This is a genomic window from Corynebacterium sp. Marseille-Q4381 (genome assembly GCF_036881695.1).
In the GTDB taxonomy this organism is placed as follows: domain Bacteria; phylum Actinomycetota; class Actinomycetes; order Mycobacteriales; family Mycobacteriaceae; genus Corynebacterium.
The window spans coordinates 1-56506 of the sequence record NZ_JBAJNR010000006.1 but is presented as its reverse complement, the minus strand read 5'-3'; the positions used below and the strand labels follow the sequence as shown (position 1 = coordinate 56506).

The 56506-nt window shown below is 61.3% G+C and carries 55 protein-coding genes and 1 tRNA gene (1 of these 56 cut by a window edge); 38 read left to right on the top strand and 18 right to left on the bottom strand.

What is annotated here, in order from left to right:
* The 4 genes in view from V6D40_RS06355 to pdxY (V6D40_RS06340) are tightly spaced (at most 24 nt apart) and all read left to right on the top strand, a layout consistent with a single transcriptional unit that may run on beyond the window.
* Positions 1-456: the final stretch of a PhoH family protein gene (locus V6D40_RS06355; RefSeq protein WP_334289525.1), read on the top strand. Its footprint begins 588 nt before the window's first position; only the last 456 of its 1044 coding nucleotides appear in the window; its start codon lies off the left edge, out of view; its stop codon occupies positions 454-456.
* On the top strand, positions 453-1019 hold the full coding sequence (gene ybeY, locus V6D40_RS06350; protein WP_334289524.1) for an rRNA maturation RNase YbeY: 567 nt from the start codon (positions 453-455) through the stop codon (positions 1017-1019). The genes V6D40_RS06355 and ybeY overlap by 4 nt, the downstream gene beginning before the upstream one ends.
* Positions 1020-2345 carry a hemolysin family protein gene (locus V6D40_RS06345; RefSeq protein ID WP_334289523.1) on the top strand — a complete coding sequence of 442 codons (1326 nt, stop codon included), beginning with the start codon at positions 1020-1022 and terminating at the stop codon, positions 2343-2345.
* A gap of 24 nt (positions 2346-2369) precedes the next feature.
* A complete protein-coding gene (pdxY, locus tag V6D40_RS06340; RefSeq protein ID WP_334289522.1) occupies positions 2370-3224 on the top strand; it encodes a pyridoxal kinase PdxY in 855 nt (284 codons plus the stop codon).
* Positions 3225-3356: 132 nt separating this feature from the next.
* Here pdxY (V6D40_RS06340) and fmdA read toward each other — a convergent pair whose 3' ends face one another.
* Together fmdA and V6D40_RS06330 are read right to left on the bottom strand one after the other, a co-directional pair.
* On the bottom strand, positions 3357-4607 hold the full coding sequence (gene fmdA, locus V6D40_RS06335; RefSeq protein WP_334289521.1) for a formamidase: 1251 nt from the start codon (positions 4605-4607) through the stop codon (positions 3357-3359).
* A 24-nt stretch (positions 4608-4631) separates the two neighbouring features.
* Positions 4632-4919 carry an FmdB family zinc ribbon protein gene (locus V6D40_RS06330; RefSeq protein ID WP_334289520.1) on the bottom strand — a complete coding sequence of 96 codons (288 nt, stop codon included), beginning with the start codon at positions 4917-4919 and terminating at the stop codon, positions 4632-4634.
* A 397-nt stretch (positions 4920-5316) separates the two neighbouring features.
* Here V6D40_RS06330 and pdxY (V6D40_RS06325) point away from each other — a divergent pair, with 397 nt between their 5' ends.
* On the top strand, positions 5317-6141 hold the full coding sequence (pdxY, locus tag V6D40_RS06325) for a pyridoxal kinase (protein WP_334289519.1): 825 nt from the start codon (positions 5317-5319) through the stop codon (positions 6139-6141).
* Here pdxY (V6D40_RS06325) and V6D40_RS06320 read toward each other — a convergent pair.
* Positions 6138-7316, bottom strand: a complete 1179-nt coding sequence (locus tag V6D40_RS06320; RefSeq protein WP_334289518.1) for a fibronectin type III-like domain-contianing protein — start codon at positions 7314-7316, stop codon at positions 6138-6140. The two genes, pdxY (V6D40_RS06325) and V6D40_RS06320, sit on opposite strands and share 4 nt — an antisense overlap.
* Entirely contained in the window at positions 7313-7801 is a 489-nt protein-coding gene (locus V6D40_RS06315; protein ID WP_334289517.1) for a gluconokinase, read from the bottom strand. The genes V6D40_RS06320 and V6D40_RS06315 overlap by 4 nt, the downstream gene beginning before the upstream one ends.
* A 34-nt stretch (positions 7802-7835) precedes the next feature.
* Between V6D40_RS06315 and era the strand changes: the two genes are divergently transcribed.
* Genes era through V6D40_RS06300 form a run of 3 tightly spaced genes read left to right on the top strand, consistent with a single transcriptional unit; the run spans position 7836 to position 10325 of the window.
* On the top strand, positions 7836-8837 hold the full coding sequence (gene era, locus V6D40_RS06310; protein WP_334289516.1) for a GTPase Era: 1002 nt from the start codon (positions 7836-7838) through the stop codon (positions 8835-8837).
* Complete coding sequence (gene recO, locus V6D40_RS06305; RefSeq protein ID WP_334289515.1) at positions 8827-9561, top strand: DNA repair protein RecO; 735 nt, start codon at positions 8827-8829, stop codon at positions 9559-9561. The genes era and recO overlap by 11 nt, the downstream gene beginning before the upstream one ends.
* A gap of 11 nt (positions 9562-9572) precedes the next feature.
* Positions 9573-10325, top strand: coding sequence for an isoprenyl transferase (locus tag V6D40_RS06300; RefSeq protein ID WP_334289514.1), 753 nt, complete (start codon positions 9573-9575; stop codon positions 10323-10325).
* Between the two features lie 12 nt (positions 10326-10337).
* Here V6D40_RS06300 and V6D40_RS06295 read toward each other — a convergent pair whose 3' ends face one another.
* Together V6D40_RS06295 and V6D40_RS06290 are read right to left on the bottom strand one after the other, a co-directional pair.
* Positions 10338-10742 carry a Fur family transcriptional regulator gene (locus V6D40_RS06295; protein ID WP_334289513.1) on the bottom strand — a complete coding sequence of 135 codons (405 nt, stop codon included), beginning with the start codon at positions 10740-10742 and terminating at the stop codon, positions 10338-10340.
* An 11-nt stretch (positions 10743-10753) separates the two neighbouring features.
* Positions 10754-11188 (bottom strand): ArsR/SmtB family transcription factor, encoded by a 435-nt coding sequence (locus V6D40_RS06290; RefSeq protein ID WP_334289512.1) that lies wholly within the window; start codon positions 11186-11188, stop codon positions 10754-10756.
* A gap of 109 nt (positions 11189-11297) precedes the next feature.
* Between V6D40_RS06290 and V6D40_RS06285 the strand changes: the two genes are divergently transcribed.
* The 3 genes from V6D40_RS06285 to V6D40_RS06275 are packed head-to-tail and all read left to right on the top strand — an operon-like array spanning position 11298 to position 13552.
* Positions 11298-12680: a glycine--tRNA ligase gene (locus V6D40_RS06285; RefSeq protein ID WP_334289511.1), complete on the top strand. Its 1383-nt coding sequence runs from the start codon at positions 11298-11300 to the stop codon at positions 12678-12680.
* A gap of 18 nt (positions 12681-12698) precedes the next feature.
* A complete protein-coding gene (locus V6D40_RS06280) occupies positions 12699-13205 on the top strand; it encodes a hypothetical protein (protein ID WP_334289510.1) in 507 nt (168 codons plus the stop codon).
* Complete coding sequence (locus tag V6D40_RS06275; RefSeq protein ID WP_334289509.1) at positions 13202-13552, top strand: hypothetical protein; 351 nt, start codon at positions 13202-13204, stop codon at positions 13550-13552. The genes V6D40_RS06280 and V6D40_RS06275 overlap by 4 nt, the downstream gene beginning before the upstream one ends.
* On the opposite strand, the gene V6D40_RS06270 is transcribed toward V6D40_RS06275, so the two are convergent.
* Positions 13549-15609 (bottom strand): TPM domain-containing protein, encoded by a 2061-nt coding sequence (locus tag V6D40_RS06270; RefSeq protein WP_334289508.1) that lies wholly within the window; start codon positions 15607-15609, stop codon positions 13549-13551. The two genes, V6D40_RS06275 and V6D40_RS06270, sit on opposite strands and share 4 nt — an antisense overlap.
* A 58-nt stretch (positions 15610-15667) precedes the next feature.
* Here V6D40_RS06270 and V6D40_RS06265 point away from each other — a divergent pair, with 58 nt between their 5' ends.
* The gene (locus V6D40_RS06265; RefSeq protein ID WP_334289507.1) at positions 15668-16930 is read left to right on the top strand and encodes a deoxyguanosinetriphosphate triphosphohydrolase; all 1263 of its coding nucleotides are present in this window, start codon (positions 15668-15670) and stop codon (positions 16928-16930) included.
* A 4-nt stretch (positions 16931-16934) separates the two neighbouring features.
* On the opposite strand, the gene V6D40_RS06260 is transcribed toward V6D40_RS06265, so the two are convergent.
* Genes V6D40_RS06260 through V6D40_RS06250 form a run of 3 tightly spaced genes read right to left on the bottom strand, consistent with a single transcriptional unit; the run spans position 16935 to position 19858 of the window.
* Positions 16935-17891 carry an ArsA family ATPase gene (locus V6D40_RS06260; RefSeq protein WP_334289506.1) on the bottom strand — a complete coding sequence of 319 codons (957 nt, stop codon included), beginning with the start codon at positions 17889-17891 and terminating at the stop codon, positions 16935-16937.
* Positions 17882-18139, bottom strand: coding sequence for a cory-CC-star protein (locus V6D40_RS06255; RefSeq protein ID WP_334289505.1), 258 nt, complete (start codon positions 18137-18139; stop codon positions 17882-17884). Before V6D40_RS06255 ends, V6D40_RS06260 begins: the two co-directional genes overlap by 10 nt.
* 3 nt (positions 18140-18142) lie before the next feature.
* Positions 18143-19858, bottom strand: coding sequence for a carbon starvation CstA family protein (locus V6D40_RS06250; RefSeq protein ID WP_334289504.1), 1716 nt, complete (start codon positions 19856-19858; stop codon positions 18143-18145).
* A 109-nt stretch (positions 19859-19967) separates the two neighbouring features.
* On the opposite strand from V6D40_RS06250, the gene V6D40_RS06245 reads away from it, so the two are divergent.
* Genes V6D40_RS06245 through dnaG form a run of 3 tightly spaced genes read left to right on the top strand, consistent with a single transcriptional unit; the run spans position 19968 to position 22498 of the window.
* Positions 19968-20327, top strand: a complete 360-nt coding sequence (locus V6D40_RS06245) for a ribonuclease domain-containing protein (protein ID WP_334289503.1) — start codon at positions 19968-19970, stop codon at positions 20325-20327.
* Between the two features lie 7 nt (positions 20328-20334).
* Positions 20335-20583, top strand: coding sequence for a hypothetical protein (locus V6D40_RS06240; protein ID WP_334289502.1), 249 nt, complete (start codon positions 20335-20337; stop codon positions 20581-20583).
* A gap of 4 nt (positions 20584-20587) precedes the next feature.
* On the top strand, positions 20588-22498 hold the full coding sequence (dnaG, locus tag V6D40_RS06235) for a DNA primase (protein ID WP_334289501.1): 1911 nt from the start codon (positions 20588-20590) through the stop codon (positions 22496-22498).
* Positions 22499-22504: 6 nt separating this feature from the next.
* Here dnaG and V6D40_RS06230 read toward each other — a convergent pair whose 3' ends face one another.
* Complete coding sequence (locus V6D40_RS06230) at positions 22505-23149, bottom strand: 8-oxoguanine DNA glycosylase OGG fold protein (protein WP_334289500.1); 645 nt, start codon at positions 23147-23149, stop codon at positions 22505-22507.
* Positions 23150-23168: 19 nt separating this feature from the next.
* On the opposite strand from V6D40_RS06230, the gene V6D40_RS06225 reads away from it, so the two are divergent.
* From V6D40_RS06225 to V6D40_RS06195, 7 genes are all read left to right on the top strand, one after another.
* Positions 23169-23777 carry a MazG nucleotide pyrophosphohydrolase domain-containing protein gene (locus V6D40_RS06225; RefSeq protein WP_334289499.1) on the top strand — a complete coding sequence of 203 codons (609 nt, stop codon included), beginning with the start codon at positions 23169-23171 and terminating at the stop codon, positions 23775-23777.
* Positions 23778-23817: 40 nt separating this feature from the next.
* Positions 23818-24963: a non-hydrolyzing UDP-N-acetylglucosamine 2-epimerase gene (gene wecB / locus V6D40_RS06220; RefSeq protein ID WP_334289647.1), complete on the top strand. Its 1146-nt coding sequence runs from the start codon at positions 23818-23820 to the stop codon at positions 24961-24963.
* Positions 24964-25059: 96 nt separating this feature from the next.
* Entirely contained in the window at positions 25060-26322 is a 1263-nt protein-coding gene (gene wecC / locus V6D40_RS06215) for a UDP-N-acetyl-D-mannosamine dehydrogenase (protein ID WP_334289498.1), read from the top strand.
* Between the two features lie 58 nt (positions 26323-26380).
* Positions 26381-27673 carry a glycosyltransferase family 4 protein gene (locus V6D40_RS06210; protein ID WP_334289497.1) on the top strand — a complete coding sequence of 431 codons (1293 nt, stop codon included), beginning with the start codon at positions 26381-26383 and terminating at the stop codon, positions 27671-27673.
* Positions 27670-29244, top strand: a complete 1575-nt coding sequence (locus V6D40_RS06205) for a glycosyltransferase family 4 protein (RefSeq protein ID WP_334289496.1) — start codon at positions 27670-27672, stop codon at positions 29242-29244. The genes V6D40_RS06210 and V6D40_RS06205 overlap by 4 nt, the downstream gene beginning before the upstream one ends.
* Before the next feature lie 61 nt (positions 29245-29305).
* Complete coding sequence (locus V6D40_RS06200; RefSeq protein WP_334289495.1) at positions 29306-30220, top strand: ABC transporter permease; 915 nt, start codon at positions 29306-29308, stop codon at positions 30218-30220.
* The gene (locus V6D40_RS06195; RefSeq protein ID WP_334289494.1) at positions 30204-31019 is read left to right on the top strand and encodes an ABC transporter ATP-binding protein; all 816 of its coding nucleotides are present in this window, start codon (positions 30204-30206) and stop codon (positions 31017-31019) included. Before V6D40_RS06200 ends, V6D40_RS06195 begins: the two co-directional genes overlap by 17 nt.
* Before the next feature lie 156 nt (positions 31020-31175).
* Here the strand turns inward: V6D40_RS06195 and V6D40_RS06190 are convergent, their stop codons facing one another.
* Positions 31176-35450, bottom strand: coding sequence for a heparinase II/III domain-containing protein (locus V6D40_RS06190; protein ID WP_334289493.1), 4275 nt, complete (start codon positions 35448-35450; stop codon positions 31176-31178).
* Positions 35451-35594: 144 nt separating this feature from the next.
* Here V6D40_RS06190 and V6D40_RS06185 point away from each other — a divergent pair, with 144 nt between their 5' ends.
* Positions 35595-37325, top strand: a complete 1731-nt coding sequence (locus V6D40_RS06185; RefSeq protein WP_334289492.1) for a hypothetical protein — start codon at positions 35595-35597, stop codon at positions 37323-37325.
* 488 nt (positions 37326-37813) lie between these two features.
* The gene (locus tag V6D40_RS06180; protein ID WP_334289491.1) at positions 37814-40135 is read left to right on the top strand and encodes an alpha/beta fold hydrolase; all 2322 of its coding nucleotides are present in this window, start codon (positions 37814-37816) and stop codon (positions 40133-40135) included.
* Positions 40136-40186: 51 nt separating this feature from the next.
* On the opposite strand, the gene V6D40_RS06175 is transcribed toward V6D40_RS06180, so the two are convergent.
* Positions 40187-41875 (bottom strand): heparinase II/III family protein, encoded by a 1689-nt coding sequence (locus tag V6D40_RS06175; RefSeq protein ID WP_334289490.1) that lies wholly within the window; start codon positions 41873-41875, stop codon positions 40187-40189.
* Between the two features lie 572 nt (positions 41876-42447).
* Positions 42448-42627: a hypothetical protein gene (locus tag V6D40_RS06170; protein WP_334289489.1), complete on the bottom strand. Its 180-nt coding sequence runs from the start codon at positions 42625-42627 to the stop codon at positions 42448-42450.
* A gap of 47 nt (positions 42628-42674) precedes the next feature.
* On the opposite strand from V6D40_RS06170, the gene V6D40_RS06165 reads away from it, so the two are divergent.
* Positions 42675-42848 (top strand): MazG nucleotide pyrophosphohydrolase domain-containing protein, encoded by a 174-nt coding sequence (locus V6D40_RS06165; RefSeq protein WP_334289488.1) that lies wholly within the window; start codon positions 42675-42677, stop codon positions 42846-42848.
* Complete coding sequence (locus tag V6D40_RS06160) at positions 42830-42973, top strand: hypothetical protein (protein ID WP_334289487.1); 144 nt, start codon at positions 42830-42832, stop codon at positions 42971-42973. The genes V6D40_RS06165 and V6D40_RS06160 overlap by 19 nt, the downstream gene beginning before the upstream one ends.
* Here the strand turns inward: V6D40_RS06160 and V6D40_RS06155 are convergent.
* Positions 42970-43410, bottom strand: a complete 441-nt coding sequence (locus V6D40_RS06155) for a hypothetical protein (protein ID WP_334289486.1) — start codon at positions 43408-43410, stop codon at positions 42970-42972. The genes V6D40_RS06160 and V6D40_RS06155 overlap by 4 nt on opposite strands.
* Positions 43411-43518: 108 nt before the next feature.
* Here V6D40_RS06155 and V6D40_RS06150 point away from each other — a divergent pair, with 108 nt between their 5' ends.
* From V6D40_RS06150 to V6D40_RS06115, 8 genes are all read left to right on the top strand, one after another.
* Complete coding sequence (locus V6D40_RS06150) at positions 43519-44328, top strand: lytic transglycosylase domain-containing protein (protein WP_334289485.1); 810 nt, start codon at positions 43519-43521, stop codon at positions 44326-44328.
* A gap of 57 nt (positions 44329-44385) precedes the next feature.
* Positions 44386-45660 (top strand): phosphopyruvate hydratase, encoded by a 1275-nt coding sequence (eno, locus tag V6D40_RS06145; protein ID WP_334289484.1) that lies wholly within the window; start codon positions 44386-44388, stop codon positions 45658-45660.
* 82 nt (positions 45661-45742) lie between these two features.
* Positions 45743-46930 (top strand): ImmA/IrrE family metallo-endopeptidase, encoded by a 1188-nt coding sequence (locus V6D40_RS06140; RefSeq protein ID WP_334289483.1) that lies wholly within the window; start codon positions 45743-45745, stop codon positions 46928-46930.
* Between the two features lie 3 nt (positions 46931-46933).
* Positions 46934-47419 (top strand): DUF4411 family protein, encoded by a 486-nt coding sequence (locus V6D40_RS06135; protein ID WP_334289482.1) that lies wholly within the window; start codon positions 46934-46936, stop codon positions 47417-47419.
* Between the two features lie 59 nt (positions 47420-47478).
* Positions 47479-48027 (top strand): septum formation initiator family protein, encoded by a 549-nt coding sequence (locus V6D40_RS06130; RefSeq protein WP_334289481.1) that lies wholly within the window; start codon positions 47479-47481, stop codon positions 48025-48027.
* An 11-nt stretch (positions 48028-48038) separates the two neighbouring features.
* On the top strand, positions 48039-49004 hold the full coding sequence (locus V6D40_RS06125) for a nuclease-related domain-containing protein (RefSeq protein ID WP_334289480.1): 966 nt from the start codon (positions 48039-48041) through the stop codon (positions 49002-49004).
* Between the two features lie 10 nt (positions 49005-49014).
* Complete coding sequence (locus V6D40_RS06120) at positions 49015-49572, top strand: DUF501 domain-containing protein (RefSeq protein WP_334289479.1); 558 nt, start codon at positions 49015-49017, stop codon at positions 49570-49572.
* Positions 49569-50537, top strand: a complete 969-nt coding sequence (locus tag V6D40_RS06115; protein WP_334289478.1) for a Ppx/GppA phosphatase family protein — start codon at positions 49569-49571, stop codon at positions 50535-50537. Before V6D40_RS06120 ends, V6D40_RS06115 begins: the two co-directional genes overlap by 4 nt.
* On the opposite strand, the gene V6D40_RS06110 is transcribed toward V6D40_RS06115, so the two are convergent.
* Entirely contained in the window at positions 50534-50773 is a 240-nt protein-coding gene (locus V6D40_RS06110; RefSeq protein ID WP_334289477.1) for a hypothetical protein, read from the bottom strand. The two genes, V6D40_RS06115 and V6D40_RS06110, sit on opposite strands and share 4 nt — an antisense overlap.
* A 97-nt stretch (positions 50774-50870) precedes the next feature.
* On the opposite strand from V6D40_RS06110, the gene V6D40_RS06105 reads away from it, so the two are divergent.
* The 4 genes from V6D40_RS06105 to V6D40_RS06090 all read left to right on the top strand — a co-directional run bounded on the left by V6D40_RS06105 (position 50871) and on the right by V6D40_RS06090 (position 55799).
* A tRNA-Ile gene (locus V6D40_RS06105) sits at positions 50871-50947 on the top strand.
* 218 nt (positions 50948-51165) lie between these two features.
* Entirely contained in the window at positions 51166-54948 is a 3783-nt protein-coding gene (locus tag V6D40_RS06100) for a lamin tail domain-containing protein (RefSeq protein ID WP_334289476.1), read from the top strand.
* An 89-nt stretch (positions 54949-55037) separates the two neighbouring features.
* Positions 55038-55373, top strand: a complete 336-nt coding sequence (locus V6D40_RS06095; RefSeq protein ID WP_334289475.1) for a hypothetical protein — start codon at positions 55038-55040, stop codon at positions 55371-55373.
* Between the two features lie 84 nt (positions 55374-55457).
* Positions 55458-55799 (top strand): hypothetical protein, encoded by a 342-nt coding sequence (locus V6D40_RS06090; protein ID WP_334289474.1) that lies wholly within the window; start codon positions 55458-55460, stop codon positions 55797-55799.
* A gap of 3 nt (positions 55800-55802) precedes the next feature.
* Here V6D40_RS06090 and V6D40_RS06085 read toward each other — a convergent pair whose 3' ends face one another.
* Entirely contained in the window at positions 55803-56240 is a 438-nt protein-coding gene (locus V6D40_RS06085; RefSeq protein ID WP_334289473.1) for an excalibur calcium-binding domain-containing protein, read from the bottom strand.
* Positions 56241-56264: 24 nt separating this feature from the next.
* The coding region (locus V6D40_RS06080; RefSeq protein ID WP_334289472.1) for an excalibur calcium-binding domain-containing protein at positions 56265-56506 on the bottom strand (242 nt) is incomplete at its 5' end.

Genomic DNA, 56506 nt, shown 5'->3' with positions numbered 1-56506 from the left:
GACATGATGGACCCGGAGATGATCCCCAAACTCATCGAGGCCGGGATCATTGAGGTCGCGCCCTTGGCGTACATGCGCGGCCGCACGCTGTCGGACGCGTTCGTGATCCTCGACGAGGCCCAGAACACCACTGGCGCGCAGATGAAGATGTTTTTGACCCGCCTGGGCTTCGGCTCCAAAATGGTGGTCACCGGAGACGTGAGCCAGGTGGACCTGCCGCGCGGGACCGTCTCCGGCCTGCGCGTCGCGCGCCGCATCCTCGGCGACATCGAGGGCATTAACTTCCAAGAACTGCACGCCGACGACGTGGTGCGCCACCACCTGATCTCGCGCATCGTCGCCGCCTACGACCGCCACGACGCGCAGAACGCCGCGCGCTACGAGAAGCGCCAGCGCGAGATCGAGCGCGAGAGGGAGCAAGAGCTTAACGACGCTGCCGGGGAGGACACCAAGTGAGCATCGAAGTACTGAACGAGTCCGGCGAGGCCGACGTCAACGAAGAGATGCTCGTGGACGTGTGCTCCTACGCGCTGACCGCGATGGACGTCCACCCCGACACCGAGACCACCATCACGCTCGTGGACAAAGCCACCATGGCCGACCTCCACGTCCGCTGGATGGACCTCGAGGGCCCCACCGACGTGATGAGCTTCCCCATGGACGAGCTCACCCCGGGCGGCGGGCGCCCCGACGCCAAGGACTTGGGTCCCGCGATGCTCGGCGACATCATTTTGTGCCCGGCCTACGACCGCAAGCAGGCCGAAATGGCAGGCCACGACCTCGCCCACGAGATGGCGCTGCTCACCGTCCACGGTGTGCTGCACCTTCTGGGGTACGACCACGTCGCGCCGGAGGACGAGCGCGAGATGTTCGCGCTGCAGAACGAGATCTTGGCCGAGTGGTACGACTCGCTCGCTTCCCGCGGGGTGAAGTACCAGCCGAAGCCCACGGGCGCGCACGCCTTCCCCTCGGCCGCCGACCGCGACGAGCTCGACCGCAAGATGAAGGCGGGGCAGTAGGTGCAGGCGACCGTCGCGTACGCGCTCACCACGGTGATCGCGCTTCTGCTTTCGGGGCTTTTAGGTTCGGTTGAGTCCGCGCTCGCCCCGATTTCCCGGGCGCGCGTGGAGAACATGGTCAAAGACGACGTCCGCGGTTCCCAGTCGCTTCTGCGCGTGGTGGACAACCGCGCGAGCCACATCAACACGCTGGTCATGCTGCACACCATCTTGGACGTGGTGGCCGCCGTGTTCGCCGCGATGCTAGCGATGGACCTCATCGACTCAGACGCGTGGGCAATCGCCGCTGCGATTGCGGTGGTGACGCTGCTGCAGTTCGGCATCATCGGCGTTTTCGCCCGCACTGCCGGCAAGCGCAACCCGTACTCGATCTCGCTCAAGGCCTCGCAGTGGCTGGTCGCGTTCCACACCATCCTGGGACCTCTCTCCGGGCTGTTGATCCGCGTGGGCAACCTGTTCCACCCGGGCGAGGATTTCCGCGACGGTCCGTACTCCACAGAGGTTGAGCTGCGGGAGATGGTCGACATCGCCCAGGAGCAGGGCGTGGTGGAAACCACTGAGGGCCGCATGATCCAGAACATTTTCGACCTCGCCTCCACCCACGCCCGCCAGGTGATGGTGCCGCGCCCCGAGATGATCTGGATCGAGCACGACAAGACCGCGAAACAGGCCACCCGCTTGATGGTGCGCTCCGGCCACTCGCGCGTTCCGGTGATCGGCGAGGACGTCGATGACGTCGTGGGCGTGGCGTATCTCAAGGACATGTTCGGCGAGGGCGGCACCCCGATCGAGCCGTCCACCGCCGTCACCAAAGTGGTGCGCGAACCGCTTTTCGTCCCCGACTCCAAGCCGCTCGACGTGCTGCTGAAAGAGATGCAGCGGGTCAACACCCACATAGCAGTGCTTATCGACGAGTACGGCACCGTCGCCGGCCTCCTCACCATGGAGGACCTCCTCGAGGAGATCGTCGGCGAAATCACCGACGAGTACGACGAGGACGAGGTCGCCCCAATCGAGCACATCGACGAGCGCCTCATGCGCGTCCAGGCGCGCCTGCCGCTGGACGACCTCGTGGACCACCTCGCCGACCACCTCGATTACGAGCTGGAGTACGACGACGAAGTGCGCGATTCCGTCGACACCGTCGCGGGCCTGTTGTCTTACGAGTTGGGGCGTGTGCCGTTGCCTGGTTCGTCCATCACGATGGACGGGGTGTCCTACACCGCCGAGGGCGGGCGCGACCGCCGCGGCCGCGTCAAGACCCGTTCCGTGCTCGTTGAGGTGCCGGTGCCCGCGGACGAACCCGCCCCGATACAAGAGGGTTAGACCTGCGGGGGCACAATAACCCCCATGGCTAACATTCTCTCCATCCAGTCCCACGTGGCGTACGGGCACGTCGGCAATTCCGCCGCCGTCTTTCCGCTGCAGCGCATCGGCCACGAGGTGTGGCCGGTGCACACCGTGAACTTCTCCAACCACACCGGGTACGGCGCGTGGAAGGGCCCAATGATCCCGGCTTCGGACGTCGCAGCCGTCATCGACGGCATCGACGAGCGCGGCGCGCTTGCTAGCGTTGACGCTGTCCTCTCCGGCTACCAGGGCGGCGACGACATTGCCGACGTGATCATCGACGCCGTCGCCCGTGTCAAGGAGCAGCACCCGTCTGCCATCTACGCTTGCGACCCGGTGATGGGCAACGCAAAGTCGGGCTGCCACGTCGCGGACACCATCCCGCCGCTGCTGCGTTCCCGCGTGGTGCCGGTCGCGGACCTCATCACCCCCAACCAGTTCGAGCTGGGCTACCTCACCGAGCGCGACGTCACCGATCTCGACTCCACCCTCGCCGCCGTCAACGCCGCTCGGGAGATGGGCCCGTCAATCGTGCTCGTCACCTCCGTTGAGCGCCCGGAAACCGCCGGCGACGACGTCATCGAAATGATCGCCGTCGACGACCGCGGCAAGTGGATCGTGCGCACCCCGCGCCTGCCGTTCAAGCGCAACGGCTCCGGCGACGTGACCGCCGCCCTCTTCACCGGCCACTACTTGGATTCCCGCGACGCCGCTGACGCGCTGGCCAAGACCGCCTCGAGCGTCTACGACATGCTGAAGCTCACCCACGAGGCCGACTCAAGGGAACTCAAGCTTGTGGAGTCCCAGGAGTTCTTCGCCAACCCGGCAAAGCAGTTCACCGTCGAGGCGCTGTAGCTTAGGCCGCAGCCGGGCCTGTTTCTCCCGAGTTGTAGGTCTACAGTTGTAGTTCTCCCTCAAAACCCCAAGTGGGCAGGTTGCTATACACACCTGGACCTACAACTCCAGCTTTCTGCACCGCGCCGACCGCTAGAAGCTCGAGCGCGGCGCACCGATGCCCGGGTCGATCTTCGGTGTCTCGCCCGCGCCTGGGCGAATGTCGATGTCGAAAATTTCCGTCGGCAAGTACACGGTTGCGCACGCGTTCGGGATGTCCACCACGCCGGAGAAGCGGCCCTCGATCGGCGCGGCGCCGAGGAGGAGGTAGGCCTGCTCCGGGGACCAGCCGAACGTGGTCAAGTAGTCGATGGCGTGGAGGCAGGCGCGCTGGTACGCCAGCTGGGAGTCCAGGTAGCGCTGCTCGCCCTCGAGGGTGACAGACGTACCGGAGAACGCCAACCACTGGCTGTACCGCGGCTCCACGTTGCCCGGCATGAAGATGGCGTTTTCCTCCACGCCGTACTTTTTCATGCCGTCCTTGATGATGTCGACGTGAATATCGATGTAACCGCTCATCTCAATGCCGCCGCAGAAGGTGATCTCGCCGTCGCCCTGAGAGAAGTGCAGGTCGCCAACGGAGAAATTCGCGCCGTCGACGTAGACGGGGTAGAACACGCGGGTGCCCTTGGACAGGTTCTTGATGTCCTGGTTGCCGCCGTTTTCGCGCGGCGGGGCGGTGCGCGCACCCTCGGCTGCGACCCGGTCGAAGTCCTCGCCAGTCAGTGTGCCCAAGATGGCCTCGTCTGGCTCCGGCGGCAGTGCGAGCGGCGGTTCGCGGTGGGGATCGGTAGCGATGAGCTCGCCCTCGCGCTTATTCCACTTGCTGAGCAGCTCGTGAGATGGGGCAGTGCCCATCAAGCCGGGGTGGATGATACCGGTGAAGCTCACCCCCGGGACGTGGCGCGACGTTGCGGTCTGCCCGGTGAAGTCCCACACGGCCTTATAAGCGTCGGGGAACTGATCGGTGAGGAAGCTGCCGCCGTTTTTCTTGGCGAAGATTCCTGTGTAGCCCCATCCCTGGCCCGCGAGCTCGCCCTCCTCTTGCGGAATCGGTCCAACATCGAGGATGTCGACGATGAGCAGATCACCGGGCTTCGCGCCCTCGATGCGGAACGGGCCGGAAAGCGCGTGGACGCGGTTCATCGGCGCGTCGCGGATGTCGTCGGCAGAGTCGTCGTTCTTAATGAAACCGTCGAACCATTCGCGGCAATCGACACGGAAGGTGTCGCCAGGTTGTACGGTCACCGCCGGCGGGATGTCGGGGTGCCAACGGTTGTGACCGACGATTTCTTGATCGGCGAAGCGTTTGGATGAGTCGAGGGGGAAGAGATTCTTTGGCATTGCAGTGCCTCCTTGAGGGGTTGGTTAGGGGCGGGGCAATTTCGCGTGCTGCGGGTTGTGCGTCACTTTCGTGACGCGCGCATTGCCAGCGCTGGGTAGCGACGAGACCACTTGCGGCTCGTACGCGCTCTTCTGTGTCGCTTCCACGGCACTGGCCAGGCCGGCATCAACACGGCGTACCGACGGTGCGCTGATCAACCGGCGTGCTTGCGACCCGCAGTCCGGGCAGTTGATCTCACGCGTCTCGCTCGACATCGGTAGCTGCATGTCGGTGACATGTCCATCGACGCATTTGAATTCGTAAATGGGCACTGTAATCCTTTCCAGATCAGTGGACGAGTATGTCCAAGCTCACAGAAGTGTGGCTACTGTAACGCTGGACTCACGTACGAATCAATGGTGCGTTCCTAAGAAATGCCTGTGAGAACTTGTTCGACGCCCACCTCATGCCCCATCTCTAGCCTCGGTGACACGCTGATCGTTTCTCTGACTGGCTTACGGTGGAGATGTTCTTCCACACGGTCACCAGCAAAGTGTTGCTGGAAGAAGGTCATTAACCGACAGCACCGCGTCCCCGCGGGTGCCAGCTACTCGGCTAATGACCTTTTGCCGGTCACCACTTACTGGTGACCATCTGGCGGTGACCATATGCGGGTCGTTCCAAGCGGATTATGCGCGGCGCAATCCGGCCGGTTCGTATGATCGAGCCGTGAACATCGTCTCCTTGCAGTCGCACGTGGCATACGGCCACGTGGGCAACTCCGCCGCCGTTTTCGCCATGCAGCGCCTGGGCCACGAGGTGTGGCCCGTCTACACGGTGAACTTCTCCAACCACACGGAGTACCCGGACTGGGGTGGGCCGGTGATGACACCCGTCGAGGTTGCCGGCATCCTCGACGGCTTCGCCTTCGCGTACCCGCAGGTAGATGTCTTCGTCTCGGGGTATTTGGGCTCGGCGGAGCTCGCTGAGGTCGTCCACAACGCGGTGACGCGCATCAAAGACGCCAACCCCAACGCGCGCTACATCTGCGATCCCGTCATCGGCAACGCGCAGATCGGCTCGTTTGTCGCGCCCGAGATCCCCGATGTCTTCCGCGAGCGCCTCATCCCGCTCGCGGACGCCATCACCCCGAACCAGTGGGAGCTCTCGCTCCTCACGGGCCAGAACCTAGACTCCCCGGCAGCCACCGCAGAAGCCGCGCGCAACCTCAAAGACACGGCGCTGGTCACCTCGGTCGCCGCCGACAAGCCGGGCGCCCTCGGGCTGCTCGACATCACCCCCGAGAGCACCTACTTCACCGAAACGCCGCGACTCGGCGGCAACGTGGTCGGCGCGGGCGATCTCGCGACGGCGCTCTACGCGGCGCTCGCGGACCAAGAACCAAAAGAGCGCCTGACCCACCTCGCAGGGTCGATGTTCGACATCGTCACCGAAGTCCGCGAGCGCGACCTCCCCGAGTTGCCGCTGGTTCAGTGCCAGAACCTGCTGGTGGAACCGCGCTCGCGGTTCGACGCCAAGGAACTACACGCCTAAAGCTCCACCTCAAGCGCGTGCGGCGTGTCCACCGACGACGTCCCCACGTGCAGCACGTGCGTGCCCCGCGGCGTCACCCACTCGCGCGCATCCTCGTCCCAGACGCTAAACGGATGGTCGGGCCAATCGATGCCCATCTCGATCTCGACGGTCTCGGAAGCACCGGCAGCAACCTCGACGCTGCGGAACCCGACCAAACGACGCTCCGGCTGACCAGGAATGTCCACGTAGATCTGCACGACCTCAGCACCCGCGCGATCGCCCGTGTTCGTCACGTCAACGCGCACGACAAACATGTCGTCGCCGCGGCGCACCTCGCGAGCGACCTCGGGACGGCCAAGCTCAAACGTGGTGTAGCTGCCGCCGGCCCCAAACGGGTAACCAGGCAACGCGAGCGGCAGCTTCGCAGAGGGGTTCGTAGCACCAGTCAGCGCCCGGACAACGGCAGGGGCATTGCTTGCCGACGCCCCAAAGCACCCCACCACCGCCAAAGCCCCACCCAACCGCCGAAGTTCCGAAGAATCCGCGCAGTCCACGACCACAACAGCGCCCGCCGCATCAACATCACTATCAGCACCTGCCGCGCGCACATCAGCGTCAGCGCCGAGCTCCGCAAGTGCAGCGCGCAGATGCTCCGCCAAGTCGGAAGCACCGACGATAACCACCGAACTCGCAGACGCGGGATCCAGCGGCAACAGACCCGCAGCGTTGTCCAAAAGCACCACCGTGCGGTCGGTTATGGCGGCGAGCTCGTCCTCGTAGCCGGCGGCAACCTCGGCGGGCGCGTCTTCAGAGACGAAGCCGGAAAAGCCCCACTCGTCGCGCAACACACGCTCAGCACCCGCCGCGCCCTCAGAAACGCCGACCTGCACGCGGGCGAGGTTGCCGTCTTTGATGGACATCTCGAAGGGGATGAGGTCGTGCTCGCGAAGCGCGCGCTCGCCGGCAGACGCAGGCGCCAACACCGCTTGCCCGTCCACGCCCGTCTTCTGAATACCCATCGTGATGTGCTTGGCCATGACGCCGGTGAGGAACGGGTTCTCCGATAACCGCCCAGGCACCGACACGGCGTCCTCGCCGCGTTCGCGGGCGCCGAAGGCGAGGATCTCGCCGTAGCGCTCGGCGAGATCCCAGTCGAAGGTGGCGGCAATTCCTGCAGTGTGTGGCGTACTCATGTCACCCATTTAACGATACGGCGGGCGATCTCCGCAGCCGGCAGCTCGATGTCGAAGACGGCACCCGCCTCGTCGTCGGCTAGCGGCTCCAACGTGGCTAGCTGGGAATCTAACAGCGACGCCGGCATGAAGTGGTCCTCGCGGGCTCCCAGACGCGCGCGCAGGACGTCCTCGCGGCCGTCAAGGTGCGCAAACACCACATTGGGCACGCGGGCGCGGATGATGTCGCGGTAGCGCCTGGTCAGCGCCGAGCATCCCACTACGGCACCTTCGCTGCCTGCGGCGAGGTGTTCGGCAATGTCGGTGAGCCAGGGGATGCGGTCGGCGTCGACAAGCGCAATGCCCTGCGCCATTTTCTGAATGTTTGCGGGCGGGTGCAGCGCGTCGCCGTCGAGATACGGCACGCCAAGCGCGCTCGCGACCACGGGGCCGACGGTGGATTTCCCGCAGCCGGACACGCCCATTAGCACAATGCGCACAGCCATAAGCCCCAAACGTACCCAAGTAGACTTGGTGTCCATGAGCGATTTCCCGGACTTCCCCGACTTCGACGACCTGCCCGCCGAGGCGAACGCGAGCGCACCTGCGGATTACGCAGGGTTCACCGACACGCCCGACGGCTTCCGCTCCGGGTTCGTCGGGTTCGTGGGCCGGCCGAACACGGGCAAGTCGACGCTGACCAACGCGCTGGTGGGCGAGAAGATCGCGATTATGGCGGACCAGCCGGAGACCACCCGCCACCCGATCCGCGGCATTGTCAACCGCGATGACGCGCAGGTAATCATCGTGGACACCCCGGGCATCCACCGCCCGCGCACGCTTTTGGGCGAGCGGCTCAACGACGTGGTGAAGGACACCTACGCCGACGTCGACGTCATCGGGTTTACCGTGCCGGCGGACGAAAAGCTCGGCCCGGGCGACCGCTTCATCTTCGAGCAGATCCGGGCCGTCAAACCGAACGCGCCAGTGGTGGGCATTGTGACCAAGCTGGACAAGGTGGCAAAAGACGTCGTCGGCGAGCGCCTCATCGAGCTGCACGAGATGCTGGGCGAGGACTCCGAGGTCGTGCCCGTCTCCGCCACGGAGCAGGTGCAGCTCGACGTGCTGCTTGACGTGCTGGTGTCCCAGCTGCCCGAAGGCCCGCGCTTCTACCCGGAGGGCGACGTCACCGACGAGGACATGGAAACCCGCATCGCCGAGCTGATCCGCGAAGAAGCGCTGCAGGGCCTGCGCGAGGAGCTGCCGCACTCGGTGGCTGTGCGGATCGACGAGATGCACGTCGACGAAGCCGACGAGCGCGATCCCAAGCGCATGATGATCTACGCCGTGATCTACCTCGAGCGCCCGGGCCAGAAGAAGATCCTCGAGGGCCCAGATGGGCGGCGTTTGAGCGGCATCACGCACCGCTCGCGCCAGCAGATCATGGAGCTTATCGGCCACAACGTCTACCTCGACCTGCGCATCAAAGTGCTGAAGAACTGGCAGTCCGACCCGAAGGCGCTCGGCCGACTTGGCTTCTAACCCCTTCCGCGACCGCGCCTTCGTCGTCCGCACGTACGACTTCGCCGAGGCTGACCGCGTCATCGTCTTGCTCACGCGCACCCACGGCCTGGTGCGCGGCGTGGCCAAAGGCGTGCGCAAAGCCAAGTCCCGCTTCGGCTCCAGGCTCCAGCCCTTCGTGGAGATCGACGCGCAGATCTACCCGCCAAAAAGGGCATCAGGCTTATCGACGATCACCTCAGCCGACACCGTCGCCTACTTCGGGCACACCATCACCGATGATTTCGACCGCTACACCGCTGCCTGCGCCGTGATGGAAACCGCCGAGAAACTGGCTTACGAAGAGGCCGATCCCGAGCTCTTCGACCTCGTCGCAGAGGCCCTGGGCCGCATCCGCGCGGGGGAGGAAACGCCGACAGTGGTGCTCGACGCGTTCATCCTGCGCGCCACCGAGCACGCCGGCTGGGGCTTAAGCCTGTTCGACTGCGCGAACTGCGGCGCGCCGGGCCCGCACCGCGCGTTTAACGCGGCTGTGGGCGGCGCGGTGTGCGCTGAGTGCCGCCCGCGCGGATCAGCGGACGTGGACCCGGAGGCGCTGCACGCGATGTGGTTGATCCGGGGAGGCCACCCGCTGCCCGCGGACGATGCCGCCCTTACCGCCGTGGTCCACCGGCTCACGGTGGCGCATCTGCAGTACAACGTGGAATCGGGGCTGAAGTCGCTTCGCATCATGGAGCAGGCGTAATAATGGGTGGCATGACGTTTCCCGCCCCGCCGCAGATTGACCCCGAGTTCATTCCCAAGCACATCGCGCTTGTGATGGACGGCAACGGCCGGTGGGCGCAGGAGCGCGGGTTGCCGCGCACCGAAGGCCACCGCCGCGGCGAGAGTGTGCTGATGGATTGCGTCGACGCGTGCATCGCGCTGGGGCATGTGGAGTGGCTGTCGGCGTACGCGTTTTCCACCGAGAACTGGCGCCGCTCCCACTCTGAGGTGCGCTTCCTCATGGGGTTTTCCCGCGACGTGCTGCGCCGACACCGCGACGAGCTCCACGAGAAGAACGTGCGCATCGTGTGGGCGGGACGCAGGCCGCGGCTATGGCGCTCGGTGCTGCGCGAGCTCGAGGAAGCCGAAGAGCTGACCCGCGACAACACCGGTGTCACACTCGCGATGTGCATCAATTACGGCGGTAGGGCAGAGCTTGTCGACGCCACCCGGTCCATGATCAAAGACGCCAACGAGGGCCGCCTGCACCCCGGCGACGTCACCGAGGAGACGCTGTCGCGCTACCTCTACCGGCCCGACATGCCGGACGTGGATCTGTTCCTGCGCCCGTCGGGGGAGAAGCGGACGTCGAACTTCCTGCTCTGGCAATCGGCGTACGCGGAGATGGTCTACCAGGACACGCTGTTTCCGGACTTTACGCCGCAGCACATGTACGACGCTGTGCTGGAGTACGCCAAGCGCGACCGTCGCTTCGGCGGCGCTGTGGACAAATTTGCCCCTTAGCGCTGGTCAGCGCTAAGGGGCCTGGCAGGCGCGGCACACGCCGTAGATCTCGGCGTCGTGGCCGACGAGGTTGTAGCCGTAGCGCGCGGCGACGAGCTCCGCCCACCTCTCCACGGGCCCGCCTTCGACTTCCTCGCTGCGCCCGCACTTGGTGCACACGAGGTGGTGATGGTGGTGCTCGGTGAGGCAGTGGCGGTAGAGCGTTTCGCCCTCAGGCGTTTGCAAAACGTCCACGGCTTCCTTCTCCGCCAGCGACTGCAGTGTGCGGTAGACGGTGGTCAGCCCCACCTTCTCTCCGCGGGCTTCCAGCTCTTGGTGGATGGTCTTCGCGGACGCGAAGCGGTCGATGGCTTGGAGCGTTTCCACGACGGCGGTGCGCTGGCGGGTGGTGCGGGGGCCGAGTTTGGGGACGTCCATAAGCGGCGAGCTTAGTCCCGCTGCGGCTTTGGTGTCTGCGGGTAGAGGCCTGGGTCCTCGCCTGGACGCGGGTGCATCGGCGGCTCGATGATCGCCACCGCCGAGGCCGACGACATGGTCGCGGAAACGGATGAGAACGCGCTCGCGCCGGGGGAGGCGTAGGTGGCGAGCTCCATAATGACATCGACGATGCCTGGCTGCGCCAGCGAGTACACCACCTCACGACCTGTGCGGCGAGACGTGACCAGCCCCGCGGCTTTGAGCACGCGCAGGTGCTGGCTTATCAACGGCTGCGATTTTCCTAGCTCGGTGACGAGTTGGTGGACGACGCGGGCGTCGCGGTTAAGCAGGAACAGCAAACTCAGTCGTAGCTCGGAGTCCAAGGCGCTCAGCAGCTGCGCGGTGAGCTCGATCTCCCGCGCGTCCAGCTGTCGTCGAACGCTCATAGTTAGAAAATAGCGAAAAGCATTCCTCACCGTGGTCGTTCGTGGGTCTACCCGCTTCGCTAGACTGAGCACGTTACTTGATCACTGCCAAGAGGAGGCTTTGGAGCCAGTGCCCGCGAATAAGATCGATACCGTAGTTAACCTGTGCAAGCGCCGTGGCTTGGTCTACCCCGCTGGCGAAATTTACGGTGGCACCCGCTCCGCATGGGACTACGGCCCGCTCGGCGTGGAGTTGAAAGAAAACCTGAAGCGCCAGTGGTGGCGCCACATGGTGCAGTCGCGCCGCGACACCGTCGGCGTGGACACCTCCATCATCCTGCCGCGCCAGGTGTGGGAGGCCTCCGGCCACGTCGAGGTGTTCACTGACCCGCTGGTGGAGTCACTGCACACGCACAAGCGCTACCGCGCCGACCACCTGCTCGAGGCGTACGAGGAGAAGCACGGCCACCCGCCGGTCAACGGTTTCGCGGACATCCCGGACCCGGAGACGGGCCAGCCGGGCAAGTGGACCGAGCCGCGAGAGTTCTCCGGGCTTATGAAGACCTACCTGGGCCCGGTGGATGACAAGGAGGGGCTGCACTACATGCGCCCCGAGACGGCTCAGGGTATTTTCGTGAACTTCAAGAATGTGATGACGTCTGCGCGCATGAAGCCCCCGTTTGGCATCGCCAACATTGGCAAGAGCTTCCGCAACGAAATCACCCCGGGCAACTTCATTTTCCGCACCCGCGAGTTTGAGCAGATGGAGATGGAGTTCTTCGTCAAACCCGGCGAGGACGAGCAGTGGCACCAGTACTGGATTGACAACCGCCACCAGTGGTACATCGACCTGGGCATCGACCCGGAGAACCTGCGCTTGTACGAGCACCCGAAGGAGAAGCTCAGCCACTACTCCAAGCGCACCGTGGACATCGAGTACGCCTTCGGCTTCACCGGCTCCAAGTGGGGCGAGCTCGAGGGCGTGGCCAACCGCACAGACTACGACCTGAAGACGCACGCCGAGGCCTCGGCCGAGGACTTGAGCTTCTTCGACCAGGAGGCGAACGAGCGCTGGATCCCGTACTGCATCGAGCCGGCTGCGGGTCTCGGCCGCGCGATGATGGCGTTCCTCATCGACGCGTACGACGAAGAGGAAGCCCCCAACGCCAAGGGCGGCACCGATACCCGCGTCGTGCTGCGCCTTGACCGCCGCCTCGCGCCGGTGAAGGTTGCGGTGCTGCCGCTGTCGAAGAAGCCGGAACTCTCCGGCCCGGCGGAGGAGCTAGCGGACACCCTGCGCGCGCACTGGAACGTCGATTACGACACCTCCGGCGCGATCGGCCGCCGCTACCGCCGTCAGGACGAGATCGGCACGCCGTTCTGCGTGACTTACGATTTCGATTCGCTTGAAGACGGCGCGGTGACCGTCCGCGAGCGCGACACCATGGAGCAGGAGCGTGTGCCGCTTGCGGAGCTCGAGTCCTACCTGGCGGCCCGCCTGATCGGCTGCTAAGCCGGGGTTGCAATAGCGATGCACTACGTCAGCTGGGACCGCACCGAGCGCGACGCGCCGAAGCTGCTCGCCGAGGCGGGTCCGGATGTGCTCGGCGTGTTCCGCACCGACCGCGCGAGCGTGGGCGGGGAGATCTGGGACCTAGCGGTCTCGCCTGAATCTGGGGCGGTGGCCACGCGCGGCGGCGAGGAGATCGTGCGGGCGTTCGACTCGCTGCGCCGCGGCGACGAGGTCCGCGTGGACGTGGAGGGCCGCGGCTACACGCTGGTCAAGGAGACGTCCAACAACTGGGTCATCGACGACGCCGCCGGCGAAAAGGTCGCGCAGTTCTCCCGCGCGAACTCGGGCGTGCGCAAGGCGATCCTCGAGTTCGAAGGTGACACCGCCCTGCCGCTGACGGATGTCGCGGCGCTCGCCTGGCTCTCGCGCAGCGTGATGGAGTCTCGCCAGACCGCCTCGGCGAACGCGCTGATTGCCGCGCTGACGCTGTTCTCCGCCGTCGCAGTCCTGGTGTTCTTCCTGTGACGCGGGAACCGCTGCGCTTCACCTCCGACAACCCGGCCGACATCCGCGCCGTGGCCGCGGACGGGCGCACCTACCGACTCACCAAACGGGGCCTAACCGTCTCGCACTACGAGGCCGAGTGCGCCGGCCGCACCTATAGCGTGCGTCGCGCGGGAGGGGGCCTGTTGCGCAAGCGCCGCGAGATAACCGACGCGGCCGGCAACCTCGTCGGTGTCACGCTCGCGCGCCCGAGCGGCGAGATCGAGCTGGAAACCCGGGTGGCGAGCGCCGAGGAGCGCGCTGACCTGGAGTTCATCGCGAGGGGGCTGCTGCTTGTCGACACCCCCGTGAATAACACCCGCTACTAGAACGTGCCGCCGCGGCCGGCCGGGCCGCCGCCACCGCCGGAGAAACCGCCGCCCATGGTGCCGCCGCCGTAGCCGCCACCACCGCCGAAGCCGCCGGAGAGGATCGAGCCCCACAGCACGGCCTGCGCTACGTTGTTCGCGGTCTGGCGGTTCTGCGCCGCGCGGTAGCGGTCTATGTCGTCGCTCGCTGCCTTCGCCGCGCGGCGCGCCGTCTCGGTTGCGGCGCGGGCGAAGTCGATTGCCTGGCGAGTGTCGCGCACGCGCAGCTGGTGAGCCTGGGCGTACTGGCGCTTGGCCTCTGCAAGTAAGGTGCGCGCGTGCGAGCCGATGATGCGGCCGCGGGAGCGGATCAGGTCTTCCGCGGACTGGATCTGGGCGGTGGCGACACGCATTTGCTGGTCGAACAGCTGCAGGGAACGGGTCTGGTCGCCGGCGGCGCCCTTGGCAATCGCCAGCTGCTCGTCAATGCGCGCGTCCACGTCCGTTAAGTCCGTGTAGAGGGACAGCGGGTCGCGATCGGCGCGGGCCGGGACGGTGGCGAGCACCTGGCGGGCGGCGGCGGCGACGTTGTCTAGGGCGGCGACGTCGATGCGCGCGCCCTGCTGCGTTGCGGCCTTGACCTGCTCGATCTCGCGCAGCTCGTCCTCGATCTCGGCCTTGATGGCCGGCAGGTTTGTCTGAGCTTGACGGATGTTGTCCTCGGCGTGCTCGATGGCGGCCAAGTTGGTGTCGGAGATGTCGACGGCGCGGGTGGCGGCTGACAGGACGTCGATAAGCGAGCCCTGCCTGCCCGCCGACTGCCGTGCGATGGAGCTTGCCTCGTCCAAGTGCTTCTCCGCCTCGTCGAGGGAGGCCGAGGCGATGTCGACGTTGTCGGCGATGGAGTGGAGCATGTCCTCGGAGTAGCGCTCACGCAGATCGTTCAGTGTTTGCTGCGCGGGCTCGAGGCGCGCGCGGATGTCCACGGTGCGCTGGCGGACGTTATCCACCTCCTCGGGCGCGCGCATGAGCACGCCGCGCATCTCGTTGAACTCGGCCGTCTTGTCGCGCAGCGCCTGCTCGGCCTGGCCGGAAGACGAAATGATGTCCACCAGCATCGCACGCTTTTCGGGCTCGGTCTCGGGGATCGCGTCGTAGAGCTTCTGGTGGGTTGAAAACGCGCGCTGCAGCGTGGAGGTCGCCGTGTTCATCGCCGCGGTGAACGGGCGCACACGTTCGGGGCCGAATTCGCTGGTGGCCAGGCGCAGCTCCTCCTTGCCCTGCGTGATCGACTCGTCGGCCGAGACCAGCGCGTCGCGCGCGACCTGCTCAAGCGTCGGCGTTGGCAGGCGGCCGAGCGAATCGGTGTCGGACGGATCCAGCGCGCGGGCGGACTCGATCTGCTTGGCCTGCGTCTTCTGCGAGGTGCGGCGGTTCGCGGCGTAGATGCCGCCGCCGGCAAGGGCCGCAACGCCAAGGCCGCCGGCGACCCAGCCGGCGCCTGTGCCGTCGCCGCCGCCAGAACCGCCCGAGCCGGATCCGCTCCCAGCGGAGACCGCAGCGTCAGCCGCGGCGATGGCCGCGCCCGCCCAGTCCTCCTCTGCCAGCTTGGCGTAGGCGGCGCTATCCATGGCGTCGACCTCGTTCTGGGTCCACTGCTCACCGCCGTTGACGTAGTAGGAGCGCTCCTCCGGGGCGATCGCCAGCACCGCGGTGTTCGGCCCGCTGGCCTTGATCGACTGCTCCACCCAGGCGCTCGGCTGCATACCGCCGAAGGACTCGAGGAAGATCACGCGCAGCGACTTGCCTTTCTCGGCGCTGACCTTTTGGATCGCGCTTTCAATGTTGGCAATGTCGCCGGTGGACAGCACGCCGGCCTCGTCGGTGACGGGTTGGGTAAGCAGGCGCGGGCCCGACACAGCCGGGGCTTGAGCTGGCGCCTGGGCCTGGGCATACTCGGCCGGCGCCGAAGCAGCGTGAGCGGGTGCTAAAGCCATGGCCACGGGTGCCGCGGCGAGGCCGACACCTGCGGCAAGCGCCGGGGCAGCAAGGAGGACACGGAGGTAACGGTGTTTCATGCCCTCCTAGGGTAGTCGCAACCTCCAACACGCATCTTGGCCTCTACGCTGGGAAGGCGTGAAGAAGTACGAATACACCGCGGCGGACGCCGAGCGCCGCGCGGTAGAGGGGGAGAAGGGCTCCCAGATCGCGGCCGGCGCCGATACTCGCGGCGCGTTCAGCCGCGACCGGGCGCGCGTGCTGCACTCGGCCGCGCTGCGCCGCCTCGCGGACAAAACGCAGGTCGTCGGCCCGCAGGACGGCGACACCCCGCGCACGCGGCTGACCCACTCGCTGGAGGTGGCGCAGATTGCGCGCAGCATCGGCGAGGGCCTGGGCCTCGACCCGGACATCTGCGAGCTTGCGGGTCTCTCCCACGACATCGGCCACCCGCCGTACGGGCACAACGGCGAGCGCGCGCTGGACGAGGTGTCCAACTGCGGCTTCGAGGGCAACGCCCAGACACTGCGGATTTTGAGCCGGCTGGAACCGAAGGTGGTCATAGGCGCCGAAAGCTTCGGGCTCAACCTCACCCGCGCCGCCCTCGACGCCGCGTGCAAGTACCCCCGCACGCGCACCAACGCAGACGGCACGGTGAACAAGAAGTACTCGGCCTACGACGAGGACGCGGAGCTTCTGGCCTGGGTGCGAAAGGGCCACACGGATGCCCGCCCGCCGATTGAGGCGCAGGTCATGGACTTCGCCGACGACATCGCCTACTCCGTCCACGATGTCGAGGACGGCATCATCTCCGGGCGCATCTCGCTCAAAGTCCTGTGGGACTTCGTAGAGCTCGCCGCCCTGGCGGACAAGGGTGCGGCAGCGTTCGGGGGCTCGCCGAGCTCGCTTATCGACGCCGCCGCCCACCTCCAATCCCTCCCCTCCATCTCCCGCGCAGCCGACTTCAACTACACGCTGCAGTCATGGGTGGAGCTCAAGCAGCTCACCAGCGAGCTGGTTGGGCGCTACGTCGGCGGGGTGGTGCAGGCGACCCTTGACGCAAACGACTCCCCGCTGGGCCGCATGCACGGCGATCTGGTGGTCCCGGCCGACATCGAATCCGAGGTCAAGCTGCTCAAAACCATCGCCGTGCTCTACGTTATGGACCTGCCCGCCCACACCCCGCGCCAGGACCGCCAGCGCGAGCGCATCTTCCGCGTCTACGACTACCTTGCAGCGGGCGCGCCGGGCACTCTCGACACGATGTATCAGCAGTGGTGGCTCACCGCCGAGACGGACCTTGCCCGCGAGCGCGTCATCGTGGACCAGATCGCGTCCATGACCGAGTCGCGCCTGGAGCGCGCCGCGAAGAAGGCCGCGGCGTTCGGGGGTTACAGCTAAGGGGCTACAGGTGCTTGGCGACGCCCCCCAGCGCCTCCCGCGTCCCCACCTCACCCGGCAGCCAGGGCAGCTCCACCCGCTTCACCCCGGGTAGCAGGTTGTCGAGGAGCTCGAGCGCTTGCTTTTCGACGCCCCTCCGCGTCTCCAAAAACGCCTCCCCTCCGGCAGGCGTGCGGCGGTTGATGACTAACCCGCCGACGTGAATGCCGCTTGCGGTGATGTCGCGGTAGAGCTCCGCCGACTCCATCACCGGCAGGCGCTCCGCGGTGAGCACGATGTTGAAGACGCACTTCTGGGCGTCGGTCAGCACTGCGCGTAAGCCCTCGAACTTGCGCTGGCGGGCAAGCAGCGTCGCGCGAATCTGCTGATTACGGCGCTCGGTGGCGCTTGAGTCGGTGACGCCCTTGCCCCCGAACCCGCGCACCGCGCGCGAAAACGTGTCGGAGGCCTCGCGGCGCGCGAGCAGTCCACCGGTGTAGGCGGACATGATCTCCGGAAGTTCCAGCAGGCGCGAGGTGTGGCCGGACGGCGCGGTGTCGAAGATGATGTGGTCGTAACCGCGCTTGTCGGTAAGCTCCGCCACGAGCTCCGCAATGCGCTCGAGCATGGCGGCCTCGTGCATACCGGGGGAGTGGCGGGAGAGCTCCATGTGGCGGTCGATCTCGCTGTGGAGGCGCTCCGGCATCATGTGGCGCATCGACGCGGCCACGGTGTCTAGGTGCCGCTGGGTGGTTTTGTCCGGGTCGAGTTCTATCCCGTGGAGGTTGGGCTCGAGGTGGACGGGGGCGTCGGCAAGCGTGCTGCCCCACACGTGCCCTAAGTTGTGCGCCGGGTCGGTGGAGACTAACAGGACGCGCTTGCCGGCCTCGGCCAAGCGCACGGCCGTTGCAGCGGAGACGGTTGTTTTTCCCACGCCGCCTTTGCCACCGAAGAACATGACGGGCGCGGTGGTTAGCAGCATCGCACACCGTCCAGGGGGGATTTCTCCATGCCCATGCGGGTGTGCCAGGCGTGGACGTCGCTGTAGAGCAGCGGGAGCAGTTCGAGCGTGTAGTAGCTCGCCGGGTTGGGGATGCCCAGCATCTCCGATGCGACGAGCAGCATGAACAGGTCGTCCTCCTCGCGGGCGGCTCGGGCGAACTCGCGGCGGTAGGGGGCCTTGTAGAACTCGTCGAGGCCGGCCCCGAACGCCTTGATCTTCTCCCACATGGTTTAGACGCTAGCTGGCTGCGCGGCGTGCTCGCCCGGCATGGTCTCGTCGTCGCGCCAGGTAACGGCCGGTGCCCTCCGCGCCTTGGAGATCGCGGTGAACGCCTCCACGATGACCCAGATGGCGCAGCAGATGATGACGATGTCGATGACCAGAAGCAGCCAGTTCTGCGCGGCCCACAGGGTGCGCAGCTGCAGGATCGCGGCCCACAGGGACATGACGGTGACGAACAGCAGCGGGATGAGGATCGGCCACGTCGGGCGGCGCAGCTGGGTGAGCATAATGGCCAGAATCGACAGGGTCAGGCCGGCCATGAGCTGGTTGGTGGTGCCGAACAGCGGCCAGATCAGCATGCCGCCGGAGCCGTCGAGGCCGGTGGAGAAGGTCAACGCAAGCGCGAAGCCGACCGCGATGATGGTTGCGACAAGCCCGGAGAGCTTGATGCCCATGAGCTCGGCGATCTCGGCGACGACGAGGCGCTGCAGGCGCACGCCGGAGTCCATCGTGGTGGCGGCGAACAGCACGGCCATGGTGGCGAGGATGGTGGCGGACAGGGAGGTCGGGATGCCCAGGCCTTCATTCATCAGCGCGCCACCGCCGGCGATAAACGCGTCGACGCCGCCGGCGTTCCACTCGCTGTAGACGTTCTCCCAGTCGGCGATGGTCTTAAACCCGCCGGTGGTGGCGATGATGGTACCGAGCGCGAGCAGGCCCTCACCGACCGCGCCGAAGTAGCCCACGAAGCGAGCGTCGGTTTCCTTATCCAGCTGCTTGGACGAGGTGCCGGAGGCAACCACACCGTGGAAACCGGAGATCGCGCCGCAGGCGATGGTGACGAACAAAAGCGGGAAGATGCCGGGGGTGCCGTCCGGCACAGCATCGCGAAGCGAGGGGGCGACGATCTCCGGGCGGACGATGAAGAAGGAGGCGTAGAGGATGAACAGGCCGACAAACAGCTGCAGGCCGTTGATGTAGTCGCGCGGTTGCAGCAGGACCCACACCGGCAAAAGGGAGGCGATAAACGCGTAGGTGAACAGGAAGATGATCCACCAGCCGCGGTCCGGGATGCCGAGCATGACCTCCGGAAGCGCCAGCGGCATGCGGTCGCCCCAGACCATCAGGCCGTAGAGGGCGGCAACACCGACGAGGGAGACGAGCGGCAGGTTCCAGTTGAAGCGGTAGATGGCTTGGCCGATCAAGAGCGCCACGACGATCGCGCCCCAGGTCGGGATGACCGCGGACGGGGTGGAGATCAGAAGGTTCGAGATCACCACGGCGAACGCCGCGTTGACCATGAGCAGCAGAAGGAAGATCACCACGAGGAAGAGGTTGCGGCCGCGCGCGCCGACGTAGCGGCCCGACAGCGTGCCGATGGACTGGCCGCGGTGGCGCTGGGAGGCCCAGAGCGCTCCGAGGTCGTGCATGCCGGCAAAAAAGACGGTGCCGAGCGTGACCCACAGGAAGGCGGGGACCCAGCCCCAGATCACGGCGACGGCCGGGCCGATGATCGGTGCGGCGCCCGCGACGGAGGTGAAGTGGTGGCCCCACAGCACGTACTTGTTCGTGGGTACGTAGTCCACGCCGTCTCCCATGGTGTGGGCGGGCGTGGTGTAGGCGTCCGAGAGTTGGTAGACCCTGGTCCCCAAAAACTTCGAGTACAGCAGGTACCCGAGTGCCATCATTCCTAGGCCGATAAGGGCCAGTACGACCGCGCTCATAATCCTCCTTCAAAAGTGGTGTGCATCATAGGGTGACTGGGATTGTATGACACCGCACCTACATGCCGCTATGTGTGTCCGCCCATACGTTGGTCCTATGATGTGCGACATGCGGAAAGGCTGGGTGTTGGCGGCGGCAGCGCTGCTGGTGGCGGGGTGCGCGGCGCCGGTTGAAACGGAAACCGAGATACCGGCGTGCGAGCGGCTGCCGGCGCAGGCCGAGGAGACGATCGAGGTGATCGAGCGCGGCGGGCCGTACAAGTACCCGGCAAACGACGACCAGCGCTTCGGCAACTATGAGGGCCACCTGCCCGAGGAGTCTTTGGGGTACTACCGCGAGTACACGGTGGACACGCCTGGTGTGAACCACCGCGGCGCGCGCCGCATCATCACCGGGGGCGAAGGTGCAGGCCGCGAGTGGTACTACACGGCCGACCACTACGAATCGTTCTGCGAGATTGCGAGGTAGGAAAACGATGGGCAGTACTCGGTGGGATCCGGTGGGGGTGGGGAAGGTGGCGTCGATAAGCCAGCTGCTCCAAGCGCTCTCCAGGGCAGTGCTTGACGGCGCCCGCGATGCCCCCACAAACCTCGACGGGCTGGCAGACCTGATTCGTGAGGGGGCGGTGAAGCAGCTCGTGGTGCGCGATTGGCAGCTGCCTGCGGGCGAGAGTGCGCGGGTAGAAGCGGTGCTTTCTGATGTTGGGGTGAGGTTGTACCGTTAGGCGCATGGCCAAGGGGAGAATTCCGGAGAGCGACATTGAAGCGATCCGTGAACGCGCGGCGATCGAGGAGATCGTCGGCGAGTACGTGCAGCTCAAGCCCGCTGGCCACGACTCGATGAAGGGCCTGTCGCCGTTCAAGGACGAGAAGACGCCGTCCTTCCACGTCCGCCCCGCGCGCGGGTACTTCCACTGCTTCTCCACCGGCAAGGGCGGCGACGTGTTCACCTTCCTCATGGAGATGGAGCAGCTGACCTTCCCGGAGGCGGTGGAGGCGGTTGCCGACCAAATCGGCTACCGCATCAACTACCAGGGCGGCACCACCGGCGCGCGGGACGTGAAGCCAGGAACGCGCCAGCGCCTGTTAGCCATTAACAAGGCAGCGCACGAGTTCTACCGCGAGCAGCTAGAAACCCCCGAGGCGCAGGTGGGCCGCGAGTTTTTGCTGAACCGCGGGTTTAGCCGCGAGCATATCTACCACTTCGAGTGCGGGTACGCCCCGGACGGGTGGGACACGCTGACGAAGCACCTGCTGCGCAAGGGCTTCGACGCCGAGGAACTGCAGCAGGCGGGTATCAGCTCCATGGGCAAGCGCGGGCCGATTGATAAGTTCCGCCGGCGGTTAATCTGGCCGATCAAGGACGCGGCTGGCAACGTGATCGGCTTCGGCGCGCGCAAGCTGTTCGACGACGATCCCATGGGCAAGTACATGAACACCCAGGACACGCTGCTGTACCACAAGTCGAAGGTGCTCTTCGGGATCGATCTGGCGAAGAAGCATATTGCCGAGGGCCACCAGGCCGTGGTGGTGGAGGGCTACACGGACGTGATGGCAATGCACGCCGCGGGTGTGCAAACCGCCGTCGCCTCGTGCGGCACCGCGTTCGGCCGCGACCACCTGCAGACGATCCGCCGGCTCATGCTCGACGACAACTTCTTCCGCGGCGAGCTGATCTACACCTTCGACGGTGACGACGCCGGACAGAAGGCGGCCATGCGCGCGTTTTCAACGGACCTGGAGTTCACCGGCCAGTCCTTCGTCGCGATCGCGCCCGACGGGATGGACCCGTGCGACCTGCGGCAGGCAAGGGGCGACGCGGCGGTGCGCGATCTGGTGGCGCGCCGAATGCCCATGATCGAGTTCGTGCTGGAGTCCACGCTCGCTGACTTTTCGCTCGACTCCCCGGTGGGGCGCATCCAGGCGCTGAACCGCACGGTGCCGATGGTCGCGGAGATCCACGACCCAGTCCTGCGCAACGAGTACGCGCGCCGACTCGCGGGGTGGGTTGGCTGGCCGAACCCGGACGAGGTGCTGGCGCAGGTGCGCGAGGCGGCGAAGGCGCCGAAGAAGGGCGCGCTGAAGACGCCGGCGCGGAAGGCAGCGGGCGCTGGGGGTGACGGTGGTTCCACTGGGCAAAACGCGCTGGTGGCGCCCGCGCCGAACGACCCGGTGCTCTGGCCGCAGCGCGAGGCGTTGAAAGCGGCGCTGCAGTATCCGGAGAAAGCTGGCAGCTACTTCGACGGCATCAACCCGGACGCGTTCACCAACGCGGCGTACCGGGAGGTGCGCGACGCGATGGCCGCGGCAGGCGGCATCGCCGACCATGAGGGGTCGAACTGGATCGCATCTGTGGCCGGCGGGATGCGGGACTTGGCCGGCCGCAACCTCGTCTCCGAGCTGGCGGTGGAGGCGATCAACGCCGACAACTTGGACGTCTACATCGACGCGGTGCTCTCGCGCCTGCAGGAAACGCGGGTGGGCGACCAGATCGCCCAGTTGAAGGCGCAGCTGCAGCGCATGCGCCCGTCCGACGACGAGGCCGCCTACAACGCGCTGTTCTCCGACCTACTGGCCCTGGAGCAGGCCCGTCGGGAGCTCAACACCCGCGCGCTGCGGGCGCACGCGGCGGAGCGGTAATCGGCGCTACTTGTTCGCGAACTCGCGCGCGGCGTACTCCACGGAGTCCAGCGCCAGCGTCGCGTCGTGTGCATCGCGGGCCTCGCGAAGGCGCGCGAGGTAGTCGCCGTACTCCTCGGCGGACCAATCGCTGTCGGACTCGAGACCTGCGATCTTCGCGCGGTTGCTGCAGATGATCACGGGCTTGTCGCTCTCGCCCTCTGCCTGCTCGCCGGCGAGGAAGTAGGCGATGGCGGAGGCGACCTTCGGAGCAATGCCGGCCTCCGCCAGCACAGCGTAAGCGTCAACGGCGTTCTTGCCCTCGGTCTGGCGGATAGCGTTCAAAAGCTTCGCGGCGTTGCCCTTGTTGCGCAGGAACGCCTGCAGCTCCATCACCTGGTTGCTCTGCCCGGCCAGGTAGCCGAACGCGGCACCGAGGAAGTCGATGATCTGGTCGCGGTTGTAGCCGGACTCGCGGACATCGCCGGCGAAGTCGAAGACCTCGGCGCGGGTGATGGAGGCGCGGGCGTCGTCACGGAACGGCGGGACGCGGCGCAGGTGGTGCGGCCAACCGGTCTTCCAGCGCAGCGGGGAGAAAGTCACGGAGTGCTCCATGACGTCGGCGTGGCTGGGGTTGACGGCGGCAAGCGCCTCTGAAAGTTGGTTCGTCATGGCGTCTATTGTTTCATGCATGCCTACGCTCGTGCTCGACCCCCGCTGGCCAGACATGGTGCCCGCGCACCTTACGAAGGAATTCGCAGGCGGTGTGGACTACACGCCCGAGGTCCCTGAGCAAGCGCGCGTGTGGCCGTATGTGCCCGGTGCCAAGTGGACGCTGACAACCGAGGACAGCGGTGACGCCGTCCGTGCCCCTTCCCTGGACGACCCCGTCGCCCGCGCGGTTGCCGTCATGCACACCGCGCGTGGGCGAGGGGAGTGGGAGCAGTCCATGACGCACGAACGCCTGCTGCCGTACCTGAAAGAGGAAGCAGCGGAGCTAGCCCAGGCGATCGAGGAACAGGCTGGCGATGAGGAGCTCAAGAAAGAGCTTGCCGACGTCCTCCTCCAAGTCCTCTTCCACGCCGAACTTGCCGCCGAGCGCGGCGCATTCACGTTCGCGGACGTGGCGCACGCGTTCGTGACCAAGATGGAATCGCGGGCGCCGTACCTCTTCGACGGCTCCGAGGGCACCGTCGACATCGCCACCCAGGACCGGTACTGGGCCGAGGGCAAGGCGCGGGAAGCGGACATGGTGAGACAGCAACGCTCAGTTCCTATAAAGTCTGTGCGATACAGCTGAATTTCAAGGAGACACAGTGATTTCATCAAAGCCGAAGGTGATGACTGTCTATGGGACGAGGCCAGAGGCAATCAAGGTCGCGCCTGTCATTACCGCACTAAATGACGATGATCGATTCGACGCGGTCGTTGTTTCCACAGGCCAGCACCGTGAGATGCTTGAGCAGGTCAATAACAGGTTTGGCATCGTTCCTGACTATGACCTCGGACTCATGAAACCCGGCCAGAGTCTCAACGAGCTAGTTGCTCGTGCAATTGCGGGGTTGGATGAGATCATCTCCAAGGAGAAACCTGATGTGATCATTTCCCAGGGCGATACGTCCACAGCAATGGCTGCAGCTTTAGCGGGGTTCCACCAGGGAGTGAAGATCGTTCACCTTGAAGCAGGTTTGCGAACGGGGAATATTTTTTCTCCGTTCCCCGAGGAGGCGAACCGGAAGATCATCGGGCAAGTCTCGAGTCTGCATCTTGCACCCACGAGTGAATCCAGGGAAAATCTGCGCCGCGAGAACGTGCGCTCAAAGGACATCGTGGTCACCGGCAACACGGTCATCGATTCCCTCAAGATTTCCACAACCTGGAATGTCAAATTCGAGGACGAACGCCTCCAAGCGCTGACCGACACAGACCAGCGGGTGGTTTTGGTAACCACTCACCGTCGCGAGAATCTCGATGCAATGACGGAGATCGGTGGAGCGGTTCAAGACTTGGCAAGGGCATATCCCGAAGTTATCTTTGCGTTGCCGTTGCACCTGAACCCGAAAGTACGTGAGCAGGTGCTGCCTGAGGTGGAGCACCTAGGCAACGTGATCATTACGGATCCACTCCCTTACGACCAGTTCACGGCATTGATGAATCGTTCCTACCTCGTTCTCACCGATTCCGGCGGAGTCCAAGAGGAGGCTCCTTCCCTGGGTAAACCTGTCCTAGTGATGCGGGACAACACTGAGAGACCAGAAGCCGTTGTGGCTGGGACTGTGAAGCTGGTGGGTACCAACCGTGGTCTTATTGTCGCCGAGGCATCGAATTTGATGGACCAAGATGCCGCTTATAAGGCGATGGCCAACGCGGTGAATCCTTATGGCGACGGAAATGCAGCTCAGCGAGCCGTCGGGGCTATTGCCGCGCTGGCGGGAGTGGGAGAACGCCTGGCAGAATTTGATCCACAGTTGTCTGCCCAAGCCTAGGCCAGCCCGAGCCATGCAGGTGGTAACCGGGGGGTAAGATTTCCTAGTTAAGGACAGGTTACAGAGAACCTGTTGAATGAAGCAAAGGTGGTAATAGTGTCAAGCACTCCTTACACATTCGACACAGTGTGCGTCGTGGGACTCGGATATATTGGTCTGCCCACGGCCGCGTTCATCGCCTCAAAAGGTGTGAAAGTCACCGGCGTTGACGTGAACCAGCGCTTTGTGGATTCGATCAACCGGGGTGAGGTTCCATTCGTCGAGCCGGGCTTCGATAGCCTTCTGCGCGATGTAGTGGAGAAGGAGCTGCTCGTTGCCCAGGCAGAGCAGGTTCCGGCTGACGCGTACATAGTTTGCGTGCCAACACCGTTCAAAGGATCCAACCATGAGGTCGATACTAAGTACATCGCCTCGGCGATCGACGCTATGACGTCGCATCTTCGTCCTGGTGCACTTGTCGTTCTGGAATCGACCTCTCCTCCCGGCACCACCAAGTGGATGGCAGACTACATCATCCAGCAGCGGCCCGACCTGTCGCTGGAGGAGGACGCCGAGAACGCCATCTACATCGCTCACTGCCCAGAGCGCGTATTGCCTGGTCAGATCATGGAAGAGATGGAGAATAACGACCGCGTGATCGGTGGTTTGACTCCGCGCGGTACGGAGATGGCTCGCGACCTCTACGCGACTTTTTGCAGCGCCGAGTTGCTTATGACTGACGCAACAACGGCGGAGATGGCCAAGTTGACTGAGAATTCCTTCCGCGACGTTAATATCGCGTTCGCGAATGAGCTCTCCCTCATCTGCGATAAACTGGATATTGATGTCTGGGAACTGATCGAGCTGGCCAACCATCATCCGCGTGTGAACATTCTTAACCCTGGCCCCGGGGTGGGCGGTCACTGTATCGCCGTGGATCCGTGGTTCATTGTGTCCTCCGTGCCGGAACAGGCGAAACTCATTCGTTTAGCGCGTGAGACAAATGACTCCAAGCCGGAGTTTGTGCTGGGTAAGGTGGCAGAGGCTGTAGAACGGAAACCTGACGCGTCAATTGCTGCCCTTGGTTTGGCTTTCAAGGCTGACATCGATGATCTGCGAGAATCCCCAGCTCTCGATATTGTGGATCGTTTGACTGACCAGTACCCCGACAAGCCAATCCGCGTGGTTGAACCGAACATACAAGCTCTCCCAGCACGATTCGATGGCAAGGAGAACTCCGAGCTCACCGATCTTCATGCAGCGCTTGAAGATGCGGACATTATTTTGGTTTTGGTTGACCACTCCGAATTTAAGAATCTCGACCCCAAGGTTCTTGCGGGCAAGGATGTCATTGATACTCGCGGCATGATTCGTCGCTAGTTTTTCGCATTAGGGTGCGTTAGATGTAACGATTTTTCATGGAAATGGAGTGGTGACAGTGAAAATCCTCATTGTCACCCAGTATTGGTTTCCAGAAAATGGTGTCCCTCAACGGCGGTGGCAGTGGTTGACGCAGATTCTCGCTCAAGAGGGGCACGAAGTCACTGTCATCGCACCTCCGCCCAGTTACAACGAGGAAATCGATCGACCTACCGTCATCTCTCTCAACCGGCATTATGTTGGGAAGACGCAGACAGGACCGAGCGGTGAAACCATAGTCCGCTCGGGCTTTGCTCCTGCAAGGAAAACTCTGACGTCGAAGATCGCCTCGCAAGCTGTGGGCGCTGGCGGCCAACTGAGACAAGTGTTGCGAATGGTTTCACCTCGCTGCGATAATTTCGACCTAGTTATCGGTACCGTTCCTGCTTTGCCTACAGCATTTGTCACACGGGTAGCGGCTTTACTTTTACGGGCGCCGTACATCATTGATCTGCGTGATGCTTGGCCAGACTTGCTGAGGAACTCGGAACACTGGAATAGCGCGACAGGGACGAAATCTCTGAGGGCGAAACTCGCGTTACTGGGTCCGCTTCAGTTGACTAAAGCCGTCACTGCTTGGTCGATCAACCACTCTTTGCGTTATGCGGCAGGCGTCATGGTGACTACCCGTGGCATGAAGGATGAAATCCTCAGCGATCCGAGACTTCGGAAAGCCTCAAATAATGTTGCGGTTATCCGCAACGTGTTCCCAGCGCAGACCTACGCTCAAAGGCGCAGGGACAACGCGGAAAGAGGGAACGCCCTGCGGGTGCTTTACGCTGGAACTGCTGGGCGAGCGCAGAACCTAGGCAATGCTCTCCGGGCGGTTCGGATTGCACGGAGCTTGGGGGTAGACGTCCAACTGCGCGTTGTGGGTGCGGGGGATGCCCGCGATCGGTTGGAGAAACTCGCGCTCCAAGAAGATATCCCTGTGCAGTTCTATGAGACGAAGCCTGCGGCCGATCTTAGCGAGTTCTACGGGTGGGCCGATTCAGCGCTTGTTCATTTGACTGACTGGGAACCGCTCGAGAGAACAATTCCATCAAAGACCTACGAGTTGATGGCGCAGGGGATCCACATCACTGGCGTAGTCAGCGGAGAAGCTGCCGTTCTCATTCAAGACATGGGTGCTGGAGATACAGTGCCCCCCGAATCGCCTGAGCTCTTGGCTCAACTCTGGGTCGCAATCGCGCGCGATCGGTCTCGGCTAGCCGTTTCAAGCGTTGGAACCCAGTGGGTGAGGACTCAACGCGAGGAAGTTGTGCCTAAGCGTTTCTTGGAGTTGATCGAGGTTGCACGAGGGATCGGATGACAATCAAACACAGCCTTCGTTTGGTGACTCTCACTGTTTCAGCGGTGTATCGTCATGTGTCGACCAATGCCTCCGACTTTTTGCGCAAGTTTAGAGAATGGGCGCGGTTGAATGTGCCCGTCGGCAAAGAGGTAGTTGAAAAGGCTCTGGATGTTGCGATTACGGTCGTTTCGCACACAACTCACGAGGGCCACAGATTGCTTGACGATGGTCATCTCGCCGCGGCTCGACAGTTCGCAGCAGACCAGGGCGATCAAGCGCTAGTTCGAAGAATCGACCGAATCGAAGCCGGATATGACCAACCTCGTTACAGAGTTGTACCCCGTGTGCAGCCCGCACAGCCGACACGCGCTCTTTACGTGGTCAATAACTGTCTGCCGTATACCAACAGCGGATATACAGTTCGTACCCAGCGCTTGCTGGTTGCGTTGAGGCGGAAAGGCGTGGATGTGGATGCGTGTACGCGTCTCAACTACCCGGTTATTGTGGGCAAATGGCCGGGATCAGATCAAACCACGGTAGAGTCGGTTACTTACCACCATCTCCTGCCGTGGGTAGTCAGTAGCGACGAGAGCGCGAAGTTCGAGCAATCAGTTGACCTCCTTAGTAACTTGGTCCGAGAACTGAAGCCTTCGGTATTGCACACCACTACTGATTTCCACAACGCGAATGTGGTCAGCACCGTCGCGGAGCGATTCGGTCTGCCTTGGGTGTACGAGGTCCGAGGCGAATTGGAAAACACGTGGCTCTCAAAACGGCCGAGTGACCATCGTGAGTTCGCGCAAAGGTCTGAGCAATATCGACGGATGAGGGAAGCTGAGAATGATGCGATAAGTAAAGCTAACGCTGTGATTGGTCTCAGCGAGGTGTCCAAGAATCGCTTGGTCAGCAATGGCGCCGATCCAGACAAGACTTTTGTTGTCCCAAACTCCATCGATGCATCAATCCTTGACAAGCGGTTTGATGTTGCCAGTATTAGAAATGACCTCGGTTTGGGCGGCTTGAAAGGCCCATTGGTCGGAACCGTGACCTCCGTGGTGAGTTATGAAGGGCTGCACACTCTCATAGAGGCCTTGGAGTATCTGCCCAGTGGAATCTCAGTGATAGTCGTCGGCGACGGCCAAGCGCGCCCCGATCTGGAAAAATTTGCGCAGCGAAACGATCTCGCTGGGCGAGTGCACTTTGTTGGCAGGAAACCGCAGGCAGATATTTGGAAGTGGTATGCTGCCCTAGACGTTTTTGTACTTCCTCGTGTGAACAGCGACGTCACGCGCAATGTAACCCCCATTAAACCGCTCACTGCAATGGCGTTAGGGATCCCAGTTATAGCCTCGGATCTTCCGGCCTTAAGAGAAGTCACTGGTGGATTCGCGAACTATTTTCCTCCAGAGGATGCGGAGGCACTTGCAGAAGCAATTGTCGCGGCTCTGGCCGACGAGAACCAGCCCGAGAGTGAGAACGCTATGAATGAATGGCTGCGTAATCGCACTTGGGACAGCGCAGCGGCGACAATCGACGAAATTTATCGTTCGTTTTGTGCGGGGTCGCCCTACACTTCGAATCATTTTTAGATACTCGGACGCGCATCTACAATTGATCCGACCTTCGGCGCGGGAAAAGGAGAATTGGTGGATGAGTGCTGATGCGAATGAGCAATCATTGTTTCCGCTGGACGAAGCTCATGAGACTCGGACTGACAGTTTTATTGTGATTAACCGAGCCGGGTTACGAGAACAGTCCGAACGAGAGGCGCTAGGGTCCTATTTGAAGCGTCTTTGGGGCCATCGATTCTTCATTTATCAAGATGCTCACCACAGGGCCTTTGGTCTACACCAAGACAAATTCCTGGGTCGGCTCTGGATCATCTTGGAACCGTTGTTGTTTGCCGCGATGTACGGGTTTATGTTTGGCGTCATTCTGAACACGTCCCGTGGTATTGAGAACTTTGTGGGATACGTAATTCTCGGAACGACATTTTTCCGTATTCTACAGCAGTCTTTGACGAGCGGATCAGGACTGATGAAGGCCTCGAAACCACTGATATCAAGCTTTAACTTTCCAAGGGCCGCTATCGTTTTCGGTGCGTGGACGAAAAATGTGCTAACGAGTCTCGCTCCGGTAATGGTCGCAATTGTTCTTGCGCTTTGCGCGCAATGGGGCAACTGGCCGGGGTGGGAGATTCTTGCTGTAGTACCGCTATTTCTTCTTGTTCACGTTTTCGGTTTAGGGCTCACGTTAATAACTGCTCGTCTTACGGCCATCGTTCCGGACGTAAAGTCGCTCATTCCCGTGATCGGTCGAGCGTGGTTTTATATTTCCGGTGTCTTTTTCCTCCCAGAGAAATTCGATAACTCGCAATTCATTCAGGATGCGATGCAGCTGAATCCCGCCTACCGATTCCTGGACGCTGTGCGCGGGGCAGTGATGTACCACTCGCTTCCAGCTACTGACGAATGGGTGTACATGGCTGTTTGGTCAGTCACCGTTGCCATTGCGGGGTTCACATATTTCTGGTTAGCAGAGGGGCGTTATGCGCAGGTGCGATGAGCCGGCTGTTGTAGTCGATAGAGTTTCCAAAATATATAAGGCATCTGATCGGCGTTTTTGGCAGGGTTCCAGCAATCTAGATGTTGAGGCGCTTAAAGGAATCTCGTTCGCGGTTTCGAAGGGAGAATCCGTGGGCGTGTTGGGACGCAATGGTTCCGGAAAATCCACACTTATGCGTCTTATTGCCGGAGCCGAACAGCCCACTAACGGCCGTATTCTAGTTTCAGCGCAACCTACATTGCTGAGCGTCTCAGCCGCGCTGCGCCCAGACTTAACAGGCCGGCAGAATATCAGGCTTGGGTTGCTCGCGCAGGGGACACTCCCAGCAGCTATTCCAGAGCTGGAAGAAGACATCTGCGATTTCGCTGGCATTGGCAGTGCCGTCGATAGGCCTATGCGGACGTACTCTTCGGGGATGAACGCTCGACTTAAATTCGCAATCGCCACTGCTGTCGACCGCGACATTCTGCTTGTCGACGAAGCCCTGGCGACTGGTGATATCGCCTTTAAGTCGCGGGCACAGCAGCGGATGAGCGAATACCTAGTAACGGCCGGGACGATTTTTCTGGTTTCGCATGCGCCAACCACGATGAAGGACATGTGCAGTCGCATACTCTGGATCCACAACGGAGACCTGATTGCAGATGGAGCATCTGAAGAAGTTGCGGACGAGTACCAGCGATGGACTCAATGCATCTCGAAGCGAGATGAAGAATCAGCCGCTGCGGTTATCGAAGAAACTCGCAGCGGTTACAACCAGCCGAGGTTTGAGTTTCGTACGGAAGTTTCCACAAAATGATCATGACAACTCCAAGTCTTAAAGTCAGCAATCACTTTTTGTAATCACCTCGCCAATCGCTTGGAGTCGAAGGTACGGAGTGGTCCTTCTCTCGGCTTAGGTGCTAGTCCCCAAGCCGAACTGGACCGCCTATATCAGATCGGAGGCAACCGAACACTATTTGGGGACGGACTCACTGGCTGAGATGGACATTCCCTCGGTGTCGTGGATCGTGAATTGAGTGACGATATGAACTTGGGAGCTTGTGTCGCATTCAAACCCGAAATTCCAGGTTGGTTCCAAGGACCCTTCCTCTCGAGACCGCCATCCCCGAAGGGGGTTATGTTGTCCCCTGACCGGTTCAACCAGACGAGCGTTGCTTGCAACTTCGAGAAACCACTTCTCATTGGGAAAGTGGAATAGTAGCGATTCTTGCTCAATTTGGAGCAGCGCAGAACCATCGATATTAAACCAAGAGACAACAGTTTGGTTTTCCTCTGTAGTGTGTATTAAATCGTGCACGCGGAGGGATCGTCCGGGAGATAGTTCAATGCGACGCCAGTGCTCTAGGTTGTCGTGGATAACGCGACCCGAGAGGATGAAGGTACCGTTGTCTTCAAAGCACGTCTCTAACGCGGAACCAAAAGGTTCGCGATTACGGCGCTCGATGTCTAATCCTTTAATCGCAACAGTGTTGTGTGCGCGGGTGGATTCCACATACTGTCGTTCGGGGGAACCATAGTAAAAGCCATCCAAGCGCGCTGGGGCATCCTTCGACAATAGATCAAAATAGCCATATTTGCCTGAATCGACGAGGATTTCACGACCCTTATCGAACCACGTAAATGTTAGGTCGTCTGCGTGTTTGTGCGCACGTGAATGGAAGCCAGCTTGGAATGCTAAATAGCTACTGTTACGGCGCTGCTCTACTCTGTCCGGCTGCGGGCTGCGAACAAAGGCATAGCCAGATTCGGGGAGGATCATCATCTGGGCGGTATCCGGTTGCCCCTCTGCCCCGTCTGTTTCTATAAATCGGGCGTGAGGATCGCTGAGCCCCACTTCTTCGACTGTGACGTCGATTTGATCTGTGTCACCGAATTGAACTAGGTGACCATCCGGTTGAATCATCCATCCGAGTGCATATGACGCTCGATCAATCTTTTGAACGAGCGCTGCATCGCTGATGAGCTCATCCGAAATTGCACCCTCGAAACCAGACAGGAGCATCAATTGATAAGCGGGGGAGTGCTCCAGATGGCCGCCATCGCTAGCAAACTGGCTATCGACAATACTTGACAGACGCCGGTGGCCAACATCTGAGAGCTTATCGGCATTGGGGAATGATGGCAGTAACTTTGCCCAATCTAAACAGGCACTTGCATTGAAGAAGCCGTGATTATTGTTGGCGTTGAAGGCGCTTGTTTTGAGAATCTCCCGGATATGTTTAACTGCCGTGGGAAGAAGCAAAGTAACCTCGTTGGTATACCCAGATTGCGCAGCGTAGATCATGATCCGTGCGAGACGCGGCATACGGAGACTCATTGCCATGTCGTACCAAGCCATTGATTCTTGCTCATCCGCTTGTGCATCAAATCTCGACCAGTCTAAGGAGAAATTAAGGAGCCACTCCAAAAGGTCTCGGTTCCGAGTTCGGTAGAACTCTTCGAGGACAGGGTCAACCATTTCCCACCGATGCAGTCGGAATCCCCATGTCCGATCTGCCTTGCCCGGGGCCATCCAGTCAAAACCTGGCTCAAACAGAATTCGAGGACGCTTAGCCATTTTCCAGCCTTCGGAAATAATCTCCTCGGCACTCGCTGCCAACTTTGTGGTAGTGAACCAACCTGTTGGTTTGGGGCATGGTGCGTTCTCAAGCAGTTCGAGCATGAGTCTCGGGTGGCGGCCCTGAGTAGTCATGTCGCGGAAGAGAGACGCATATTCAGGAAGGTCAGTTTGCATTCCGAGCTCTTGGTAGGCTTCAACGTACGAAATTGCGTTGAGGTCCCAAGATCGAGCATCACGAACCCAGCGCGCGCTCTGGCTACCCATTGATCTGATGGTGTCAGGATCAGACACCATGGGCAGAAGTGTCTTTGCGAGGCTGTGATGATCATCGGCTTGGAATACTTCCACACAGCCAGCCTCGTCAGCTATCTCTTTGAGAGCGCGGACATTAGAGAATACACAGGCGCGACCCGTCGACATGGCTTCGAAAGGTTTTAACGGAGTGACCAATTCGGTTACGTCGGAAGATTTCCGAGGTACGACAAAGACGTCGATTAATCCGTAGAAGCGTAGGATCTCTTCGTGTGGAACGCGGCCGGTGAAAACTACATATTCATCGATTCCAAGTTCAACAGCTAAACCTCGGAGGTTCTCGAGCTCGGCTCCGTCACCAACGATCACGAGGCGGAGTTCGGACGTAACAGCAGAGCCGGGGATGTTGGCTAGTTCTACAACGTCGTTCAGTAGGTCCGCAGCAAATCCGCTCTCTTGGTAGAACTCGGGGAATATATCGCGTAGATGTGCCTCCAGCCGCGCAGCTGTTTCCGCAAACACTTCCTGGTCGAATGAGTGCCAACCCGAAAGAACACGATCATGACCGGCCCCTATTGCGTCGAGTGAGGCCTCCGATTCATTCTGGAAGTCGTTCAGCGACAAGCCGCAGGCGTCGCAAAGATCTTCAAAAGCCTTGAACGCGCAGAGAAGTTCGTAGAACCCGCGAATTAGGGTATCGATTCCTTCGTACTCAACGATGGAGGATATATACCCAACAATCGTTGAATGCTCAGGGAGGCCGAGGTTGATCAGCAAATCACGATCTTTACCGACGACCGGGAAGGAACGGCTTTCAACTGCGTTCGGAACAATTTTGACACGCGGACGCTGAAGACCGTACTCGTCGGCAGTTTTTTCAATATGTTCAGCCATAACCTGAGCGAGAGTGATGACTGTTTCTGCTTCGCTGCGCAGCTTAGCTTCTAAGGCGCGGCGACCCGTGTATGCAATCGGTAACCCCAAGGCTTCAACCAATTCACGGAACCCCGCCTCGCCCTGTGCGTCCATCGTTCGCGAGAGCCAGCTTTCCTCCCAGAAGCCTCGTGTTTCATTGACCACGGGGATCCCGTACCGGTCACCCACATATTGCGCAATCAACGCGTTGAAGAAGTCAGAATGAGCGTGGATTACAGCGGGACGCAGACTGCAAACAAGCTCTGCGAAGCTGACGATATTCTGCTCCACCCATTGATCCCAAGGCACGGTGTTCCGGACCGGACCAGCGAGCGTGCAGTATTGAATATCGTCGACAAAGTCAGATTGGATTGAGCTGTATTCGATGCCATCGCCGCCGGCTTGAACAGCTATGACGGGCTCAACCCCGAGCTTCGCTATTGCGCGAGCGGTGTAGTGGGTGCGCAGAGTGTAGCCGGTTTGAGTTTCGGGCAGACTCTTTCCAACAAGGTGAACGACCACTTTGGACTCTGGGTACGGTCGATAAATTGGGAGCTCAACTTGCGGCATGTACGCACCTTCGAAAAGGGAGGCTTCGCTCTTCATAATCGCGGCGCGTTCAGTGTCGCTAGTCTTTCCTGACCTCTCTGCGATCCACCCCATGACCTTACTAGACTCGGAGAGGTATCCGCTATGGCGAAGACCCTTCATGAGTTGGCGGAGCTCAGTCAGCGATAGATCACTCGGTGCGCTTTCAATTTCGCGTGTGAGAAGCCCTTTTGCCAGTGCGTCATCGGCTTTGAGGGAATGGAGGAGAAGCTCTCCGAGCTCCTCTTTTGTTAAGCCCTGGCCCACGTTGATCCCTTGGCGAGAAGCAAGCTTAAGGATCCTGAGGCTCGCGGACCGGAGATCGCCTTCAACCGCGTGTAGGGAAGCGACGAGTTTATCGAGGGTCTGGTAAGCTTTCTCAGTTAGCCTTTGGGTCTGGGTAGCCTGGCTTTTCAATATCTTGTGCTGACTGTGCGTCTGATCTACCTGTGACTGAAATCGCTTCGTACTCGTCTGGATCTGGTCGACGCGGGCATGAGACTGCTCTAGTGATCCCTGTATTTGTTCCAGTGCGACCTCGTCTTCATCAACGCGCCGCTGAAGTTTCATAAGCTCGTTGCTGATCTGAGAATTTTCCAACTTGTGGGTGTTTTTGACGTCCGCAATGGCCGACTTTAAAGGCTTAACTTGTAGCTCTACGGTCTCCGTATCGCACTTCGACCGCACTTCTTTGCGAAGTTTTTCTACAAGCTCATCTTTAGCTTTGTCTCTCCTACGAACGGTATCGATTACAGCCCAAGCCACTGGAATGGGCGACAACGCGACGGCGATTCCAGCGACGGTGACGACCGTTTGACCAGATGTAAACCCGTCTTTGAGCAGGGCAGCCCACCCCACAAGCCAGCTTAGACTGGCGGCAGCCAGTTGAATCCTAATCATGGGTTTGTTCATCCCGACCTCCAATTAGAAAGTGTGCTTTCGAGATCGTATCGCAGAGTGTCGCTCCCGGCCCTCGATCCCAGTTCGCAGGTCGAAACCGATGGTATTTGGCGGGTTTATCAAACCACGTGCGGGACTTCTGGTATCAAAATGAATATGAACGTTAACCTCATCGCGGTTGCACTATCCGCCCACGGGCTCGAAACGATTGATTCAAAGTTTGCCCGTGCAATCACTCGAGTGGAGAATGTGTTCAAGTCCCCAGATTCGTGGCACTACCAGAACGGCAGGATTAGGGCATACAACGCTAATCGGATCTCAGGTACTTGGTCCGAAGATCCAGTTTTCGCCGATGACGATGTTGCGATCGCATTCTCTCAACCACCGATTCCAAACTCGGCGACAATCGAGGCCTCTAACTATTGGACGCTGGTGAAGCAGATCGTTGATCAGGATCGCTTCCAGGAGCTTCAACCTAATTATTTCGGGTATGCCGTCTCAGCCAACGGCGACGTAAAAGTGTGGGCCGATATCTTGGGATTCGGTCGCTGTTACTATATCCAAACGGACGATTTTTTCGCTGCGTCAAACCACATTGGTGCGCTAACAGAATTCATCCAAGGACGGATTTCGGTTAACGAAAGTGCTGTAGCGAAATTCGCTGGCGCGGGGTTCTTCATGAACAACGATTCGCCCATCTCCGGAATTACACGGTTTTCTGAAGCCCAGGTTTTCTCGATCGACTCCGCCGGGGCCATTCACGAGAACCGCTATGATGGTTTTACTGGGATGTTTGAACCTGTCGACGAAGAAACAGGTTACGCTGAAACCCTAGAACAATTGCAGCTGGTTTCTAGGAACATTGCGCGTCTCGTTGATCGGGTGCCGACCGTCTTCCTGAGCGGAGGAAGAGACTCACGAATGACTGCGGGAGTTTGGCTATCTGCAGTACAACGCGCCAACGTCGTGACTATGGGAGCCCTGCCCCGAGAGTCGGAGATTGCCTCTGAGCTGATGAGGATCTACTTGGAAGAGCGCGGAGGGGAGGATAGCTCGGAAATTCGGCATACCGTTACCCTGCCAAATCCCGCCGAGATCACGATGCCTTTGGAAGAGCGACTACAAAGGTCTTTTGCTATGTGGGATGGAGACGCCGCTCCGGGGAATATGAAGCGTAACGTCGCCATACCCTCTGGACGGTCGGTGATCCAGATCGGCGGGGTGGGAGGTGAGATTGTACATGGGTACTACTATTCTCGACCAGGCCAGATTGAGAAATTACGCGAAGAATCCGATCCCATGCTTGCGGCTAGGCGGTCATTTGGGGTCGCCCAACTTACCGAGTCAGCCCACAGAGCCATTGATGAGGCCTTTAGTTTCGCTGGGCGGAAAGCTGACGATTTGGGCGTTGTGGGGCTTGAACGTCTCGATTTCCTGTACCTAACTGAAAAGCTAAGAAGGTGGGGTAACCAAGCTTTAGGTTCCACCTCGGCGGTCCTCCTTGCAGCGCCTGCCTTTGTGCGCTTGGCTTTTAGCGTGACGCCTGAGGACAAGGTTTCAAAAGCCGTGCCGAAGGAGATTGTCCGCCGAGCAATCCCACAATGGGCAGAAGTCGAAACTTACAAAGCCTCGGGGGACGATTCGAAACGTCTGATGCGGCAGGGAACCTGCACTTATCAAACGGACCCCGACGGCTTTTGGGGTGTTTGGGAAGAGTCCCACCATTGGAAAAAGTTCCTCAACGCCGACTCGTTGGTCAAGTTTGAAGAGCTCGTCCGCAACGAAGAAGCGACCCCAGTACACGAATCATGGATGAATCGCGCCATCTGGATCGACCAAATCTATCGGCATGTCGCGCAGCTTAATACCGAGAGAGGAGTTCTTTAAGCGTGGATGCTCAAAGGGAAGCAGAATTATTTTCGTCACTTCGAACTGGACTATTCGAACCGAGAGCATCTGACCGACGTCGGGCCCTTCAGATAGCTGATGGAACCCTGCCTCTCGGCGGCGTTGAACTAAGTATAGGCCCAGAAAGTTTGACGGCCCCGAAATATGAGACCGAGTCTTTCTATCTCGCTCTCCACAGCTTGAGATGGCTAGATCAGTTGGTACGTGCGGATAAGCACGAGTTCGGCGGGTTATGGCAGAGGCTCGCTAACGAATGGTGGAGGTTAAACCAAAACCAAGATAGGTCAGCGTCCAGACTCTGGGCGTTCCCCGTTTTGGCGCAACGAGTGCAAGCCTTGGCACTCGGCGGCGAACTTGTAGCAGCGCTCGACCCGGTAATGATAAAGAACCATTCTGTCGTTCTTGCTCGGCGACTCGAGGAAGCTCCAACGCCCCAATCTTTCAGAGCGGCGGTAGATTCCCTGATCTTGCTGAATGCGGGTCGAGAAGACTTTTCGACCGACATCGAGGGGCCGTTACGTGCCGCCATAAGCGCATTTATCAGACCTTCAGGAGGGCTTTACGGAACAGATCTTAAGGAGATGTCAATCGCAAAAGACACTTGGAAACCTTGGATCGATCGTCTGGAAACGCTGGGGTTCGATCTTGGACCGATCTCGAAAAGCTTCGCGTCCACGGAATTTTGGTCTCATCTGATTTCTCCTAGCGGAGCTCCAACATCCTTAGGTAGCTCGCTGCCGCTCGAGAACTTTTGGGACACGATGTCCGGCGGGGTTCGCTACCTTCGGACCAATGGACGTTTTGGAAGCCCGCCCGCATTTGGGCTGATTGCGGAAGAAGGCGGGATTTCCTCTAGCCGCAGTGGGTGGGGGGAAACAGAGCGGGATCTCAGCGAAGAAACGCATTGGACTATGTGGACGGGGCCTGCGAGAGGACGCGGGGCACATCAAGACAGCGGACGAGTTACCTTCCACAGTCAGGGGATTCCCTGGATTATCGATTTGCCAGGAGATGAATTTGGTGCAGCGGCGCATCACTCAATTGTTGAGGTAGAGCAAAGGCGCTTCCGAGACAACGCGAGGAGCCAAATCATCCGTTCGAGTTCAGACGCTCTCATGGATGAGGTAGTTGTAGCCCCGAAAACGTATCTGCCAGCTCAGTGGAACCGGGACCTAGTTTTTGTCAAGAGCAACCATTATGTAGTGGTGAAAGATACGATCCGAGCGTCGTCAGAGATCTCCGGTTACGTGCATTGGATTATTCACCCAGAAGTTGAAGTCACTCTTCGCGGGGATAGGGCTTTTTGCACCTACGGCAGTCGAACTCTTTGCATCTGCATTTTTGGAACCATCGATTCCGACTTAGAGCTACAGGAGATTAAAGACGGTAGCGGAGGAATTGCGGCTCGACGATTAAGCGCATCATTTACTGGCCAGTCCTCTCGAATCATTACGGCGATAGCGGATGTGGTCGACGCCACAGAGTTCTCAATTACTCGAAAACCAGCTCCGGGGCATTGGATTGTACTCGATCATACTGACAAGGGTGTCTCGGAACGGTTGGTCAATTCTACCGAGGGATCCATTCTCGCTGATCCCACGAGTTCGGTTGAACAATCCATCGAGGAAGCTGAACGAAGGCTTGCACAAGGCGAAATCTCCGACTCCGAGGCGCTTGCGCAACGGCTTCGAACACGAAGCGTAATAGAGGAAGTCAAGGAAAAGGCTTGGAAAGATCCAAGCGTGGAAAATCGTCAGCGTCTCATCAAATACCTTGATTCGTTTTGTGAAGAACACCGAGTGACAGGTCTACGCGATCATGCTCTCGGTGCAGCGATGGTCGATCTAGCGGGGGTGGACATTTCAGATTTACCGAGCCACGCTGCGGTGACCGCACGGAAAAGGACCAATCTAGTGTCGTGGGGCGAGGGCGAGGAGCAAACTTTCTACAGGACGCCAATCATTTCAACGCGGTCTCCTGAATTAGCCGATGGAGAGCCTCCTCAGGACGATTTTGTCTGGAGTGTGGATTGTGGCCAAGTGGTGCCTTCAGCGTTGGTTCGTCCCAAATCCGGTGACACACTACTTGTCTACCTTCATGGTGCGACCGATAGAACTCGGCACTCGATGCCACGCTACGAGCGAGTCCGTTCTCTCTCTTACGTTGCGCAAGGTCCGGTCGCATTCTTTTCGGATCCGACATTAGATCTAGATAGTCGCATGATTCTGTCTTGGTATATAGGGCACGAGGACCTTGACTTGCACCGGGTAATTGCACAGATGGTTGACAGTCTCGCAAGGCGTTACGGGGTCGAACGAGTAACTATCGTGGGGAACTCTGGGGGAGGCTTTAGCGCAATGCAAGTCGCGAGTCACCTTAGAGGCGCATCATTCATCTCAATAAATGGCCAAACGGATATCGAACGCTACACCCCGCTGCTAGCTGACCAAGCAGCCTGGGCAGTATTCGGCAAAACAGCTATTGAAGAATTCAGTGTCGACGAACTTAAACGTTGGAGCGTGTTGACACGGTTTCAGGAGATCGAATTCGATGTTCGTGGGTTGGTTTTGCAGAACACAGGAGATGATCACCACTTCACAGAGCACTTTTTGCCACTGAAAGATTTAGTGGGCCGATCATCATCGACCCATGGTATCCAGTTTAAGGAAGAGTTTATGGGGGACGGGCACGTCGCTCCCGCGCCTGCTTCCTACCAGCAGATTGTCAGGAACTGGCTTGACGCCGAACGGATGGGCGGCGAAAGCTATGTAGGGCTTAGGACTATATGAGGAACCGACGGCAGTGTTTGTCTCACCCTTGTGGGGGCGAGACTAGCAGTCTTATTTGCTGAGCTTCCATTCGGTTCTCAGAGCTGGATTTGAGGCATCGAGTTTAAAACCGAGGTTCCAGATCGGTTCAAAACTGCGCTCTCGCTTAGCTCTCCATCCTCGGAGGGGCTCTTGCTGGCCTCTAACGGGGGTAACCACTTCCTGGTCACCTTCAACCGTAAGATAGCCAGCTTGTCCTGGAAGTAAGAACTGAAGCTCATTGTCTTGGCCGGCCACACGTTGTGCCTCGCCGTTAAGGTTAAACCAGGCGATTGCTTCGTCTCCAGGAGCGAGACCGCTGAGCGAATCCTCGACGATCAGAAACTGTCGGGGGCTCAAAGTGATTACTCGGTGGTGTGTATATGTCTTGCAGTCCGCCTCAGCTTCAATGCGAAAAATACCATTTTCATGGGACCACGATTTCAGCGCGGAGCCGTAGGGGGTGCGGAATCGTCGTTCGATATCTTCACCATTGACGGACACCGTATTGTGGGCAACCGTCGATTCAACATACTGGCGCTCCGGCGCTGCGTAGTAGAACCCTTTAAGCCGGTCCGGTGAATCGGCCGGTAGAAGATCGACGTACCCAAAACGACCGGAGTCAACCAAGATTTCCACTCCTCGGTCAAACCAGACAAAAGTCAGGTCATCCGCGTGTTTGTGGGCACGTGAGTGGAATGCGGCCTGTAGTGCGAGGTAGCTACTGTTTATCCGCTCGTCTGGTCCTGCCGGTTGAGGAGATCGGATCATTGCGTAACCAGCGTCTGGAAGTACGCGCAGTTCTTCGCTGCTTGGCTTTCCCTCGTGTCCGTTTGTGATAATGAACTGGCTTTGTTCGTTCGACGAGCTTAACTTCATTTGATCGGCTGACTGATGGTCGGTGTCACCGAACTGGACGAAATAGCCATCAGGCTGGATCCACCAGCCGAGAACATCCGTGGCATTCTCGACCGTCGCTTGGACGGTGGGGTCTTCGATTATCCCGTCGTTCAAGCCGGTTTCGAAAGACTTCAAAAGCATCCGGTGGTAACCAGGGGAATGCTCTTGGTGCCCACCGTCGGGAGCGAACTGCCGCGATGCGATGTCTTTCAGCCTCTCTTCCCCGAGGGCCGCAAGTTCGGAGCTTCGAGGAAACTGAGGTAATAGTCGGGCCCAATCGAGCGAAGAAGCTGCGGCGTAGAACCCGTGGTTGTTGCCCGAGTTAAATGCTTCGGGTTTGAACATCTCTTCAATATGACGTTCAGCCGCGGGTAGTAGTGCTTCAACGCGACGATCCAAGCCTAGATGGGATGCGTAGATCATCAACCGAGCTAGGCGGGCCATGCGCAAGCTAAGAGACATGTCATACCAAATCATGGATCCATCAGTAGAGTCAGATTTCTCAAACTGGGCCCAATCATCGGCAATGTCCAGCATCCAATTCAATAGCGCTTCGTCGCGCGTCGTCGCAAACTCTCCTAGGACAGCATCCATCATTTCCCATGTGTGTAAGTGGAAGCCCCAACTGCGATCTTCTTTCCCCGGGCTCAGCCAGTCCATGCCTTGCTGCACCTTGATGGTCGGCTTCTTTGAGAACCTCCACCCGTTTTCCATGATTGACTGAGCGGAAACGCGCGGCATTGCGATTGTGAACCACCCATGAGGCTCTGGCCATGGCTGATTTTTCATCGTGACAATGATTTCGCGACTTGTTTCGTTCATCTACTACCTCGGCTCGGCTGCGGTTGCAATGTGAATGACTATTTTAGGCCATCACTCGGAAAGTTCGAGGTGATGGTTGCTGACGCGGTCCAAAAGTGACTTGGGAGAATGAGGTTCACGCGGGAGGAAGTTGAAAATCTTTCGGGCCGTGCTAAACCTCGGAACATTGGACTCGGGCGCAGCTCTCAAAAGTTGGCCCAGGCAGATCTTAAAGTCTCACATTTGCTGATAGCCAAATCCAGTGTTGCAACGTAGTACGGGGAATGTTGGAGTGCTGTTGAATCTCGAGCTTCGGCCGGTGTTGATGAGCTGACCAAAACGCTCGAGTAAGGGTTCACGCCCTTAAACTCCCATAGAATGACAAGGGTTGAGAAGAATGGAAGCACCACCACACGCGGTTGGACAGCAGGGCAGTTGGCTGCGGTTAAGTGATGTACGTCGTTAAATGATGCTGCGAGTACGAAATTTATCGACAACTGACCGAAATGATTCTCGCGTTATATCGATAGGCGGTACCTGGGTTTACGAGCAACCCCGATAGTCCTATTCATCGGCACCGTGGATGGGCGGTATTACTTGTCCGCGAACTCGCGCGCGTCATACTCAACGCCGTCTAACGCCAGCGTCGCGTCGTGGGTGTCGCGGGCTTTTCGCAGGCGCGCGAGGTAGTTGCCGTACTTCTCGGCGGACCAGTCGCTGTCGGTCCCCGCCTTGGACGATCCCGTCGCCTGTGCGGTTGCGGTGACGCACACCGCGCACACGCAGGGGGTGGGAGCAATCCGTAACGCGCGAGCGCCTCTTGCCGTACTCGAAGGAGGAAGCAGCGGAGGTCGCCGAGGCAATCGAGGAGCATGCGGGCGATGAGGAACTGAAGAAAGAGCCTGCCGATGTCCTCCTGCAAGTCCTCTTCCACGTCGAAGTTTCCGCCGAGCGCGCGCATTCACCTTTGCGGATGTGGCGCACTCGTTCGTGACCAAGATGCAGTCGCGTTCGCCTTACCTTTTCGACGGCTCCGTTGGCACCGTCGACGTCACCACCCAGGACCGCTACTGGACCGAGGGCAAGGGACGGGAAGCGGAAGTTCTACAGAAGAACTAGCCCGCCAGTGTCGGAGCGATCGTGCGCAGATCCGGCAGACCCGCGTCAGAGGAGAGCTTCGAGCTCATTTGGAGGAACTGGGTCATCGGGGTGGCCGGGTCCGGTTTGACCACGCCGCACTCGACGGCGCGGTCGCCAAGCGCGTTGACGGTGGGTGCCGCAACGAGGCGCAGCGGCGCGTTCTGGCCTACGGCGTTGTTGACGTTCGCCACCAGCTGGGAGCGGGTGGTCTCGCGGTTGGCCATGCCGGTGACGCGCAGGGTGGTGCCGAGGCGGCCGCAGTCGGCGGTCGCGATCTCGCCGTTGAGCAGGCGGACCAGCTCGACGGCGCTTGGGGCAGGGGCGTTGTTCGTCGGGACGGCGTGGGCGGGGGCAAACGAGGTCAGAGCTGCGAACGCGACGGCGGCGGAGGCGAGGGAAGCAGTGAGTTTTCGCATAAATAAGGACTATACATGTTACTGAAGTGACGCAAGTGGTGAAAGTGAAAGCCTTCCGCCCGCTAGCACTTCGCCCGCCTTAATCCCCGCCAAGTACAATCTCCCGCCATGACAACTCGACGCGCTTCCCGAGTCGCGAAAGGCTGCGGATGCGTCGGCCTGATCGCGGTGACGCTGGCGATCGTCCTCGTTGTCGCGCTTGTGTCGTGGCTCGCCTCAATCACCGACACCCCCGCCCCCGGTCAGCAGCGCGCCCCCGTGCCCACGCACATGCCTCCGGACGCGGCGGAGACGCCGCCTCGGATTGACGTCCACGCGCCGGGCCGCACCGCCAACGAGCTCGCCGAGTGGGCGGCGCCCATCGCCGAAGCAACCCGCATCAACCCGCAGGCACTTCGTGCCTACGCCAACGCCGAACTCATCGCGCGCGAGGCTTGGCCCGCCTGCAACATCCGTTGGAACACTATCGCCGGCATCGGCTGGGTGGAGACTCGCCACGGCACCTACACGGGCCGCAGTTTCGACCCCGCCCGCCTGAACGACGCCGGCATTCCCGAACCCCCGATCATCGGCCCCGCGCTCGACGGCACGGGCAACTTCGCGCTGATTCAAGACACCGACGGCGGCCTCCTCGACGGGGACACGGAGTTCGACCGCGCGGTTGGCCCGATGCAGTTCATCCCCGAATCGTGGGCGCGCTTCGGGCGCGACGCAGACGGCGACGGCACGCCCAACCCGCAGCAGATTGACGACGCAGCGCTGTCCGCCGCCAACCTCCTCTGCGCAGGAGGACGCGATCTGGCAACCCAAGACGGCTGGCGCGACGCCATCTTCGCGTACAACCACTCGAACGACTACGTGGCCAAGGTCCGCGACGCAGCAGCGAATTACGCGCTTAACCAGCCCGCGCACAGGTAGTTTCTGCAACAATTGGGTGCTGGAACGAAATAGCACCATTCAAGGAGTTGAACCAGCATGGCTGACATCATCCACGTTTTCGGGCGCGAGATCCTCGACTCCCGCGGCAACCCCACCGTCGAGGCATCGGTGTTTCTTGACGACGGCTCCCGCGGCACCGCAGCCGTCCCGTCCGGCGCATCCACCGGTGAGCACGAGGCGCACGAGCTCCGCGACGGCGACGAGCGCTACGGCGGCAAGGGCGTACTCAAGGCCGTGGAAAACATCAACGAGGCCATCAACGACGCGGTCGCCGGCATCGAGGCCGACGACCAGCGCCTGCTGGACCAGACCATGATTGAGCTCGACGGCTCCGACAACAAGAAGAACCTCGGCGCAAACGCCATCCTGGGTGTTTCTATGGCCAACGCCCGCGCAGCCGCCGAGGCCGCGAACCTCCCGCTCTACCGCTACGTTGGCGGCCCGAACGCCCACGTCCTGCCGGTGCCGATGATGAACATCGTCAACGGTGGCGCGCACGCTGACTCCGGCGTCGACGTTCAGGAGTTCATGATCGCCCCGATCGGCGCACCCACCTTCGCCGAGGCCCTGCGCATGGGTGCAGAGGTGTACCACTCCCTGAAGTCCGTGATCAAGGGCAAGGGGCTTTCCACCGCGCTTGGCGACGAAGGCGGTTTCGCCCCCGCCGTCGACTCCACCAAGGCCGCCCTCGACCTCATCGCCGAGGCCGTGGAGAAGGCTGGCTACACGCTCGGCGACGACATCGCCCTCGCGCTCGACGTCGCATCGTCCGAGTTCTTCGAGAATGGTGTCTACAACTTCGAGCGCGGTGAGCACACCGCCGACGAGATGGCCAAGGTGTACGCCGACTTGGTGGACAACTACCCGATCGTCTCCATCGAGGACCCGCTGGACGAGAACGACTGGGCGGGCTACACCTCGCTGACCGCCGAGCTGGGCAACAAGGTGCAGCTCGTCGGCGACGACTTCTTTGTCACCAACCCGACCCGCCTGGCCCGCGGCATCGAGGAGAAGGCGGCGAACGCGCTTTTGGTGAAGGTGAACCAGATCGGCACCCTCACCGAAACCTTCGACGCTGTCGAGCTCGCCCACCGCAACGGCTACCGCACGATGATGTCCCACCGCTCCGGCGAGACCGAGGACACCACGATCGCCGACCTCGCGGTCGCCCTTGGCTGCGGCCAGATCAAGACGGGTGCGCCGGCCCGTTCCGAGCGCGTGGCCAAGTACAACCGCCTGCTGGACATCGAGCAGCAGCTGGGCACCGCCGCAGCCTACGCCGGCCGCGCTGCGTTCCCGCGCTTCAAGTAGGCGCCGCTAGACCGGGATCCACGTGAATGTGGATCCCGCCTTTATACTGCGTAGACGGTATTGCTAAACGGAAGGAGCGGCGATGACACCTGTAGAGGTCACCATCGCGCCCGCCGTGCTGGAATGGGCTATCCGCCGTACTGGTATGGACGGCGACGACCTTCACGCGCAGTTCCCCAAACTGGATAAGTGGATTGCCCAAGAAGCGAAACCAACGCTGGCGCAAGCTCGAAAGCTTGCTGACAAGGCCCGTATTCCGTTCGGCCGTTTACTCCTAGAGGCGCCTTCAAGTGGGGATCAGAACGTTGCCGATTTCCGGACGGTGCGTAGTGCTGCTGTGGGCGAAATGAGTCCGGACCTCCAGGAAGTATTCTTCGCAGCGCAGAATCGGCTTGCCTGGTACTCGGACCACGCCGAATCTAACGGGGTCGAGGCGCCAAGCATTATCGGCTCAGTCTCCAATGAAACCAGTCCGCGAACCGCAGCGATTGTGACACGAGAGTTACTCGGTTTCGAGACAAACGAACCGATACCGGGCAACGACAAGGTGCTGACGCTGACGCGCGCGATGGAGGAGACAGGTCTCCTTGTCTCGCGAAACTCGGTGGTCGGTAACGCCAACCGGCGCGCTCTCAGCGTCACTGAGTTTCGAGGCTTCACTATTGAAGACGATGGGTTTGCGCTCGTCTTTGTTAACACTAATGACGCAAAATCGGCGCAACTTTTTAGTCTTGCTCACGAGCTTGGGCACGTGGTTCGCGGCAAACCCGGGCTCTCTGACCACTCTGAGCACCAGGAGTTGGAGAGATGGTGCAACTCTTTCGGAGCGGAATTTATAGCTCCGGTGGATGCGGTGCGCAGCACTTTCGAGCCGGGTGACGTGCTGGAGGCAGTCAATACCGTCGCTCGGCGTTTCGGTTTGAGCCGCGAAGCCTCACTGTTGAGGCTTCGAGAACTCGAGCTTGTTAGCCGCGCTGAGCAAGAGGATGCGGCGCGGAAGATTCTCGGGGTGGTGCGGCAGAGTGAGGAACGCCGAGAAGGCGGGCCCCAGTTCCATGTCTTAGCGAGATCCAGGGTTGGTGAACTCTTCTTTGACACACTCACCCAGGCTGCCGTGGACGGACAGGTGTCAGACTTGGAAGCGGCGCGCTACTTAGGCGTTCGGAGTTTTGAGACTTTCCAGTCGCTCGTAGAAAAGCGCAAGCCGATGGCAGGGCAGCTTCACCGACCTGATGGTGATCGCCGCATAACGGGTCCAGCAGAGGTGTAGTGGGTGTACTTAGTCGATACAAACTTTCTGGGGCACCTCGAGAACTTCTACCCTGATGCAGTGTTCCCGTCACTATGGAGCCAGCTAGTTCATAGGCTGTTTGTGCCCAGCGTTTTCTTTCACCATGAGGTGGACAAAGAACTACAGCGGTGGGCTCATCCCCGGCTCCATTGGTACAACGCCCATGTCGACCAAAAACAGATTCTGAGTGTCGATCAGTTGGAACTGGACCACTACACAGACGTAACGCGGTGGGTAGCAAACACTCGGCAGCCTCAGTACCGGCCTTATGCCGTGGACCAGTTCTACAGTGCCGCTGATTCTTGGTTGGTCGCTTCAGCCTCACGACATGGAGCGTCTATTGTAACCGCCGAGGTTGCCGCGCCTAAAGGCGTGAAAAAGGTGAAGATCCCTGATGTGGCCCAACACTTTGGGGTTCCCGTGCTCACCCCGCTCGATTTCCTCCAAGTTCTGAAGGTCCGGGTCTAGCTCCCAGGCCACGTCAAACCGGTTTCCCGCTCACAACAGCGCTAAGCTCAACAATCACTATGACCCCAAACGCACCAACTGGCGGACGCAAGCGCCGCGCCCCGAAGACGGTCCCCGTGGCCTCGAGGGACCGCGCGCAGCAGAAGCGGCGCGAAGAGAAGGCCGCGCGCACTCGCGGGCGTCAACGCGCCCGGGAGCGGATGCAGAACGCCGATCTGAAGTCTGCCGGCATCCTCCTCGCCGTCGTTTTGGTCGTCCTTGTCGCAATCGCGGTGCCGCTGCGCAACTACTACGAGGGCCGCGGCGAGATCGCCCGCGCCAACGCCGCGATCGAGGCGCTTGAGGCGCAGAAACGCAGCTTGGAATCGGACATCGCGCGCTACGAGGATCCTACGTTTGTGGAGCAGGAAGCGCGGCGTCGTCTAGGCGTGCTCGCAGAGGGCGAAACAGCCTGGCGCATCATCGACCCCCGCATGACGCAAAACCCCGCCATCACCACCGACGAGGCCCCCGACACCCGCGGGTGGCGCGAGTTCCTCTGGGATAGCCTGCGCGAAATCCCCGAGCCCCTGACGCCGGGCCACGAGGCGCCCGCACCGGGGCGCTAGAGTTTTCCCACATGGCTAAAGTGTATGGAACCGCCGCAGGTGGTGCGGTAAAACAAGCGATGGACAACGCTGTCGCGCGGTTATCGCCGCCGGAACCCAAGCGCGAGTACCGCTTCGAACCCAACTCGAGCGCCGTCACACCGACAGACAGCGGCTGGGCGGCGTTCTTGATCATCAGTGCGTTGGTGGTCCTGTCAATCACAGATGACTACCCGCTTTCTAGGACTGTGTTCCTCTCGTGCGCGGCAATCGTGGTCTACGCAGTTTCCACGTTCATGCATCGTCGCGAAACGAAGCGGGTCCCCATCGACCTCGCCGAATCCCACCCCGAGTACTTCCAGCAGCTCGAGGCGGTCAAGCAGCACGTCCACGACGATTTCCAGAAGGTGATCGACACGGGCAAGACCACGGGCACGGTGTTCGATGGTGAGGACAAGACCTGGGCCATCGGCGCGGCGGGGGAGATCCAGACCTCATGGCTCATCCAGGACGGTCTTGATGATTCATTCCTGCTCATCGATGATCTAGAGATCAACAAGAACGGCAACGTCTCTGCCAACATCGACCACTTGGTCAACAGCCCCCGCGGCAGCATCATGGTGGACACGAAGGTGTGGAACCAAAAACTCGAGTTCGTCCAGACTGACCTCGGCGTGATCATCCCTAAGACCTGCTTCGCCTCCGGCGCCGTCTCTACGTGCATCTACGAGGCATCGATGCTTCCGGGCACCGTCCGCGCCATCGTGTTCGCAGTCCGCGGCCGCTCAGCGTCCCAGCTCAAGCAGCCCGTGCAGGTGAACCTGTACCACGAGCGTTTCGACACCTCGAACAACGCCAAGGTATGCCCGATGCCGGTGCTGTTCGTGGAGCAGTCCCAGATCGCGCCCACGATCGCCGCGCTGGACAGCCAGCTGCCGGCAGCAACTGCGGTGGATATCGGTACCTTCAAGACAACCGGCCACTCGGCGGCTCAGTAACATCGAGCCCATGCCTGTCACCCAGCAAGACCTCGACACCATCACGACCCAGCTCGGCCGCACACCCCGCGGCGTTCTGGAGGTCTCCTACCGCACGCCGGACGGTCAGCCGGCGGTGGTGCTCACGGAGCCTATGCTTGCCGACGCCACCCCGTTCCCCACCCTCTACTACCTCACAGACCCGCGCCTCACTGCCGAAGCGTCCCGCCTCGAAGTCGCGCAGGTGATGAAGTGGATGGAGTCGCGCCTCAACGCTGACACCGTAGTCGGCGCGGCGCTGCGCGCCGACTACCTCGCTGCCCACGAGCACTACCTGGCCAAGCGGAACGGACTACACGACCTCGGCACCGACTTCTCCGGCGGCGGCATGCCAGACCGCGTGAAGTGCCTCCACGTGCTCATCGCCTACGCACTTGCCGAAGGTCCCGGCCGCGTCCGATTCGGCACCGAAGCCGTGGCACTTGCCGCCGAGCACGGCAACCTCCGCGGCACCGCTATTCCCGCGGACTGGCCCACGCTTGCTGATCTCAACATCACACTCACCGAAGCAGGGGAGGGGCTCGCATGACCACCCAGCCAACCCGCGTCGCTGCCGTCGACTGTGGCACCAACTCCATCCGCCTGCTGATCTCCGAGATCGACCCCACCACCGGACAGGCCGTCGACGTCGTGCGCCGCAACACCATCGTCCGCCTTGGCCAAGGTGTGGACGAGACCGGCCAGTTCGCGCTCGAGGCCATCGAGCGCGCCCGCCAGGCGCTTGCCGAGTACGTCGACGAGATGCAGCGCGAACACGTATCCGAGGTGCGCATGGTCGCAACCTCCGCCACCCGCGACGCCGCTAACCGCGAGGACTTCTTCGCCATGACACGCGAGCTCCTCGGCCGCATCACACCGGGGGCTCAAGCAGAAGTGATCACCGGGGAGGAAGAGGCTGCGCTTTCCTTCGCTGGCGCGACGGTGGACCTCGACCCCGAACGGGGCCCCGCCTGCGTGATTGATCTCGGTGGCGGTTCCACGGAGTTCGTGATGATGACGCCGGGCGGCCTGCGCGCCAAGTCCACCCAGATGGGGTGTGTGCGCGTCACTGAGCGCTTCATGCGAACCGACCCGCCCACGCGCGAGGAAACGGAGGAAGCCCGCGCCTACATCCGCGAGCGCATCGCGGAGGCCGCGACAGTAGTTCCATTCAACCAAGCGACCACGTTCGTCGGCTGCGCGGGCACGTTTACCACCCTGTCCGCGCTCGCCCAGGGTTTGCCTGAGTATGACCCCGAACGCATCCACATGTCGGAGATCCCGTTCCTCCGCATGCGGGAAGTGACGGCGGATCTCCGCTCCAAGACCGCGGCTCAGCGGCTTGAGAACCCCGTGATGCATCCCGGGCGCGCCGACGTCATCGGTTCCGGCTCCACCGTCGTCGAGGAGCTAGCTAATGCCTTCGAGCAAGCCGCCAACGCCTCCAGCTTCATCATTAGCGAGAAGGACATCCTCGACGGGATTGTGGCGGGGCTGTTTGAAGTTGCGAATTAGTCCTGATCTGGTTCGAGAATTTGATCGCCACCGCGTTTCCGGCCGCGAACCTCTTTCATCCGCGGCTCCGGATCGATCTTGTTGGCGATCGCACGCCGCGCCGAGTTGGTAACCGACTTCGTTACTGGTGAGTTCGCTACCGCTTGGGTCGCGTTGACGATCTGGTGGTAACGCTTGCGGCCCGCCTTCGTACCCAAAACGTATCCTGCAGCAGCTCCGACGATGTATTGGTACATGGGGCTAACACTACCGGTTGGGTTATCGTCAGTAACAGCATCGCATTACTTCACTCGATGGGCGACGGGTTATAGTAATCAGAGTTTTGCGACTTAAGGGGCTATAGCTCAGTCGGTTAGAGCTACGGACTCATAATCCGTTGGTCGCGGGTTCGAGCCCCGCTGGCCCCACCATCTGGGCGCGCGCTTCCCATATAAGTGGTTAGACGTCCAAAAACAGTTTACTTCCATTTAATCTCAATCTAATCCCGAGTTTCTCTCAAGGTTCTAGCGTCGGGTTCAGCGCCGGGGCAGCGGCGCGTACCTACGTCAGAGAGAGTCAAATGAGCCGGAAGTGGAATGCCATCCGTAGCTGTGCAGCGGTGGCTTCAAGCATCATCATCACATTGCCGATGACAGCGGTTGTTTCGCCGCTCGCGCAGGCAGCACCAGCACAGACTGGTTCGGAGCCGTCGACTACTGGTGGGGCGAACGTCCTCATTTCGGAGATGACCAACACCGGCCCGGGTGGCAACGGCGACATCTTCTTCGAGATGCAAAACTACGGCGATGCGCCGCAGGATCTCACCGGATGGTCGGTCTACCGGTGCATCGGCACGGGCGTGCGCGCATCGGTGCCGCAGCTGTCGGTCGAGCAGCTCGACGGTGTCGTGCTGCAGCCGGGTCAGCGCTTCACGGCTGGTCGCGCGGGTCAGGCCGGAGACGACATCAAGGCCGTTCAGGATGCCACGTTCGGTATCTCCTTCGCTACGCAGTACGGGCTGATGATCTTCGACCAGAACGGCAAGATCGTCGATCGTATCGGCTCGTCGCGTCCCGATGTCGCCAGCTTCTGTGCCAATGGCTCGCCGCTTCCCGGCACGCTGAACGGGTTGCACGCGGAGTCGTGGCAGCGTGTCGGCATCACCGGTGACGCGCGTGAAGATTTTGTTGTGGCGCCGCGTACTCCGGGGCGTCGTAACGCAGAAGCTCCTTCGGAGCGGCGCGCACCCTCTTCGGTGAAGATCACGGAGGTTGCGAACGGCGGTGAAGGTGGCGCGGGTGACAACTTCTTCGAGATCACCAACCTCGGCACCGAAGCCGTGGATGTCACCGGGTGGCAGGTCTACCGCTGCACGGGCACGGGTCGCGTGTACAACGAGATGCTGCAGCTGAACATGCCTGCGGGCAAGCTCGAGCCGGGCCAGGTGTTCCTCGCGGCTCGCGAGGGCTCGGCGTCCACCGTCGATAGTCCCGATGCTACGTACGGCACCTCGTTCAACGCGAACGACGGCTTCGGCGTGATGCTTGTTGATCAGAACTTGGACATCGTCGACGCCGTCGGTGTCTTCGACCGCGTCGATTCCCCGTGTTCACTCGGTGAGCCGTTGCCGAACACCCTCGATTTCCCGTCCAACGAGTCGTTCCAGCGCGTCGCTGACACCGACAACAACAAGGCTGACTTTGTGCGCGCGACGCGCACCCCGGGCGTCCATAACCCCGCCGAGATTACCCCGATCGAGCTGCAGGAGCCGAAGCTGGGCAACCTGCTTATCAACGAGATCGCGGCAGGCGGTGCGACGGGGCAGAAGGCGCAGTACGTGGAGATCATCAACCGCGGCGACGCGGAGGAGGACCTCTCGGGCTTGCGCGTTGACTACTGCGCCGCTGACGGCCGCCGCATGTCGAAGTCCGCGGCAATCGTGCCGGAGGGCATCAAGCTCGCTCCCGGCGGCGTGTTCACCGTGGCTCGAGCTGAGGCTGGGGTTGACGGTGCGCTGGAAACCGAGCAGCTCTTCGAACAGGACGGCTACGGTGCAATGCTCACCGATGCCACCGGAGCCCTCCTCGACCGCGTCGCTGTCTACTACGACGACGTAGGCAAGGTCACCAACGCTCCGGAAGGCCCGTGCAGCGGTGAGACCTCGGTGCCGCTCGACCGCCGCATGCGTTTTACCTCCATTGAGGAAGCGCAGAAGCACGACTACGCATGGCACCGCGTGCAGGCCACCGGGAACAACTGGGCAGACTTCTTCACGGACAAGGCGACGCCGGGTTCCGCCGAGGGGCCTGAGTACCGCGACGTGACCGAGCCGCTCGAGGGCACCCTCGACCCGGTTCAGGTGGACCGCAAGCAGGAGTTCGCGCCGGCACAGATCTCGGACACCGCGACCGACAGCGGCCGCGCGCTGACCGTCAAGGCCGGCAGCGCCGCCGATGCCACGGCTCTCGGGGCAAAGACCGCCAAGATCGATTGGGAGAACTCCGCGGGCTTTATTGGCACCTCGAAGGGTGAGGCCCTTGAAACGCGGGTTGGCGAGAACGAGACCCGCGCGGCCGACGTCCGCAACATGGACCAGGCGGTCGACGCAACGCATGCGTTCCCGTACCAGCGTTTTGAGTTGGCCGTGGAGAAGCCGGAGGGCAACGACATCTCCATCGCGTGGAGCGGTACTTCCCGAGACCGCCACGAGGTGCAGATGTACTTCTTCAACCACACCACGGGTACGTGGGACCGCGTGGGTACGGCAGCGGGGGCAAAGGGCGAAGAACTCACTCTTGTCGGCTCCGGTGCAGCCGCCGACTACTACCGCGACGGCAAGGTGGACGTCTTGGTGCAGGACGGCAAGCGTACGGCAGATCCGTTCTCCGACAGCGGTTCCGAAGCCAACCAGATGTTTAAGACGCCGGGCGAGTACGACTTCGCTATCGCGCACGTAACGGACTCCCAGTACCTGGTTGAGCAGAACCCGACCTCGTTTACGCAGATGATCGCGTTCCTCGTCGCCAACCGCGACGCTCGCGACATCATCGCTACGGTCCACACTGGCGACGTGATCCAGAACTGGCTGCGTGGCAACCAGGAGCCGGACCGAGCAGTTCTAGAGAACGAGCGCGCATCCAAGATCATGAAGATTCTGGAAGACGCTGACATGCCGTACGGCATCTTGCCGGGTAACCACGACAACGCGTGGGGCAACTCGAACGACATGTTCAACGAGTACTACCCGGTCTCCCGCTTTGAGAACAAGCCGTGGTTCGGCGACCACGGCCCGGACGGTATGGCGTCGAATTACTTCACGCTTGAGAAGGACGGCTCGAAGTGGCTGTTCCTGCAGATGGGCTACGACTCCTCCGAAGAGGAGATCGAGTGGGCGGACGGCGTGATCAAGGCGCACCCGGACCACAACGTTGTCTTCGGCACGCACGAGTACCTCAAGCCCGAAATCGATGAGCGTTCCAACCCGGCCAACGGTCGCTGGATGGCCCAGGGTGACGTCCTCTTCGAGCGCCTTGTCGAGCCGAACTCGAACGTGGTGCTAGTGCTCTCCGGCCACCTGCACGGTGTGCGTCAGCGCCTCACAGAGCGCGAAGACGGCACGAAGGTGTTCGAAACCGTCGCCGACTACCAGTCGTACGAAGAAGATGGCGCGCGCGACGCACTCTACACCCGCCTTTACCAGGTGGATCTGGACAGCGGCATCCTCGCCGGCAACGCCTACTCGCCGCGACTGCAGTCCTTTGAGCCGTGGAAGAACGACGTGCGCGACTTGGGTTACACACCTGAGTCTGACGAGTTCACGTTCGAGGTTCCTCTGCAGTACGAAAAGGTCGTTGCAACCTCCGGCATCGCCGCCTTTGGCACAGCGGAGACCGTCGGTTCCGCCGAGCTTCGCGCAGGTAGCGCTGTGACGTTTGACTGGAACGACCTGGATAAGGGCGACGAGTACGTGTGGTTCGCTCGTTCCAACGGCAACGTAGATGGCCGCGACGAAACCCGCTACAGCAACCTGCGCGTCTTCACCGCTGAGGCACCGGAAGAGGTGCCGCCGGTCACCACGACCGTCACTACGACAGTGACCGCCACCCCAGGGGCGACCACGACGGTGGCAACACCGACCACGGTGGTCTCTCCGACGACCGTGGTGAAGCCTGGTGAAACCGTGACGGAGACGGCGACCGTGACGGTCACGCCGACCCCGTCGGGCTCGTCGGACGGATCGTCGAAGTCTTCCAGTGTCGGTGGTTCTTCGATCGCCGGCAGCTCGGCGACGGTCGGCTCCAGTGTGACTGCCACCCCGCTGGGTGTGCTGCTTGGACTGTTGGCGGCGATTGGCGGGATCGTCGCGGTTCTCGGTGCGATGAACGCCTCGGGGATTACTATCGATCAGCTGATTGCACAGTTCCAGCAGTAACTCGAACGCAAACGAGGTAAAACGGCGACTGCGGCGGTGTCCGCGGTCGCCTTTCGTTGTGCACGGGAAAACGTCTTTATACTGCGGTCATGCGAAGGACTCTCCACGCCGCAGTGGTGGCAACGGCCTTAGCGGTTTCCGCAGCCGCCCCGGTGCAGGCGCTCGTCGCAACGCCGATGGACGGCGGTGTCTGCTGGCTCGACGCCTCGTCGCGCGAGATCGCCGATTACGCGGTCGCTCACCGCTACATCACCACCGAGCTCGAGACCCGCGTACGGGAGGATGTGACGACAGCTGCGGAGCTCGCTGAACTCGATGATTTGGACGCGGTTGCATTCGCGTTCGACCCAGCGTTGCCGCCTGAGGAACTCTTCGGCGAGGGTGAGCTGGTAGCCGTCAAAGCCGACCTCGCTGCCGCTGGCTAGACGCCGGACGAGGTTATCTACGTTCTTGCTTCGAAGTTCACGCAGGACGACCCCGGGTTCTTCTACTTGGGGTACCTCGGATTCATGGTTGGTGACGCGCAGTTTGACCCGCACTCGGAGCCCTCAGCCGCGCTCCTCGCCGTGGTGCAGCGTTCCGATGCATCCGAGATGCATCGCTACACGGACTTCTATTACCAAGCGCAGATGGCAGCCATCGACGCCAACATCATGTGCTCCCAGGGGCGCACCGGCTACGTCGCGAGCCCAAAGTGGGGCGGTACGCGTTCGGAGGGAGCGCGCGCGGCGAGCTCACAGGGGTCGGTGCCCGCAGCGAGCTCCACGGTGCGCTGGTTCGACGTCGTGCTCCCGGCCCTCGCAATCCTCGGGCTCGGCGCAGCGGTCACCGCGGTACTGCCTCAGCGCTAACCCCTACTCGCAGGCGACGCCGTCGCCGTCGCGATCCAAGCCGGCGCGGTAGCCGGCATCACCCGCGTAGAGCGGAGCCGCACCCGCGGACCGAGCCGCATCGCAACTGCCGTAGTACGCGGACTTGGGCTGCTGTGCTGGTGGTTCTTCAACCTGGCCGGGCGCTGGCGCTGGTGCGATCAGTTGAGCAGGTCGCTCGTCTGGTGCAGGCGCATCCGGTTCGGGGGCCGGTTCTTCGACAGGCGCAGGATCGGGAACGGTTTCCGGGGCTGCCTCGTCGCTTGTCGTGGTCGACGTGGTCGTCGTCGATTCGCTCGCGGACGAGGTAGACGAGCTCACCGTGGCCAAACCCGTTGTGGGGGCAGGGTCCTCAATATCGCCGCACGCGGTGGCGGTGAGTATGAGAGCACCGGCGTACGCGGCGAGCACAAGCCTTTTCATATTGGATCTTCCCTCGCTGGTCGATTAGCGCGGGCGCTTCTCGCAGCCGATACCGTCACCGTCGCGGTCGAGGTGCGAACCGTAGCCGGCCTCGCCGCGGCGGATCGGGCGGCCGAGGTCGTTCCACACCGCGGTGCAGTTGCGGTAAGCCTTCGCCGCCGGGGCAGGCGCCGGGGCCGGTGCCACACGCGGTGCGGGTGCAGGTGCCGGGGCAGGTTGGGGAGCCGGCGCGGGGGCAGGAGCTGGCGCCGGCTCCCCAACCTGCC

Excerpts from the sequence above, each read along its gene's own strand:
- pdxY (WP_334289522.1), top strand. The coding sequence starts at position 2,370 with ATGGCTAACATTCTCTCCATCCAGTCCCACGTGGCGTACGGGCACGTC.
- fmdA (WP_334289521.1), bottom strand. The coding sequence starts at position 4,607 with ATGCCAAAGAATCTCTTCCCCCTCGACTCATCCAAACGCTTCGCCGAT.
- V6D40_RS06320 (WP_334289518.1), bottom strand. The coding sequence starts at position 7,316 with ATGAGTACGCCACACACTGCAGGAATTGCCGCCACCTTCGACTGGGAT.
- V6D40_RS06315 (WP_334289517.1), bottom strand. The coding sequence starts at position 7,801 with ATGGCTGTGCGCATTGTGCTAATGGGCGTGTCCGGCTGCGGGAAATCC.
- era (WP_334289516.1), top strand. The coding sequence starts at position 7,836 with ATGAGCGATTTCCCGGACTTCCCCGACTTCGACGACCTGCCCGCCGAG.
- V6D40_RS06300 (WP_334289514.1), top strand. The coding sequence starts at position 9,573 with ATGACGTTTCCCGCCCCGCCGCAGATTGACCCCGAGTTCATTCCCAAG.
- V6D40_RS06295 (WP_334289513.1), bottom strand. The coding sequence starts at position 10,742 with ATGGACGTCCCCAAACTCGGCCCCCGCACCACCCGCCAGCGCACCGCC.
- V6D40_RS06290 (WP_334289512.1), bottom strand. The coding sequence starts at position 11,188 with ATGAGCGTTCGACGACAGCTGGACGCGCGGGAGATCGAGCTCACCGCG.
- V6D40_RS06280 (WP_334289510.1), top strand. The coding sequence starts at position 12,699 with ATGCACTACGTCAGCTGGGACCGCACCGAGCGCGACGCGCCGAAGCTG.
- V6D40_RS06270 (WP_334289508.1), bottom strand. The coding sequence starts at position 15,609 with ATGAAACACCGTTACCTCCGTGTCCTCCTTGCTGCCCCGGCGCTTGCC.
- V6D40_RS06260 (WP_334289506.1), bottom strand. The coding sequence starts at position 17,891 with ATGCTGCTAACCACCGCGCCCGTCATGTTCTTCGGTGGCAAAGGCGGC.
- V6D40_RS06255 (WP_334289505.1), bottom strand. The coding sequence starts at position 18,139 with ATGTGGGAGAAGATCAAGGCGTTCGGGGCCGGCCTCGACGAGTTCTAC.
- V6D40_RS06250 (WP_334289504.1), bottom strand. The coding sequence starts at position 19,858 with ATGAGCGCGGTCGTACTGGCCCTTATCGGCCTAGGAATGATGGCACTC.
- V6D40_RS06245 (WP_334289503.1), top strand. The coding sequence starts at position 19,968 with ATGCGGAAAGGCTGGGTGTTGGCGGCGGCAGCGCTGCTGGTGGCGGGG.
- V6D40_RS06240 (WP_334289502.1), top strand. The coding sequence starts at position 20,335 with ATGGGCAGTACTCGGTGGGATCCGGTGGGGGTGGGGAAGGTGGCGTCG.
- dnaG (WP_334289501.1), top strand. The coding sequence starts at position 20,588 with ATGGCCAAGGGGAGAATTCCGGAGAGCGACATTGAAGCGATCCGTGAA.
- V6D40_RS06230 (WP_334289500.1), bottom strand. The coding sequence starts at position 23,149 with ATGACGAACCAACTTTCAGAGGCGCTTGCCGCCGTCAACCCCAGCCAC.
- V6D40_RS06225 (WP_334289499.1), top strand. The coding sequence starts at position 23,169 with ATGCCTACGCTCGTGCTCGACCCCCGCTGGCCAGACATGGTGCCCGCG.
- wecB (WP_334289647.1), top strand. The coding sequence starts at position 23,818 with ATGACTGTCTATGGGACGAGGCCAGAGGCAATCAAGGTCGCGCCTGTC.
- V6D40_RS06205 (WP_334289496.1), top strand. The coding sequence starts at position 27,670 with ATGACAATCAAACACAGCCTTCGTTTGGTGACTCTCACTGTTTCAGCG.
- V6D40_RS06200 (WP_334289495.1), top strand. The coding sequence starts at position 29,306 with ATGAGTGCTGATGCGAATGAGCAATCATTGTTTCCGCTGGACGAAGCT.
- V6D40_RS06195 (WP_334289494.1), top strand. The coding sequence starts at position 30,204 with ATGCGCAGGTGCGATGAGCCGGCTGTTGTAGTCGATAGAGTTTCCAAA.
- V6D40_RS06190 (WP_334289493.1), bottom strand. The coding sequence starts at position 35,450 with ATGAACAAACCCATGATTAGGATTCAACTGGCTGCCGCCAGTCTAAGC.
- V6D40_RS06185 (WP_334289492.1), top strand. The coding sequence starts at position 35,595 with ATGAACGTTAACCTCATCGCGGTTGCACTATCCGCCCACGGGCTCGAA.
- V6D40_RS06175 (WP_334289490.1), bottom strand. The coding sequence starts at position 41,875 with ATGAACGAAACAAGTCGCGAAATCATTGTCACGATGAAAAATCAGCCA.
- V6D40_RS06155 (WP_334289486.1), bottom strand. The coding sequence starts at position 43,410 with ATGCGAAAACTCACTGCTTCCCTCGCCTCCGCCGCCGTCGCGTTCGCA.
- V6D40_RS06150 (WP_334289485.1), top strand. The coding sequence starts at position 43,519 with ATGACAACTCGACGCGCTTCCCGAGTCGCGAAAGGCTGCGGATGCGTC.
- eno (WP_334289484.1), top strand. The coding sequence starts at position 44,386 with ATGGCTGACATCATCCACGTTTTCGGGCGCGAGATCCTCGACTCCCGC.
- V6D40_RS06140 (WP_334289483.1), top strand. The coding sequence starts at position 45,743 with ATGACACCTGTAGAGGTCACCATCGCGCCCGCCGTGCTGGAATGGGCT.
- V6D40_RS06130 (WP_334289481.1), top strand. The coding sequence starts at position 47,479 with ATGACCCCAAACGCACCAACTGGCGGACGCAAGCGCCGCGCCCCGAAG.
- V6D40_RS06125 (WP_334289480.1), top strand. The coding sequence starts at position 48,039 with ATGGCTAAAGTGTATGGAACCGCCGCAGGTGGTGCGGTAAAACAAGCG.
- V6D40_RS06120 (WP_334289479.1), top strand. The coding sequence starts at position 49,015 with ATGCCTGTCACCCAGCAAGACCTCGACACCATCACGACCCAGCTCGGC.
- V6D40_RS06115 (WP_334289478.1), top strand. The coding sequence starts at position 49,569 with ATGACCACCCAGCCAACCCGCGTCGCTGCCGTCGACTGTGGCACCAAC.
- V6D40_RS06110 (WP_334289477.1), bottom strand. The coding sequence starts at position 50,773 with ATGTACCAATACATCGTCGGAGCTGCTGCAGGATACGTTTTGGGTACG.
- V6D40_RS06100 (WP_334289476.1), top strand. The coding sequence starts at position 51,166 with ATGACAGCGGTTGTTTCGCCGCTCGCGCAGGCAGCACCAGCACAGACT.
- V6D40_RS06095 (WP_334289475.1), top strand. The coding sequence starts at position 55,038 with ATGCGAAGGACTCTCCACGCCGCAGTGGTGGCAACGGCCTTAGCGGTT.
- V6D40_RS06090 (WP_334289474.1), top strand. The coding sequence starts at position 55,458 with ATGGTTGGTGACGCGCAGTTTGACCCGCACTCGGAGCCCTCAGCCGCG.
- V6D40_RS06085 (WP_334289473.1), bottom strand. The coding sequence starts at position 56,240 with ATGAAAAGGCTTGTGCTCGCCGCGTACGCCGGTGCTCTCATACTCACC.